The organism is Streptomyces sp. NPDC048288, from assembly GCF_043201555.1.
Lineage (GTDB): Bacteria > Actinomycetota > Actinomycetes > Streptomycetales > Streptomycetaceae > Streptomyces.
This window is the reverse complement of sequence record NZ_JBICZD010000007.1, coordinates 1-57,671: the sequence shown is the minus strand read 5'-3', so window position 1 is coordinate 57,671 and position 57,671 is coordinate 1. Positions and strand designations below refer to the sequence as shown.

At 73.1% G+C, this 57,671-nt stretch carries 46 protein-coding genes and 1 pseudogene (1 of these 47 running past the window's edge); 8 read left to right on the top strand and 39 right to left on the bottom strand.

Annotation, left to right across the window (positions count from 1 at the left end; translation table 11 throughout):
* On the top strand, positions 1-881 hold the 3' portion of the coding sequence (locus ACGFZS_RS25235; RefSeq protein ID WP_393797055.1) for a glycosyltransferase family 4 protein. Its footprint begins 334 nt before the window's first position; the window shows 881 of its 1,215 coding nt (coding positions 335-1,215); the start codon falls outside the window, past its left edge; its stop codon occupies positions 879-881.
* Here ACGFZS_RS25235 and ACGFZS_RS25230 read toward each other — a convergent pair.
* Together ACGFZS_RS25230 and ACGFZS_RS25225 are read right to left on the bottom strand one after the other, a co-directional pair.
* On the bottom strand, positions 778-1,119 hold the full coding sequence (locus ACGFZS_RS25230) for a VOC family protein (protein ID WP_393797054.1): 342 nt from the start codon (positions 1,117-1,119) through the stop codon (positions 778-780). The two genes, ACGFZS_RS25235 and ACGFZS_RS25230, sit on opposite strands and share 104 nt — an antisense overlap.
* Positions 1,120-1,204: 85 nt before the next feature.
* On the bottom strand, positions 1,205-1,615 hold the full coding sequence (locus tag ACGFZS_RS25225) for a VOC family protein (protein ID WP_393797053.1): 411 nt from the start codon (positions 1,613-1,615) through the stop codon (positions 1,205-1,207).
* 318 nt (positions 1,616-1,933) lie between these two features.
* Here ACGFZS_RS25225 and ACGFZS_RS25220 point away from each other — a divergent pair, with 318 nt between their 5' ends.
* Positions 1,934-3,025 carry a ricin-type beta-trefoil lectin domain protein gene (locus ACGFZS_RS25220; protein ID WP_393797052.1) on the top strand — a complete coding sequence of 364 codons (1,092 nt, stop codon included), beginning with the start codon at positions 1,934-1,936 and terminating at the stop codon, positions 3,023-3,025.
* Between the two features lie 26 nt (positions 3,026-3,051).
* Here the strand turns inward: ACGFZS_RS25220 and ACGFZS_RS25215 are convergent, their stop codons facing one another.
* Entirely contained in the window at positions 3,052-3,477 is a 426-nt protein-coding gene (locus ACGFZS_RS25215; protein ID WP_393659372.1) for a PPOX class F420-dependent oxidoreductase, read from the bottom strand.
* Between the two features lie 125 nt (positions 3,478-3,602).
* Here ACGFZS_RS25215 and ACGFZS_RS25210 point away from each other — a divergent pair, with 125 nt between their 5' ends.
* The 3 genes from ACGFZS_RS25210 to ACGFZS_RS25200 are packed head-to-tail and all read left to right on the top strand — an operon-like array spanning position 3,603 to position 6,789.
* The gene (locus ACGFZS_RS25210; RefSeq protein WP_365687994.1) at positions 3,603-4,184 is read left to right on the top strand and encodes a TetR/AcrR family transcriptional regulator; all 582 of its coding nucleotides are present in this window, start codon (positions 3,603-3,605) and stop codon (positions 4,182-4,184) included.
* A complete protein-coding gene (locus tag ACGFZS_RS25205; RefSeq protein WP_393797051.1) occupies positions 4,181-5,521 on the top strand; it encodes an MFS transporter in 1,341 nt (446 codons plus the stop codon). Before ACGFZS_RS25210 ends, ACGFZS_RS25205 begins: the two co-directional genes overlap by 4 nt.
* Before the next feature lie 47 nt (positions 5,522-5,568).
* The gene (locus ACGFZS_RS25200; RefSeq protein WP_393797050.1) at positions 5,569-6,789 is read left to right on the top strand and encodes a serine hydrolase domain-containing protein; all 1,221 of its coding nucleotides are present in this window, start codon (positions 5,569-5,571) and stop codon (positions 6,787-6,789) included.
* A gap of 13 nt (positions 6,790-6,802) precedes the next feature.
* On the opposite strand, the gene ACGFZS_RS25195 is transcribed toward ACGFZS_RS25200, so the two are convergent.
* Together ACGFZS_RS25195 and ribA are read right to left on the bottom strand one after the other, a co-directional pair.
* Positions 6,803-7,948: an NAD(P)/FAD-dependent oxidoreductase gene (locus tag ACGFZS_RS25195; RefSeq protein WP_393797049.1), complete on the bottom strand. Its 1,146-nt coding sequence runs from the start codon at positions 7,946-7,948 to the stop codon at positions 6,803-6,805.
* A 55-nt stretch (positions 7,949-8,003) separates the two neighbouring features.
* Entirely contained in the window at positions 8,004-8,663 is a 660-nt protein-coding gene (gene ribA, locus ACGFZS_RS25190) for a GTP cyclohydrolase II (protein WP_352362339.1), read from the bottom strand.
* 38 nt (positions 8,664-8,701) lie between these two features.
* Between ribA and ACGFZS_RS25185 the strand changes: the two genes are divergently transcribed.
* Positions 8,702-9,460, top strand: coding sequence for a creatininase family protein (locus tag ACGFZS_RS25185; protein WP_393797048.1), 759 nt, complete (start codon positions 8,702-8,704; stop codon positions 9,458-9,460).
* 98 nt (positions 9,461-9,558) lie between these two features.
* Here ACGFZS_RS25185 and ACGFZS_RS25180 read toward each other — a convergent pair.
* From ACGFZS_RS25180 to ACGFZS_RS25160, 5 genes and pseudogenes are all read right to left on the bottom strand, one after another.
* Positions 9,559-10,317 (bottom strand): annotated as a pseudogene (locus ACGFZS_RS25180) (YbhN family protein); the annotation flags it as partial.
* 119 nt (positions 10,318-10,436) lie between these two features.
* Positions 10,437-11,459: a trans-aconitate methyltransferase gene (locus ACGFZS_RS25175; protein ID WP_393797047.1), complete on the bottom strand. Its 1,023-nt coding sequence runs from the start codon at positions 11,457-11,459 to the stop codon at positions 10,437-10,439.
* Positions 11,456-12,649 (bottom strand): glycosyltransferase family 4 protein, encoded by a 1,194-nt coding sequence (locus ACGFZS_RS25170; RefSeq protein ID WP_393659969.1) that lies wholly within the window; start codon positions 12,647-12,649, stop codon positions 11,456-11,458. Before ACGFZS_RS25170 ends, ACGFZS_RS25175 begins: the two co-directional genes overlap by 4 nt.
* A gap of 5 nt (positions 12,650-12,654) precedes the next feature.
* On the bottom strand, positions 12,655-13,053 hold the full coding sequence (locus ACGFZS_RS25165) for a 6-pyruvoyl tetrahydropterin synthase family protein (protein ID WP_385681504.1): 399 nt from the start codon (positions 13,051-13,053) through the stop codon (positions 12,655-12,657).
* 149 nt (positions 13,054-13,202) lie between these two features.
* Positions 13,203-14,183 (bottom strand): zinc-binding alcohol dehydrogenase, encoded by a 981-nt coding sequence (locus ACGFZS_RS25160; RefSeq protein ID WP_393797046.1) that lies wholly within the window; start codon positions 14,181-14,183, stop codon positions 13,203-13,205.
* 121 nt (positions 14,184-14,304) lie between these two features.
* Here ACGFZS_RS25160 and ACGFZS_RS25155 point away from each other — a divergent pair, with 121 nt between their 5' ends.
* Positions 14,305-15,129 (top strand): CDP-alcohol phosphatidyltransferase family protein, encoded by an 825-nt coding sequence (locus tag ACGFZS_RS25155; RefSeq protein ID WP_393797045.1) that lies wholly within the window; start codon positions 14,305-14,307, stop codon positions 15,127-15,129.
* A 60-nt stretch (positions 15,130-15,189) separates the two neighbouring features.
* Here ACGFZS_RS25155 and ACGFZS_RS25150 read toward each other — a convergent pair whose 3' ends face one another.
* From ACGFZS_RS25150 to fusA, 13 genes are all read right to left on the bottom strand, one after another.
* Entirely contained in the window at positions 15,190-15,915 is a 726-nt protein-coding gene (locus ACGFZS_RS25150) for a YcnI family protein (RefSeq protein WP_393546467.1), read from the bottom strand.
* 51 nt (positions 15,916-15,966) lie between these two features.
* A complete protein-coding gene (locus ACGFZS_RS25145) occupies positions 15,967-16,560 on the bottom strand; it encodes a hypothetical protein (RefSeq protein ID WP_393797044.1) in 594 nt (197 codons plus the stop codon).
* Positions 16,561-16,611: 51 nt separating this feature from the next.
* Positions 16,612-17,874 (bottom strand): MFS transporter, encoded by a 1,263-nt coding sequence (locus ACGFZS_RS25140; RefSeq protein WP_393797043.1) that lies wholly within the window; start codon positions 17,872-17,874, stop codon positions 16,612-16,614.
* The gene (locus ACGFZS_RS25135; protein WP_393797042.1) at positions 17,871-19,574 is read right to left on the bottom strand and encodes an ABC transporter permease subunit; all 1,704 of its coding nucleotides are present in this window, start codon (positions 19,572-19,574) and stop codon (positions 17,871-17,873) included. Before ACGFZS_RS25135 ends, ACGFZS_RS25140 begins: the two co-directional genes overlap by 4 nt.
* A 3-nt stretch (positions 19,575-19,577) precedes the next feature.
* A complete protein-coding gene (locus ACGFZS_RS25130; protein WP_393797041.1) occupies positions 19,578-21,086 on the bottom strand; it encodes an ABC transporter substrate-binding protein in 1,509 nt (502 codons plus the stop codon).
* Positions 21,087-21,155: 69 nt separating this feature from the next.
* Positions 21,156-21,710 carry a GNAT family N-acetyltransferase gene (locus ACGFZS_RS25125; protein ID WP_393797040.1) on the bottom strand — a complete coding sequence of 185 codons (555 nt, stop codon included), beginning with the start codon at positions 21,708-21,710 and terminating at the stop codon, positions 21,156-21,158.
* 51 nt (positions 21,711-21,761) lie between these two features.
* The gene (locus ACGFZS_RS25120; RefSeq protein ID WP_393797039.1) at positions 21,762-21,947 is read right to left on the bottom strand and encodes a DUF397 domain-containing protein; all 186 of its coding nucleotides are present in this window, start codon (positions 21,945-21,947) and stop codon (positions 21,762-21,764) included.
* The gene (locus ACGFZS_RS25115) at positions 21,944-22,813 is read right to left on the bottom strand and encodes a helix-turn-helix domain-containing protein (protein ID WP_393797038.1); all 870 of its coding nucleotides are present in this window, start codon (positions 22,811-22,813) and stop codon (positions 21,944-21,946) included. The genes ACGFZS_RS25120 and ACGFZS_RS25115 overlap by 4 nt, the downstream gene beginning before the upstream one ends.
* An 81-nt stretch (positions 22,814-22,894) precedes the next feature.
* Positions 22,895-24,319, bottom strand: coding sequence for a GH1 family beta-glucosidase (locus ACGFZS_RS25110; RefSeq protein WP_393797037.1), 1,425 nt, complete (start codon positions 24,317-24,319; stop codon positions 22,895-22,897).
* A 26-nt stretch (positions 24,320-24,345) separates the two neighbouring features.
* On the bottom strand, positions 24,346-25,185 hold the full coding sequence (locus ACGFZS_RS25105; protein ID WP_365688198.1) for a carbohydrate ABC transporter permease: 840 nt from the start codon (positions 25,183-25,185) through the stop codon (positions 24,346-24,348).
* Between the two features lie 7 nt (positions 25,186-25,192).
* Complete coding sequence (locus ACGFZS_RS25100) at positions 25,193-26,185, bottom strand: carbohydrate ABC transporter permease (RefSeq protein WP_393797036.1); 993 nt, start codon at positions 26,183-26,185, stop codon at positions 25,193-25,195.
* A 5-nt stretch (positions 26,186-26,190) separates the two neighbouring features.
* Positions 26,191-27,507, bottom strand: coding sequence for an ABC transporter substrate-binding protein (locus ACGFZS_RS25095; protein ID WP_393797035.1), 1,317 nt, complete (start codon positions 27,505-27,507; stop codon positions 26,191-26,193).
* Between the two features lie 351 nt (positions 27,508-27,858).
* Positions 27,859-29,931 carry an elongation factor G gene (fusA, locus tag ACGFZS_RS25090; RefSeq protein ID WP_393797034.1) on the bottom strand — a complete coding sequence of 691 codons (2,073 nt, stop codon included), beginning with the start codon at positions 29,929-29,931 and terminating at the stop codon, positions 27,859-27,861.
* A 941-nt stretch (positions 29,932-30,872) separates the two neighbouring features.
* On the opposite strand from fusA, the gene ACGFZS_RS25085 reads away from it, so the two are divergent.
* Positions 30,873-32,108 (top strand): MFS transporter, encoded by a 1,236-nt coding sequence (locus tag ACGFZS_RS25085; RefSeq protein ID WP_393797033.1) that lies wholly within the window; start codon positions 30,873-30,875, stop codon positions 32,106-32,108.
* Positions 32,109-32,154: 46 nt separating this feature from the next.
* On the opposite strand, the gene ACGFZS_RS25080 is transcribed toward ACGFZS_RS25085, so the two are convergent.
* The 16 genes from ACGFZS_RS25080 to ACGFZS_RS25005 all read right to left on the bottom strand — a co-directional run bounded on the left by ACGFZS_RS25080 (position 32,155) and on the right by ACGFZS_RS25005 (position 57,629).
* Positions 32,155-32,964: an alpha/beta fold hydrolase gene (locus tag ACGFZS_RS25080; protein ID WP_393797032.1), complete on the bottom strand. Its 810-nt coding sequence runs from the start codon at positions 32,962-32,964 to the stop codon at positions 32,155-32,157.
* Between the two features lie 3 nt (positions 32,965-32,967).
* Complete coding sequence (dpgC, locus tag ACGFZS_RS25075; RefSeq protein WP_393797367.1) at positions 32,968-34,287, bottom strand: (3,5-dihydroxyphenyl)acetyl-CoA 1,2-dioxygenase DpgC; 1,320 nt, start codon at positions 34,285-34,287, stop codon at positions 32,968-32,970.
* A 638-nt stretch (positions 34,288-34,925) separates the two neighbouring features.
* Positions 34,926-35,591 (bottom strand): enoyl-CoA-hydratase DpgB, encoded by a 666-nt coding sequence (gene dpgB / locus ACGFZS_RS25070; protein ID WP_393797031.1) that lies wholly within the window; start codon positions 35,589-35,591, stop codon positions 34,926-34,928.
* A 32-nt stretch (positions 35,592-35,623) separates the two neighbouring features.
* Positions 35,624-36,727, bottom strand: a complete 1,104-nt coding sequence (gene dpgA, locus ACGFZS_RS25065) for a 3,5-dihydroxyphenylacetyl-CoA synthase DpgA (RefSeq protein ID WP_393797030.1) — start codon at positions 36,725-36,727, stop codon at positions 35,624-35,626.
* Positions 36,728-36,866: 139 nt separating this feature from the next.
* The gene (locus ACGFZS_RS25060) at positions 36,867-38,240 is read right to left on the bottom strand and encodes a PLP-dependent aminotransferase family protein (protein ID WP_393797029.1); all 1,374 of its coding nucleotides are present in this window, start codon (positions 38,238-38,240) and stop codon (positions 36,867-36,869) included.
* Between the two features lie 212 nt (positions 38,241-38,452).
* Positions 38,453-41,071, bottom strand: a complete 2,619-nt coding sequence (locus ACGFZS_RS25055; RefSeq protein WP_393797028.1) for an AAA family ATPase — start codon at positions 41,069-41,071, stop codon at positions 38,453-38,455.
* 111 nt (positions 41,072-41,182) lie between these two features.
* Positions 41,183-42,208 (bottom strand): ParB N-terminal domain-containing protein, encoded by a 1,026-nt coding sequence (locus ACGFZS_RS25050; RefSeq protein ID WP_393797366.1) that lies wholly within the window; start codon positions 42,206-42,208, stop codon positions 41,183-41,185.
* 354 nt (positions 42,209-42,562) lie between these two features.
* The gene (locus tag ACGFZS_RS25045) at positions 42,563-44,683 is read right to left on the bottom strand and encodes an ABC transporter ATP-binding protein (protein WP_393797027.1); all 2,121 of its coding nucleotides are present in this window, start codon (positions 44,681-44,683) and stop codon (positions 42,563-42,565) included.
* 70 nt (positions 44,684-44,753) lie between these two features.
* A complete protein-coding gene (locus ACGFZS_RS25040) occupies positions 44,754-44,978 on the bottom strand; it encodes an MbtH family protein (protein WP_033280615.1) in 225 nt (74 codons plus the stop codon).
* A gap of 309 nt (positions 44,979-45,287) precedes the next feature.
* A complete protein-coding gene (locus ACGFZS_RS25035; protein WP_393797026.1) occupies positions 45,288-46,544 on the bottom strand; it encodes an ABC transporter permease in 1,257 nt (418 codons plus the stop codon).
* Positions 46,541-47,263, bottom strand: coding sequence for an ABC transporter ATP-binding protein (locus tag ACGFZS_RS25030; RefSeq protein ID WP_393797025.1), 723 nt, complete (start codon positions 47,261-47,263; stop codon positions 46,541-46,543). Before ACGFZS_RS25030 ends, ACGFZS_RS25035 begins: the two co-directional genes overlap by 4 nt.
* Entirely contained in the window at positions 47,260-48,573 is a 1,314-nt protein-coding gene (locus ACGFZS_RS25025) for a peptidoglycan-binding protein (protein WP_393797024.1), read from the bottom strand. Before ACGFZS_RS25025 ends, ACGFZS_RS25030 begins: the two co-directional genes overlap by 4 nt.
* Positions 48,570-49,148 (bottom strand): hypothetical protein, encoded by a 579-nt coding sequence (locus ACGFZS_RS25020; protein ID WP_393797023.1) that lies wholly within the window; start codon positions 49,146-49,148, stop codon positions 48,570-48,572. The genes ACGFZS_RS25025 and ACGFZS_RS25020 overlap by 4 nt, the downstream gene beginning before the upstream one ends.
* A 62-nt stretch (positions 49,149-49,210) precedes the next feature.
* Positions 49,211-49,483 carry a ferredoxin gene (locus tag ACGFZS_RS25015; protein WP_390981332.1) on the bottom strand — a complete coding sequence of 91 codons (273 nt, stop codon included), beginning with the start codon at positions 49,481-49,483 and terminating at the stop codon, positions 49,211-49,213.
* Positions 49,480-50,646 carry a cytochrome P450 gene (locus ACGFZS_RS25010; protein WP_393797022.1) on the bottom strand — a complete coding sequence of 389 codons (1,167 nt, stop codon included), beginning with the start codon at positions 50,644-50,646 and terminating at the stop codon, positions 49,480-49,482. The genes ACGFZS_RS25015 and ACGFZS_RS25010 overlap by 4 nt, the downstream gene beginning before the upstream one ends.
* Positions 50,643-57,629, bottom strand: a complete 6,987-nt coding sequence (locus ACGFZS_RS25005; RefSeq protein ID WP_393797021.1) for an amino acid adenylation domain-containing protein — start codon at positions 57,627-57,629, stop codon at positions 50,643-50,645. Before ACGFZS_RS25005 ends, ACGFZS_RS25010 begins: the two co-directional genes overlap by 4 nt.
* Positions 57,630-57,671: the final 42 nt, after the last annotated feature.

The window sequence follows — 57,671 nt, the reverse complement described above, 5'->3', positions numbered from 1 at the left end:
GGGACGTCCACGAGGACACCGCGGCGGCGCTCGCCATGAAGCGCTGGGTGCCGAAACCGCTGCGGCCGCCGCTGCGGCTGGGCGTACGGGCGGCCGAGCGGCTCGCGGAGCGCCATCTGCGGCTGCTGCTCGCCGAGGACGCCTACCAGCGGCGGTTCCGCCGCACCCACCCGGTGGTGCCGAACTTCACGACCGCGCCCGTCCACGCGCCCGAAGCGCCGGGCACCGGGCACGTCGTCTACGTCGGTCACCTGTCCCGGGCCCGCGGCGCGCTGGACCTGATCGAGACGGCCCGGCAGCTGGGCCCCGGCCTGCGGGTCGAGGTGGCCGGCGCGGCCGACCCCGACGTCCGGGAGGCGCTCACGGCGGCCGACCGGGACGGGGTGCTGCGCTGGCACGGCTTCCTGCCCAACGACCGGGCCCTCGCGCTGCTCTCCGGCGCCCTGGCCGGCCTCTCCCTCCTCCACGACCAGCCCAACTACCGCCACTCACGGCCCACCAAGGTCGTCGAGTACATGGCGCACGGGGTTCCCGTGATCACCACGCCCACCCCGCTGGCGGCGGAGATGGTCGAGCGGCACGGCTGCGGTCTCGTCGTCCCGTACGAGGATCCGCGCGCCGCGGCGGCGGCGATACGGCGGCTGGGCGCCGACGCGATCCTGCGGCACACCGCGGCCCAGCGCGGCCGTGAGGCGGCCCTGACCCACTTCAACTGGCCGGACAAGGCAGCGGAGTTCACGCACTGCCTGGAGACCTGGGTGCGGGAGGAAGCCGGAACTAGGCGCGCTCGTGACGGGGCTCGTACAAGGCGACCTCGCCTCCGCCCGGCAACCGGAAGGCCGTCACCCGGCCCCAGGCCGCGACCTGGACGGGTCGGCTGAACTCCACGCCCTTGGCGGTGAGTTCGCTGACCGTGGAGTCCAGGTCGTCGCACATCAGCATCAGTTCGTGGGACGGTTCGCCGTCGGCCGGGTGGCAGGCGACCTCGGCCGGCGGCAGCCGGAAGATCAGCCAGCCGTGCCCCACGTCGACGTGCGGCCAGTCCAGGACGTCCCGGAGGAAGGCGCGGTCCGCCTCGGCGTCGCGCGAGTAGATCACCACATGTGCCCCATTGATCACGCGCGGAGGCTAGTCGCGGAGCGGGCGGTCGGCAAGCACCCGCCACCATGCGCCGCCACCCGCCACCACGTGCCATCACCCTCCGTCACGCGTTGGACCAGCCCCGCTCGCAGAGCACCAGCCGGTATCCGTCGGGGTCCTCGACCGTGACGCCCCACTGGTTCCAGTACGGGTTGGGCGAGGGCACCCGCTTGCCGCCGTGCTCCTCCAGCCGGGCGACCAGTTCCTCCGGTACCGGTCCGTCGACGTAGACGACCAGCAGGTCCTCCTCGGTGGGCCGGGGTTCGACGGGTCGGGCGGGCTCGTGGACCAGCTCCAGATGCCAGCCGGCGTCCGGCCGGCCCATCATCAGCAGGTCGTGCTCACCGGGTTCCGGCCCGCCCTCGGCCCGCCACACCACGCCCAGTCCGAGGCCCGCCACCCAGAAGCACTCGGCCGCCGCGAGGTCCCGGGAGGGGCGGGCGATCCGGATGTGACTACGGCCGTCGACGGGCATCGTGACCTCTTCCTGAGCCGGCGTTTCCTTCTCAGCAGCCTAGGTATCCGCGGCTCCCCCGGCCATCGGCCGCTCGCCCTGGACCGCAGGGCCTAGGCCGCCTCCGCACCGCGGCGGTGCCGGGCAACGGGGGTCGCGGTGCGCCGCGTTGCCACGGCACCGTCCCGCCCCGTTCAATGGCGCAACTCACCGGGGGAGATCCGGACGCGGGAGCGCTTGCCGTGCCTCGCGCCGGGTCCGGGAACCGTCGTCGTGCGGAGTCACGTCCACGAACGGAAACCGGTTACGCTCCCCCCGACTTCTCACTGCGAGGATGACATGACCGCCTCCCCCGACGATCCGACCGCGGAAGACGTCGCCGCCTCGTCGGAGCCGCCCGCCACCCCACGTCCGCGCGGACCCCTGCCCCGCCGCGAGAGAGGCCCGTCGGCGATAGCCGAGGCAGGCGCCTCGTCCCCCGCGCCGAGACCGGGGGCGGCCCCCGACGGAGCCGCCCCCGAACCCGAACCCGGTCCCGAGTACGCGCCCGTACCGCCCATGTCCGCCGCCGCGGCGGAGTTCGCGGCCCTCACCACCGAGGCACCCGGCCGGACGAGCGACGCGGACGCCCCGGACGCCCCGGTCGTCACCACCGCCACGCCCGCGCGTCGCGCCCGGCGCCCCGGCCCGGCGGTACTGGCCGGTGCCGCCCTCGTGGCCGCCCTCCTGATCGGCACCCCGCTCCTCCTGAGCGGAGGCGACGGCGACGGCACGGACCACTCCGACGCGTCCGGATCCGCGGCGGGCTCCCTCCTCGGCGACGGGAAGGACGGTTACGCCCCCGGCTCCTCCGGCTCCTCCGGCTCCTCCGGCGGAGCGACCCCGCAGGCGTCCGTGAAGAGCGCGCCCCAGGGGCGGACGCCCTCGCCCACCCCCTCGTCGGCCCCCTCCAAGAAGTCCGCCGGCACCAAGAAGAGCGGCGGCAAGAAGGGCGGCGCGGCCACGCCCACCGCATCCGCCGCACCCCACACCCCCTCGGTCACCGTCGCGGACGTCCGGCTGCGCGGCGCGGGATCCGGCCGCTGCATCGACGTGACGGACGGCAGCACGGCCGACCAGACCCCCCTGCAGATCTGGGACTGCGGCGGTGCCGACTGGCAGAAGTGGACGTTCTTCGCCGACGGCAGCGTCCGCAGCCTCGGCAAGTGCATGACCGTCGCCGGGGGCTCGCGGGACGACGGCGCGGCGGTCCGCCTCGCCGGCTGCGACGGCTCCGGGGCCCAGCGGTTCCGGCTCACCGCGGCGGACGACCTGGTCAACGTCCAGGCCGACAAATGCGTCGACGTCACCGACGTACGGAGCGACAACGGCGCGCGGCTGCAGCTGTGGGGCTGCTCCGGCGGGGGCAACCAGAAGTGGAGCGTCTACTGACGCCACCCCCGCGCACCGGACAGCCCCTAGGCGCGCGGAATGCCGTACGCCCGGTCCACGCGCAGCCGCAGCACCAGCCGGCGGTCGCGGACCATCGCGGCGCGGTAGTCGTCCCAGTCGGGGTGCTCGCCCTGGACGTCGCGGTAGAGGCGGACGAGCTCCTCCACGGTCTCGTCGTGCGGGTCCTGGGCGACCGGTGACAGTTCGGCGGTGCCCTCGGCGACGGTGTAGGCCCAGCGGTCGGGGCTGGTGACGTGGTAGGAGGCTCGGGGGTCGCGGCGCAGGTTGCGGGTCTTCGCGCGGTCGTCCGTGATCGAGACGCGCACGGTCCGCTCGTCGGGGTAGTACGCGTGGCTGACATTGGACAGCTGGGGGCGGCCGTCGCCCTTGAGGGTGACCAGCACCCCGGCGTGGCCTTCGGAGAGCAGCTTCAGAAGAGCGTCCTGGGTCATACGGCGAACAACCCCGCCGCCGCCGTCCGGCATTCCCTTCCGGACCTTCCGGACCTTCCGGACCTTCCGGATCTCCCGGACCGAGGCTGTAGACACTGTCTACGGCCGCCTGGTAGACAGTGTCTATGACAGAGTCCGAGACAAGCCTGCGCGACCGGCTGGTCGACGTCGGCGTGGAGTTGGTGGCCGCCGAGGGCGCCCAGGCGCTGACCCTGCGGGAGATCGCCCGCCGGGCGGGGGTCTCGCACGGGGCGCCCCGCCGCTACTTCCCCACGCATCTCGAACTGCTCTCGGCCATCGCACGCCGGGGCTTCACCGAGCTGGCCGCGCGCGGAGCGGCGGCGCTGGGCGACGGTACGGCGGCACCGGGCGCACAAGTCGCCGCGCTGGCCCGGGTGTACCTGGAGTTCGCGCGGGACAGCCCGGGCATGTACGAGCTGATGTTCCGTCACGACCTGCTGGAGAGCGGCCATCTGGGGCTGCGGGAGACCAGCCTGCCGCTGTTCGGGCTGCTCGCCGACCTGGTCGGCCGGGCCAGGCCCGGCGCGGACGCGCGGCTCGTCGCGGGCGCCCTGTGGGCGAACCTGCACGGCATCGCCCAGCTGTGGAGCTGGGGCAGCCTCCGACTCGCCACCGGCGCTGAGGACTTCGGGCCCCTGCTGCGCTCCGCGCTGGACGCGCACCTCGGGCCGGAGGCCGGCCGGTGAACCGGCGGCTGACGCTGGTGAGCAGTGTCGCGGGCGCCGTGGTGGTCGCGCTGGACGGCACGGTGCTCACGGTCGCACAGCCCACGCTGCAACGGGAGTTGCACGCCTCCTTCGCCGAGGTGCAGTGGACCAGCACCGCCTATCTCATCGCGGTGGCGAGCCTGCTGGTCTTCGCCGGGCGGCTCGCCGACCGGTACGGGCAGCGGCGGATGTTCGGGCTCGGCATGCTCGGCTTCGGCGCCGCCTCGGCCGGTATCGGCTGTGCGCCGGGGATCGGCTGGGTGATCGGACTGCGGGTGGCCCAGGGCGTGTTCGGGGCGCTGCTGCAGCCCGCGACGCTCGGCATGCTGCGGACCGCCTGTCCGCCGGACCGGCTGGCCAAGGCGCTCGCGGTGCGCACGGCCGCCGTCGGACTGGCGGCCGCCGCGGGGCCGTTGGTCGGCGGGGCGCTGGTGGCGGGGCTGGGCTGGCGGGCGGTGTTCTTCCTCCATGTGCTGCCGACGGCGGCCTTCGGGGTGCTCGCGCTGGCCGGGCGGGAGCCACGACCGGCGGTCCGGACCCCGTTGGACGGAACGGGCGCGCTGCTGCTCGCGGTGACCCTGGCCGCTCTGGTGCACGGACTGGTCACCGGTGCGGCGGCGAGTCTCGGGGTGGCCGTGGTCATCGGGGCCGTGTTCGTCCGGCACGAGCGGCGGACGGCGAGCCCGCTGCTGCCGCCCGGAGTGATCGGCGTCCCGGCGGTCGGGGCGGCCCTCGGTGTCCTGGTCACCGCGTCGGCGGCGCTGTTCGGCACGCTGTTCGTCGCCGTCTACGTGCTCCAACGCACCCTCGGCCTCGACCCGTTCGCCAGCGCCCTGCGCGGTCTGCCGCTGGCGGTGCTGATGGTGGCGTCCGCCGCCCTGTGCCCCGTACTCCTGCGCCGGTACGGCCCGCGCCGCACCACCGCGGCGGCCATGGCCCTGCTCGCCGTCGGTGTCCTGCTGCTGACCCGGCCCTCGGCCGCGCCCGCGCTGTACGGCGGTTTCGCGGCGCTGGGCGCCGGGTTCGGCACGGTGATGGTGGCGGCGACCCAGGTCGTCGTACGGCGGGCGGACGCCGGTTCGGCCGGGGTGGCGGGCGGGTCGCAGCAGACCGCGCTCAACATCGGGCCGGTGCTGGGGGTGGCCGTGGCGGGCGCCCTGCTGCCCTCCGGAGCCACGGAACCGCTGCTCGTCCTGGGGTTTCTGGCCGCGCTCGGGGTGGCGCTCGCCCGTCCGCTCCCCGGCGCATCTCCTATAGCGTCCGTCACACCACACGCGGATGAGCGGGACCGTTCCCCCCTTCCTGCGCGACGATGAGATCCGAGGTCGGACCGCACCGCGGACGACGCGACCGGAGGAGAGCGATGGCACAGCTGCGACAGGAAGTCGACCCCAGTGAGGTCGGGCTGGACGTGAAGGCGCTGGACCGCCTCGACCAGCACTTCGCCCACTTCGTCGACGAAGGGCGCCTGCCCGGCTACCTGGTGGCCGTGGCGCGCGGCGGCCGGGTCGCCCACCTCACCACGCAGGGCCACCGCGACCGCGCGGCGGGGCTGCCGGTCGAACCGGACACCATCTGGCGGGTCTACTCCATGACCAAGCCGGTCACCGCGGTCGCGATCCTGCTGCTGGTGGAGGAGGGCCTGCTGTCGCTGGACGATCCGGTCGACCGCTTCCTGCCCGAGTTCGCCGAACCCCGGGTGTACGTGTCGGGTTCGGGCGAGGACACGGTGACCCGGCCGGCCGACGGACCGATCCTGATCCGCCATCTCCTCACCCACACCGCCGGGTTGACCTTCGCCTTCTACCACACGCACCCCGTGGACGCCCTCTACCGCGAGGCGGGCCTGGAGTTCTCGGTACCGGCGGGCGCGAACCTCGCGGAGACGATGGCGGTGTACGCCCGGATGCCGCTCCAGTTCGAGCCGGGCACCCGGTGGAACTACTCGGTGGGCTTCAACGTGCTCAGCCGGGTCGTCGAGGTGGTCTCCGGACAGGGGCTCGACGAGTTCTTCGCGGACCGGATCTTCCGCCCCCTCGGCATGCCGGACGCGGGCCTGCACATCGTGCCCGAACAGGCCGACCGGCTCTCCGAGTTGTACGGCGAGACGGACGGCGGCATCGAGGCGATCCCCGGGCTGCCGCTGCGGGGCCGCCCCCGCTTCCTGTCCGGCAGCGGCGGCCTGGCGGCGACCGCGTACGACTACCACCGGTTCATGGAGATGCTCCGCCGGGGCGGCGAGCTGGACGGCGTCCGGCTGCTCTCCCCCGCCTCGGTCGGCCTGCTCTCCGGCAACCACCTGCCCGGCGGCGCCGACCTGCGCGCCTTCGGCGCCCCCGTCCACCAGGAACCCGGCAACGACGGCCTCGGCTTCGGCCTGGGCGTCTCGGTGGTGATCGACCCCGCCCGCACCCTCTCGCCGAGCAGCCCCGGCGCCTACGGCTGGACCGGGGCCGCCACCACCGCGTTCTGGGTCGACCCCACCCACGACCTGACCGTGCAGTTCCACACCCAGCTGCGCCCCAGGTCCCTGAAGATCTTCCCGGAGCTGCGCCGGCTCGTCCACGAGACGATCCAGGACTGAGCGAACGCCCGGGTCAGACCAGGTTGGACTCCGGGCGGGGAGCGTCGGCCGCGAACCGGCCGGCGCTGAGCGGGCGGACGTCCAGGAAGGGTGCCCGGCCCAGATACAGGTCGCGGATCACCTCGCCGACCGCCGGGCCCTGGAGGAAGCCGTGACCGGAGAACCCGGTGGCGTACAGGAACCGGGAGACCGAAGGGGCTTCGCCGATCAGGGCGTTGTGGTCCGGGGTGTTCTCGTACAGGCCCGCCCAGCCGCCGGTGCGGCGCAGGTCGAGCAGGGCCGGGGCGCGCCGCCGCATCGTCTCGTACAGGCGCGGGATCCAGCGGTCGTGGGCGTCGGTGGCGAAGCCCGGCCGCTCGTCGGGGTCGGACATGCCGAGCAGCAGTCCGGGGCCCTCGGCGTGGAAGTACAGGCTGCTGCTGAAGTCGATCGTCATGGGGAGCGTGGGCGGCAGCCCCGGGACCGGTTCGGTGACCGCGATCTGGCGGCGCAGGGGCTGCACCGGTAAGTCGACGCCGGCCATCGCGCCGACCGCCCTCGACCAGGGCCCGGCCGCGCACACCACCGTGTCGGTGGCGATCCGGCCGAGGGTGGTGTGGACGGCGGTGACATAGGGGCCGTCCCGTTCGATGCCGGTGACCTCGGTGTGGCGCAGCACACGGGCGCCGTGGGCGCGGGCCGCGGCCGCGTAGCCGTGCACGACGGACTCGGGGGTGCAGTGGCCGTCGTCCGGTGAGTACGCGGCGGCCAGCAGCCCGTCGGTGCTGATCAGCGGGGAGAGCCGGACCGCCTCCTTCGGGGTGAGCATCCGGCTGGGCACGCCGAGGTGGTTCTGGAGCCGGACGCTCGCCTCGAAGGAGGCGACCTCCTCGGGAGTGGAGAGGAGGAAGAGGTAGCCGACCCGGCGCAGCCCGATGTCGTACCCGATCTCCTCCCCGAAGCGGGCGAAGGCCTCTAAGCTGCGCGCGCCCAGCTGGACGTTGAGCTCGTCGGAGAACTGGGCGCGCACTCCGCCCGCGGCCTTCGAGGTGGATCCGGCGGCCAGCTCGTCGCGTTCGACGAGGACGACGTCGCGGACGCCCGCGCTCGCGAGGTGGTAGGCGATGCTGGTGCCCATCACCCCGCCGCCGATGATCACTGCCTGGGCCCGAAGATTCACGCGTGTACCTCCTGTCGGTCTCCCCCGATCCTTCCCCGGGAGGCCGCCCGGTACCTCAGGACCAGTGCGCGACCGCGTCCAGGTGGGGCAGCACATGGTCCAGGCGCTCCCGCTTGGTGCGCAGGTACGTGATGTTGTTCTCGCACGGCTCGATCAGCAGCGGGACCGTTTCGGCAACCTCGATGCCGTGCCGTACCAGGGACTCTCGCTTGCGCGGGTTGTTGGACATCAGGCGCACCGAGCGCACCCCGAGGTCGCTCAGGATGCCGGCGGCGACACCGTAGTCGCGGGCGTCGACGGGCAGGCCGAGCGCGAGGTTGGCCTCGACGGTGTCCAGGCCCTCCGCCTGCAGGGCCATCGCGCGCAGCTTGGCCAGCAGACCGATGCCGCGGCCCTCGTGTCCCCGCAAGTAGACGACGATGCCGCTGCCTTCGGCGACGACCGCGCGCAGCGCCGCGGCCAGCTGGTCGCCGCACTCGCAGTGCTGGGAGCCGAACGCGTCCCCGGTCAGGCACTCCGAGTGCAGCCGGGTCAGCACCCGGTCGCTGTCGATGTCCCCGTAGACCAGGGCGACTTGCTCGTCACCGCGGTCGTGGTCCAGGTAGCCGATCGCCTGGAATTTCCCGTAGACGGTGGGCAGCGGTGCATTCACGACGCGTTCCACGCCCGAACGCCGTGGGGACTTCTTGCCGAGTACGCCGATGTTTTCTGTCATGATCTGATTCCTAAGCAGAGACGAAAGGCCGTGAAAAGATGAGTGGTTCGGGCGCGCGTACGGCGGCATACGGTCTGTTGCCGGCGGACACTACGGAAGAGGTACGGACCAGGGGGGCGGGCGTTTCAACACAGGTCGCCGTCCTTCCCGTGGGGAGCTTCGAACAGCACGGCCCGTACCTGCCGCTGGCCACCGACACCCTCGTCGCCTGCGCCGTCGCCCGGGAGATCGCCGCCACGTTCCCGGTGCACCTCCTTCCTCCGGTGACGGTCTCCTGCTCGCACGAGCACGCCGCCTGGCCGGGGACCGTCAGCATCTCCGCGGTGACCCTGCACGCGGTGGTGAACGACATCGCCGCCTCGCTGCGCCGCTCCGGCGTCGAGGCACTGGTCGTGGTCAACGGCCACGGCGGCAACTACGTGCTGGGCAACGTCGTGCAGGAGGCGTCCGCGCGGGGCGAGCGGATGGCGCTGTACCCGGCCGCGGAGGACTGGGCGGCGGCGCTGGAAAAGGCCGGGGTGGAGACCTCGGCGCTCACCGACATGCATGCCGGGGAAATCGAGACCTCCATTCTGCTGCACGCTCATCCCGAATTGGTCCGCCCTGGTTACAAGTGCGCTGACTTTGCCGCTGACGACCGTCGTCATCTCCTCACCCTGGGAATGTCCGCCTATACCGAGTCGGGCGTGATCGGCCGTCCTTCCCTGGGGTCGGCGGAAAAGGGGAAGGAACTGCTGGCGAGCCTGGCGGATTCCTTCGGGGCGGTTTTCGAACTGCTCACCGCCGGGCCGGAGTAGCGCAGCCCGGCGTACCAGCGGACGACCAGGACCACCAGGCCGGGCAGCGCCGCCACGAAGCTGAGCACGCCGTAGACGACGGCGGTGGCGAGCCCGGTGTTCGCGCCGAGACCGGCCGCGGCGAACGCCCAGGCGGTGACGCCCTCCCGGGGCCCCCAACCGCCGACGTTCAGCGGCAGGCCCATGGCGACCAGCGCCAGCACCGCGATCGGCGTCACCGCCGCCACCGAGGCGGCGGAACCGGCGACCCGCGCGGACACCACGAACATGCCGACGTGCCCGGCGAGGATGACCGCCGAGGACAGCGCGACGCCCGGACCGTTCTTCCGGGAGAGCAGCGCCCGGCGGGCCTCGGCGAGCGTCGAGCGCAGGGCGCCGCCGCGCCTGCCCGGGGCCTTGTTCATCCGGAGGGCGACCACGATCGCGATCGCGCCCGCGACCCCGGCCGCCGCCAGCGGGGCGAAGCTGCGGACGTCGGCGCGGACCGGCGAGGGCAGGATCAGCAGCGCGCCCGCACCGAACACCGTCAACGCGATCTGGCCGGCGGTCCGTTCGAGGACGACCGCGCGGACCCCGCGCCCGATGTCGCCCTCGCTCTGCCCGTGCCGCACCGCCCGGTGCACATCGCCGAGCACCCCGCCGGGCAGGGCCGCGTTGAGGAACAGCGCCCGGTAGTAGTCGCCGACGGCGGGCCCGAGCGGCAGTCGGAGACCGAGGCTGCGGGCCACCAACTGCCAGCGCCAGGCGCTCAGTACGGTGGTGACCGCGCCGATCACCAGGCCGATCAGCAGCGTCGGCGTGTCGATCCGGCGCAGTCCGTCGAGGAAGACGCCGGTGCCCAGCCGCCACAGCAGCACGCCGATGATGGCGGCGCCGGCGGCCGTGCCCAGGTGGGGACGGACGGCACGGAAGGTGAGGCGCCGGCCCACGTTCACCGGGGCGACGGACGCGCTCTCCCGGACCAGGGTGGGCGTGCTCACGAGGTGCCTCCGGTCGGCCGGGCCAGCGCCAGCAGGTCGCTGTGGTGCAGGAGGACGCGCAGTTCACCGGCCGCGTTGGCGGCGAGCCGCTCGGCCAGGTAGGCCTCGGCGCGCTCGGCCAGTTCGGGGCTTTGCTCGACGGCGGCGCCGACCCAGCCGCGCAGCCACTGCTCGGTGAGCGCCTTCTCGTCGGGGCCGAGCCGCCAGGGGCTGGGGTGCACCTTCACGGTGGCGCCCCGGTCGGCGAACGCCTCGCAGGCGGCCGTGACGGCGTCCGGGCCGAGCATGCCGCCGCGCCGCTGGTGGGCGTTGAACGCCTCGGTGATCTCGGCGTCCAGCGGGTGGGACGGGGTGAGGTCGACCCGCCCGGCCACCGACAGGGTCAGCAGCGCGGGGCAGCCGGCCCCGGCGCAGGCCTCGGCGAGTATGTCGACCTCCTCCCGGGTGAGGACGTCGAGCAGGGCGGAGGCGGTGACCAGCGAGGCGCCTATGAGCGCGTCGGGGGTGAGCCGGGCGACGTCACCGCGCCGGGTCTCCACCGTGACCCGGCTGCCGTCGGCGGCGGCCCGGGGCGAGGCGACGGCGGCGAAGTGCAGCAGGTAGGGGTCGCGGTCGTGCAGGATCCAGTGCTGGGCGCCGTCGAGCCGGGGCGCCAGCCAGCGGCCCATCGAGCCCGTTCCGCAGCCCAGGTCGTGCACGACGATCCCGCCAGCCTTGCCGGGCAGGTTGGCCAGCCGGATCCGCAGCGGGTCCAGCAGGTCGTGCGCGCGGGCGGCCGCGTCCGCGCCCTCCCGCAGCTCCAGCCACTCGGGCGCGTACCGCGGCGGCTCCTCGGGCCCGGTCTCGCGCAGCCGTACGGTGGCCCGCTCGCCGGGTCGCACGACGGGACCGGCCCCGGCGATCACCTCGGAAGACACCTGTTCGCTCTCTCGTCCCACTCCTGCATCCGTAACATCCCTCGGCCCCGGCTGCGCGGGGATCGCGCCGACCGGAGTAGTGGTCGTGGTCTCGCTGGTCATGCCGCCCTCCTGGGTTCGTCGGGGAGTCGGAGCAGGACTCCGGCCAGGCTGCGGGCGGTGGCCGCCCAGCCGTCGAGCGCCGCCCGCCGGCCGCGCGCGGCGGCCTTGAGACGGCGGCGTACGTCCGCCTCGCCGAACCAGCCGCGCAGTTCGGCGGCGAGCGCGGCGGGGTCCTCCGGCGGCACCAGGATGCCGGGCACCCCGCCGTCGGGGGCGCGGCCGACCGCCTCGGGCAGTCCGCCGACGTCGGTGGCGAGCACCGGGATGCCCCGGGCGAGGGCCTCGGTGACCGCCATGCCGTAGGTCTCGGCGTACGAGGTGAGGACCATCAGGTCGGCGGCCGCGTAGCTGGCGTCGAGTGCGGCGCCGGAGCGGGGGCCGGCCAGGTGCAGCCGGTCGGTCAGCCCGTGTTCGGCGATCAGCGACCGCAGATGGGCCACGTACTCGGGGTCCTGGCCGAGCCCGCCGACGCAGGTGCAGGTCCACGGCAGGTCCCGGACCGCGGCGAGCGCCTCGACCAGCCGGTGCTGGCCCTTGCGCGGGGTGACGGCGGCGACGCACACCAGGTGCGAGACCCCGTCGGTGCCGCCGGCCAGCGGGGCGATGTCCGCGCCCGGGGCGGCGACATGCACCCGTTCGGGTGCCAGGCCGTGGTGCGAGACCAGCCGTCGTACCGCCCAGTCGCTGGTCGCGATCACGGCCGGTACGGCGCGCAGCACCGCGCGCTCACGGGCGTCCAGGTCGGCGGCGACGGCCCGGTCCAGGCCGGTCTCGTCGCCGAGCGGCAGGTGGACGAGGACGGCGAGCCGCAGCCGTTCCGCCTCGGGGACGACGATCTCCGGGACGCCGCAGGCGACCAGGCCGTCCAGCAGGACGGCCGCGCCGTCGGGCAGTTCCCGCAGGGTGCGCGCGAGGCCGTCCCGGGCCGCCTGCTCGGGGCGCGGCCAGGATCCGGCCGCCACGTGCCGGGTGACCTGCCAGCCGAAGCCGGGCAGGTCCAGGCAGACCCGCCGGTCGTAGGCGTTGCCGCCGCTCGGCTGGGCCGGGTCGTCGACGCCGCCCGGCATGACGAAGTGCACGGTGCGCAGGGACATGGGCAGGATCCCGAGGTTCGCCGGGGCTTGGATGTCGGCGGTGGCCGCGCGCGGAGCGGGCACGTAGGTGAGGGCCGGGGCGCGGCCGACGGCCATGTCGGTCACAGGGCACGCTCGTAACTCGCCCAGGCGACGTGCGACTCGTGGAGCGTCACGGCCAGTCCGGCGAGGCCCCTGGCGCCCTCGCCCAGGGCGCCCTTCTCGATCCGCTCGGCGAGCCGGTCCGCGATGACCTTCGCGAGGAACTCCGTGGAGGTGTTGATCCCCGCGAAGTCCGGCTCGTTGTCGAGGTTTCTGTAGTTCAGCTCGCTGACCACGGCCCCGAGTTCCTGGGTGGCAAGACCGATGTCGACGACGATGTTGTCGTCGTCCAGCTGCTCGCGGCGGAAGGTGGCGTCCACGAGGAACGTGGCGCCGTGCAGTCGCTGCGCGGGTCCGAACACCTCGCCGCGGAAACTGTGGGCGATCATGATGTGATCGCGGACGGTGATGCTGAACAACGGACGACCCTCCAGGTGCGGCGCGTCTGGTCCCCCGGCTGATCCCTGCCGGGCGATGCCCTTATTACGGCTCTTGGCTTCCCCGCGTTCAGTCCACTCTCACTCTTTTCTCAGGTCAGGCGCGCCTGGCGGGCCAATTGGACGTTCCGTCAGCCGTTGTCGCCGTAGCGCACCCGGTGGCAGAGGGCAGGAATCTCCCCGGAGGCGAGCTTCGGGAGCAGCTCCGGAAGCTCCTCGAAGGCGCTCTCGCCCGTGATGAGGGCGTCCAGCGCCGGGTCGGCCAGCAGGTCCAGGGAGAGGGCGAGCCGGTCGGCGTAGCTGCGGCCGGACCGGCGCGGGGAGACGGTGCCGACCTGGCTGCTGCGCACGGTGAGCCGACGGGAGTGGAAGGCCTCGCCGAGCGGGAGGGCGATCCGCCGGTCGCCGTACCAGCTCAGTTCGAGGACCGTGCCCTCCGGCGCGAGGAGTTCCAGCGCGCGGGTGAGGCCCTGTTCGGTGGCGCTGGCGTGCACCACCAGGTCGCAGCCGTCCAGGGCGTCCTCGGGGGCCGCGAAGTCCACGCCGAGCGCCTCGGCGGTCCTGGCCCGGGCCGGGTCGGCGTCGACCAGCTGGAGCCGTACGCCGGGGAAGCGGGCGAGCAGGGCGGCGACCGAGCAGCCGACCATGCCGCCGCCGATCACCGCGATCCGGTCGCCGATCAGGGGCGCGGCGTCCCAGAGGGCGTTCACGGCGGTCTCCACGGTGCCCGCGAGTACCGCGCGCGCCGGGGGTACACGCTCGGGTACCACCGTCACCGCGCTCACCGGAACGACGTAACGCGTCTGATGCGGGTACAGGCAGAAGACCGTACGGCCGATCAGCCCATCGGGGCCCTGCTCCACGACACCGACGTTGAGGTAGCCGTACTTCACCGGCCCGGGGAACTCGCCCTCCTGGAACGGCGCCCGCATCACGGCGTGTTGGCTCTCGGGCACCCCGCCCCGGAACACCAGTGTCTCGGTGCCCCGGCTGACTCCCGAGTACAGCGAACGCACCAGCACCTCGCCCTCGCCGGGCCCCGTGAGGGTGACGTCGCGCAGCTCTCCGTGGCCCGGGGAGCGGAGCCAGAACGCGCGGGCCGAGGAGTTCATCGGCATCCTCCTGAACGATCGGGAAGTGGTTCACGTACGGAGATGTGCACAGCGAGAAGTGCACAGGCCGCGCACAGTACGCGGCGTTGATCGACTCTGTCACTCGGCCGGAGGACGTGCGGTGGCCCTGAACAACACTTACGAAGCCAGGCTGGTCCAGCAGGAGACCGCTGTGGGAGCGGGAGTACAGATCCTGTTGCTGGCGTTGCTCGGCTCGGCGATCGGCATGGGGCCGGCCGGCTGGTTGACGGGTCTCGCGTTCGCGATAGCCACCTGGGCGGTGCTCTCCCGGGCCCTGCACCGCACCCGGCCGCGCTCCTTCGGGCCCGCCAACCGGGTGACCCTGGGCCGCGCGATCCTGGTCGGCGGGGTGACCGCGCTGGTCGCCGACTCCTTCGAGAGTTCGCCGCCGGTCACGCTGCTGGTGGGTCTCACCGCGGTCGCCCTCATCCTCGACGGCGTCGACGGCAAGGTGGCCCGCAAGACCGGTACGTCGACCGCGCTGGGCGCCCGCTTCGACATGGAGGTCGACGCGTTCCTGATCCTGGTGCTCAGCGTGTACGTCTCGACGCAGCTCGGGCCGTGGGTGCTCCTGATCGGCGGCATGCGCTACGCGTTCGTGGCGGCGGCCAGGGTCGCCCCCTGGCTGAACGCCCCGCTGCCGCACTCCATGGCCCGCAAGACGGTCGCCGCGATGCAGGGCGTCTGCCTGCTGGTGGCGGGCGCCGACCTGCTGCCCTACGCGGCCAACCTGGGCGTGGTGCTGCTGGCGCTCGGCTCGCTGCTGTGGTCCTTCGGGCGGGACGTGGTGTGGCTGTGGCACAACGGGCGGGTCGCGGTGCGGGAGGCGGCGGCCGAGATCACGGTGGCGTCCGAGGAAGCCGCGGAGGTCGACGCGTCCGTGGCGGCGCTGGAGCGGGAGCTGCTGGAACTCGCGGTCCGGTAGCCGAGGACAGCACGAGAAGGGGCCCGGACCGGGGGATGGTCCGGGCCCCTTCTCGTTTGCCTACGACCGTGCGCCCCGCGTCCGGACGAAGGTGAACGCGGCCGCCGCCAGGCCGATCGCGCCGACGATCAGGCCCGCGATGCCGAGGCCCCGGGCGGTGGAGTCGCTGGAATCGGCGGACGCGGTGGCCGACTTGGCGCTGCTCTTGGCCGCAGGTGCCGTGGACGCCGCGGCCGCGTCCCCCGCCGCCGTCAGCTTGAGCGTCGGCGCCGGGTTCTCCGGTTCCTCGTCCCCGCTCTGGGCCTCCTCGATCCAGCGGACGACCTTGCCGTCGGAGTAGGTCTGCAGGGTCTTGAAGGCGAGTTCGTCGGTGTCCTCGGGCAGTTGGCCGAAGGCGACGTCGAAGTCCTCGAACTGGCCGGCGCCGATCTTGCCGCCGGTCCAGGTGATCTCGGAGACGGCGTCGGTGATGGTGCCGTCGTCGGTCTTCACGGGCGTCTTGAGCTTGCTGGTGGTGACCTTGGCGGTCCAGCCGTCGCGCGGGCTGACGAGCACGCCCAGGACCGGGTGGTCGGTGGGCAGGTAGACCTGGACCTTGGTGGTGGAGGCGGTGTCCTCCTCGTTGGGCACGCGGAAGGTCAGCACGCCGTCGGTGGCGCCCTTGGCGTAGCTCTCGGGGTGGACGGTGACATGCGCGGCGGCGACTCCGGCGGCGACGAGGACCGACGTGGCGGTGAGCGCGGTGACGGTGGCGGCGCGGCGCAGGGCAAGGCGGGTGGTGGACATGGGTGAACGGATCTCCGTACGGCTGAAGTGTGTTGGAGGCTGTTGCTGTTGTCAGGCCGTGTACGGGATCGGGGGGCCGCGTCGGCTCACCGCGTGCCGGAGCGCCAGCAGGCGGGGCCGGACCGGGTGGGCGAGGGCGGGGAGACGCTGGTCGGCCGGGGCGGGCAGCGGGGCGTCGTGCCACCAGGCCGCCAGGCCCGGCACGAGCGCGGCCGCGCGGCGCAGCAGCGACCAGAGCGCGGCCTCGCCGCACCGCAGCCACCAGGAGGCGACGAGCGCGGCGACGACATGGGCGGCGGTGGCGTGCGCGGTGAGCAGGTGCGGGTGGTGCGCCATGCCGACCATGGCGTGGCCGTGCATGCCGGCCATCCGCATGGGGTGCGCGGGGGCGGCCGGGCGGGCCGCGTCGAAGCCGAAGTGCAGGCCTGCCTGGGTCAGGAGCATGCCCGCGCCGATCTCCGGGAGTCCGCGCTCCCGTCCCGCGAGGGCCCGCCCCGCGGCGAAGACGGCCAGGAACCCGGCCGTGTCGGCCCAGAGCGGCGGCAGGTCGCCCATGGCGAGGCCGTGACCGGCGGCGGCCAGGAGTACGCACACCGCGGCGAACACCGCGGCACGCAGGCTCCGTACCGCCGGTGACGCACTCATGGTGAGCGATCCTCCCACGGTCGGGTGGTACGCGAGGTAGGGACGCCCCGTTCACTCACGGCTGGGGATTTCCCGTGCGGCGGTAGCAGACGGCTGTGCGGACCCGGGCGCGGGCGCGGAGCCGGGCGCCGGTCGTGGCAGCACCGCGAGCGCGGCCACCGGCACCGCGGCCAGGGCCAGCCAGGGGACGGCCGGGGGCAGGTCCGCGTCGAGCAGGGTGCCGGTGGCCGCGCTGCCGAGGAGGACGATCAGGCCGGAGACCGAGGAGAGGGCGCCGGTGTAGAGGCCGAGCCGGCCGTCCTCGGCGAGGTCGGGGACGCGGGCGCGGACGACGGGGGCGACGAGCATCTGGCCGAGGGTGAGCAGGACGACGAGCAGGGCGGCGGGCAGCAGTGCGGCGGTGCCGGTCCGGTCGGCGGGCCGGGCCGCCGCGACGGCCGCGAACCCGGCGGCGGTCAGCAGCAGTCCGGCGGCCAGGGAGCGGCGCGGTGCGAGCCGCTCCCCCGCCCAGCGGGTGACGGGCAGCTGTGCGGTGACGACGAGCAGCGAGGACAGCGCGAACAGCCAGGCGAGCGGGGCCTGCGAGCCGGTCGCCCGCTCCACCTCCGCCGGGAGGGCGAGGTAGAGCTGGTTGTAGGCGAGCAGACAGGCCCCGTAGCCGCAGCACAGGGCGAGGAAGGTCCGGTTGCGCGCCAGGTTCCGCAGGCCGCCGCGGACCCGGACCCGCCGTCGGCCGGGGATGTGCTGCGGCAGGAGCACGGCGTGCCCGGCGAGGACGAGGACGAAGACACCGGCCCCGGCGAGGCACACCGCGCGGAAGTCGACGGCCAGCAGCGCGGCCCCGAGCAGGGGCCCGACGAAGGCGCCCGCCTGTCCGGCGACGGTGAACAGCGCGAGGACCCGGGTGCGCGGCCCCTCGCCCGCCGCCTCCCGGAGCACCGCCTGCCGGGCCACCTCGGACTCCACCGCCGGGGAGAACAGCGCCGCCGCGAACCCGATCAGCAGCACCGCCCCGATCACCGTCCAGGTCCGGTCGGCGTACCCGAGCCAGGCGAACCCGGCGATCCGCAGCGCGCACCCGGTGAGGACGACGGGCCGCACCCCGTACCGGTCGGCCAGTGCCCCGCCCACCACGAACAGCCCCTGCTGGCTGAAGGTCCGCAGCCCGAGGACCAGCCCGACCAGCCAGCCCGCCATGCCGATCGTCCGCCCGAGATGCTCGGCGAGGAAGGGCAGTACGGCGAAGAAGCCGATGTTGAAGGCGAGTTGGGTGAGGATCAGCAGCCGGAGCAGCGGAGTGAGGCGGGGAGTCATGTCGCCTTCCGTCGCCTGACCGGCCGTTCGGCCGCCGCCGTCACGGCCAGCGCCCCGAGCAGGGCGAGGGCGGCGGCGGGGGCGAGGACCGCCCAGGGGGCGCGTTCGGCGTACGGCTGGTTCTCGGCGAGGAGGAGGCCCCATTCCGGGGACGGCGGCTGGGCGCCGAGGCCGAGGAAGCCGAGCGAGGCGAGGGCGAGGGCGACGCCGGGCAGCCGGAGCAGGGCGTGCCGGACGACGGGCGGGAGCACGGCGGGCAGCAGTTCGTGGCGGAGCAGTTGGCGGCGGCCGGCGCCGAGGGCCACGGTGGCGGTGAGGTGGAGGGTGGCGCGTTCCTGTCGTAGCAGCGCGGAGGTGTGGGCGGCGAGCGGCGCCCAGGCCACGGCGGTGACGGCGACGGCGGGGGCGAGCGGTCCGCCGCCCGCGACGGCCGTGACCAGCAGGGCGGCCAGGACGGGCGGTACGGCGTTGACGGTGTCGACGAGCGGTCCGGACAGCCGGGGCAGCAGTCCGAGGAGCACCCCGGCGAGCAGGGCGGCGGCGCTGATCGCGAGGGCGAGCAGCAGGGTGTCGAGGGCGCCGTGTGCGACCCGGGCGAGCAGGTCGCGGCCGAGCGCGTCGGTACCGAACGGGTGTGCCGGGGACGGGGGTCGGAGTCGTTCGGTGGTGTCGAGGGCGAGCGGGTCGCGGGGCAGGCCGGCGGCGACGAGGGTGAGGAGGACGGCGGCGAGGGCGACGGGGGTGGTGCGGCGGCCGGCCGGGGGCGCACGGTGCGGGGCGGGCAGCGCTCCGTCGCGCAGGGCGGGGCCGATCAGCAGGCGGACCAGGAGCCGGCAGGCGAACGCGGCGGCCGTGGCGAGCAGGAGGAGGGCGAGGGTGCCCGCCTGGAGGACGGGCAGGTCCTGGGCGAGGGCGGCCTGGAGGGTGGTGCGGCCGAGGCCGGGGATGTCGAAGATCTGCTCCACGGCGACGGCGCCGCCGGTCAGCCCGACCACGAACAGCCCGGCGTTGGGCAGGAGTCCGGGGACGCAGCGGCGTACGGCCTGACGGGCGATGCGCCGGGCGGGCACGCCCCGGGCCGCCGCGGCCCGGGCCCATGGCTCGGCGAAGGCGCCGGGCAGCAGGTCGTCGAGGAGCCGCCCGAGGACGGCGCCGGCCGGCAGGCCGAGGGCGAGTGCGGGCAGGACGGTCCAGCGGGGGCCGTACCAGCCGAGGGCCGGCAGCCAGCCCAACTGGACGCCGACGACGGTGGCGAGGACGGAGGCGGTGAGGAACTCGGGCAGCGCGGCGAGGACGGCGGAACCGGTGCCGCCGGAGCGCCGGCCGCCGCCGGTCCACAGGGTCCGGGCGCACACGGCAGCGGCGGTGCAGACGGCCACCGCGAGGGCGGCCGTCATCAGGAGGAGGGAGGCGCCGAGTGCCGAGAGGACGGCCGGGGCCACCTCCCCGCCGGAGATCCACGACCGTCCGGCGTCCCCGCGCGCCAGCCCGCCGGCCCACTCGGCGAGCAGCTGGAAGGGGCCCTTGTCCAGGCCGAGTTGGGCGCGGATACCGGCGAGCACCTCGGGGGTCGGATCGCGGTCCTGGGAGCGTGCCTTGAGAATGGTGAGCGCGGGGTCGGTGTGGGTGAGCAGGGGCAGCAGCCCGATCCCGCACACCAGGGCGGCGGCGAGCGCGGCCCGCCACAACAGGGTCCGCATCGGTCAGCGCCGGGTCCCGGTGCCGACGAGGACCCGCTCGTAGGGGTCGAGGCGGACGCCCTTCACCCCGGTGCGGACACCGGTGATCACCCGCTGGTGGACCAGCGGCACGACGGCGTCGGTGCCGAGGATCTCGGCCTCGGCGGCGAGGGCGGCGGCCTGGCGCTTGCCCGTGTCGGTGGCGGCCTCGGCCCGGGCGACGGCCCGGGCGACGTCCTCGTCGCAGAGCTGGGCGAGGTTGTAGCCGCCGTCGCAGGTGTAGTCGCTCGCGAGGACGGCGACCGGGTCGCCGGTGTCGACGAGGGTGTTGCGGGCGAGGACGACGGCGTCGAACTTCCCGGCGAGGGCGTCGCCCTCCAGCCGTGAGTAGTCGCGCACGACGAGCCGGACGGCGAACCCGGCCTGCTCCAGCTGCTGCTTCAGCACCTGGGCGGCTTCCGGGAGTTCGGGCCGGTTGTCGTAGGTGGCGAGGGTGACGGAGGTACCGGCGGGCCGTACCGCCTTCGCCCGGCCCGTCACCGCCACGCGCCCGCCCTCGGCCCAGGTCACGGCGGGCCCGTAGATGCCCGCTCCGGCGTCGGCGTGGCCCTCGTAGACGCCCTGGGCGAGTGCGGAGGTGTCGACGGCGGCGCGGGCGGCGGCACGGGTTCCGGCGTTCTTGAAGGGCCCCGACCGGGAGTTGAGGAGGAGGCTGGTGGTGCGGGTGGTGGCGGTCTCGTGCCGGGTGTCCTGGTCCAGGGTCGCGGCCTGGGCGACCGGTACCGCCTCGGCGATGTCGACGTCGCCGGTGCGCAGGGCGTTGGCGCGGGCGGTGCCGTCGGCGACGAAGCGGACGTCGATTCCGGTGGCTCGGGCGAGTCCGCCCCAGTAGTCGTCGTTCCGGTCGAGGGTGGCGGCGGTGGAGCCGGTGACCTTGGTGAGCGCGAAGGGGCCGGTGGCGGTCCCGACCGGGTCGACGCCGCCCTTCGCGTCGTACGCCTTGGCGGACAGGACGGCGAGGCCGGGACTGGCCAGCCGCAGCGGGAGCACGGGGTCGGCGGCGCCGGTCGTGACGCGCACCGCGTGGTCGCCCTCGGCCCGGGCGGTCAGGGTGACGCCGGTCAGGGCGGCCGGGGCGGGCTCGGCCCGGGCCGCGTGGGTGAGGGCGCGGACGACGGCGGCCGGAGTGACGTCGGTGCCGTCCTGGAACTCGGCCTCGCGCAGGGTGAACACCCAGGCGCGGTCGCCGTCCTTCCGCCAGGACTCGGCGAGCGCGGGCGCGGCGCCGCCGTTGGCGTCCAGCGCGGTGAGCCCCTCGGTCACGCCGAGCCTGCTGAGGATCGTGGCGTCGGCGCCGTACGGCGAGAGCCGCTCGGCGGGCGGGAAGGCGAGCGCGACGCGGAGCCGGGAGCCGCCCTCGCCCTCGGCGGCCGGGCCGGCTCCGCCGGACTCGGCGAAGCAGCCGGTGAGCAGCGGGGTGAGCAGGAGGGCGGTGAGCAGCCGGGGACGGCGCGTGGGACGCGGGAGAGACATGTTCCTCGGTTCGGTGCGGGACGGGCGCGGGCGAAGAGCGATCACCACACTACATGACAATCATTTTCATCAAGCCCGAGCCCGGGTCGTCACCCGCTCCAGCGGAAGCTCGAAGTGAACGATCCCCTGCCCCCCGTCCGGCTCCTCGCGCTCGTCCAGCACGACCTTCCCGAGCGACCGCCAGAACGCCTCGGCGCCGGGCACGGCGGGGTCGGTGTGCAGGTACACGGCCCGGTACCCGCCGTCCGCGACGGCGAAGTCGACCAGCGCGGCCACCAGTCGCCGGGCGATCCCCCGCCGACGGAACTCCGGCCGCACATACAGCCGCCGCACCTGGGCGGTCTCCCCCGAGGGGTACCGCTCGGCCAGCTCCCGGGGGTTGGGCGGATGGGCGGGCCCCCGCGAGTCGAGCGCCCCGGTCCCGACGACCTGCCCGCCCGCGTCGACGGCGACCAGCAGGGTGTGCCGACGGGAGGCGAGATAGGCCGCGCCGGGGTCGACCATGTCCCCGTGCCAGCGCGGCACGTACCCCGTACCGAAATCCCGGTAGACGGTGTCGAGCATGACGGCCCGGGCGCCGTCGAGGTCGTCGGGGGCAGCCGCCCTGATGCTGTAGTCACGCACTTGCACATCATATGCATTAACGCGTGACGGTCCTCCGGGGCGCCCCGGGGATCAGGCCTCGGCCACGAACGTCACGAACTCCGTCCAACCGTCCCGGCCCACGGCGAAGTGCGGTCGGGACACGTCCTTGGAGTCCCGTATGCGGACGGCCTGTCCGGTGACAGCGACCTCGACGCAGTCGTCCCCCTGGCTTCCGCTGTAGCTCGACTTGAACCAGGCGAGTTCCGTCGTGCTCATAGTTCTCCTCGCAGTCGCTCCAACAAGCCCTGCGATTCTTTGGGGTTGAGGGCCTGCGAGCGCAGTGTGTCATAGCGCCGCTGGAGCAGGCTCACCTCTTTCACGTCACTGATCAGCCGCCCGTTCTGCTGCCCTTCCGAGTACGCGAACCGCCGTCCCTCGGGTGTCTCCAGAAGCCGGACCGGCCCGTCCAGACACGCGTGCAGCCCCGCCTCCAACGGCACGATCTGAAGCGTCACGTTGCGCAGGGCGGCCCGCTCCAGCACATGGTCGTACATCTCGCGCATCTGCTCCGCGTCCCCGAACCGCCGCCGGAACACGTGCTCCTCGACGATGAAGCTGAACGGCACCGTCGGCCGCTCGTACAGCATCCGCTGCCGCTTCATCCGTACGTCGAGCAGGTTCTCCAGCCCCTCGTCCGTGACCACCGGGATGGTGCCGTCGAACACGGCCCGCGCGTAGCGGTCCGACTGCAGCAGCCCCGGCACCAGCCTGCACTCGTACGTGCACAGGATCACCGCGATCCGCTCCAGCCGGGCCCACTGCCGGAACCAGACCGCCAGCCCCCGCTCCCCGCGCGTCAGGAACTGGGCCGCCTTCCGTAACGCCCCGGTGTTCCCCAGCGCCTCCTCGGCCCGCTCCACGAACGCCCGGTCCGGCATCCGCCTCCCCAACTCCACGGACGCGACGGTGTGCTTGGAGAACCGCACCAGCTCGCCGAAGTCCGCCCTGCCGTACCCGGCATGCTCCCGCAGCGCCTGGACGACGGCCCCGAAGGTCCGCAGGCTGTCCGAGGGGTCGGGCTCCCGCTCCACCTCACAGCCCGTCGGATCGTCGCCGTCACTCTCTTCCACACCGTTCGCCATCACGCGGCCACCTCCAGGTACGTGCGCGCTCCGCTCCCCGCGATCAACTCACCCAGAGTGACGGAAAGATCCACGTACCGTCTACGGATTGCCCTCGTACGCTGACGCAGCGTACGCACCGGGAGAGCCGGACCGGGTCCAGGTACTGGTCGAGGACCTGCGGGACTGACCCCGGTGGGCGCGGATGATGTCCGCGTAGCGGTGGCCACTGCCCTTGATCGTGCGGACCTGGGTGTCGTAGTCGACGTGGACCAGGCCGAAGCGCTTGTCGTAGCCGTACGCCCACTCGAAGTTGTCCAGCAGCGACCAGGCGAAGTAGCCGGCCAGCGGGGCGCCCTTGCGGGCCGCCGAGGCGCAGGCGGCGAGGTGGGCGGCCAGGTACTCCTGGCGCTCGGGGTCGTCGACCGTGCCGTCGGGGCGGACCACGTCCGGGTAGGCGGAGCCGTTCTCCGTGACGTAGAGCTTGCGGGCCCCGTACTCGTCGGTGAGGCGCAGCAGCAGCGTCTCGATGCCGCTCGCGTCGATCTCCCAGTCCATGCCGGTGCGCGGGACGTCCGGGCGGCGGACCGAACGGGCGTAGGGCGCCGGGCCGTTCGGGTCGTTCTCGATGTAGGCCGGGAAGTAGTAGTTCAGGCCCAGCCAGTCCAGCGGGGTGGCGATGGTCTCCAGGTCGCCGGGGCGCTCGGGGAGTTCGACGCCGTACGTCTCGACCATGTCGGCCGGGAAGCCGCGGCCGTGCACCGGGTCCAGCCACCAGCGGTTGACGTGTCCGTCGTGGCGGCGGACGGCGGCCGCGTCCTCGGGCCGGTCGGAGGCGGCGAACACGGTGGAGAGGTTGTTGACGATGCCGACCTGGGCGCCGGGCGCGGCGGCGCGGATCGCCTGCGCGGCCAGGCCGTGGCCGAGCAGCAGGTGGTACGAGGCGCGGACGGCTGCCGTGAGGTCGGTCCGGCCGGGGGCCATCGTGCCCTCCAGGTGGCCGATCCAGGCCGAGCAGGAGGGCTCGTTGAGGGTGGTCCAGTGGTGGACACGGTCGCCGAGGCGTTCGGCGACGACGGAGGCGTACGCGGCGAAATGCTCGGCGGTCGCCCGCTCGGGCCAGCCGCCCCGGTCCTGGAGCGCCTGCGGCAGGTCCCAGTGGTAGAGGGTGACGGAGGGGGTGATGCCGGCCGCCAGCAGGGCGTCGATCAACCCGTCGTAGAAGTCCAGGCCCTTGGCGTTGACCGGGCCGTCACCGGCGGGCCGCACCCGGGGCCAGGCGACCGACAGCCGGTAGGCGTTGGTGCCGAGTTGCCGCATCAGACCGATGTCCTCGCGCCAGCGGTGGTAGTGGTCGCAGGCGACGTCGCCGTTGTCGTCGCCCGCGATCTTCCCCGGGGTGTGCGAGAAGGTGTCCCAGATGGAGGGTGCGCGGCCGTCCTCGGCGACGGCCCCCTCGATCTGGTACGCCGCGGTTGCCGTGCCCCACAGGAAGTCGTGCGGGAGGGCGGCGAGGTCGATGGTCACGTAAGTCCTTTCGGAACCGGGTGGGTTCACTTGACGGCGCCGGCGGTCAGCCCGGCGACGAGGTAGCGCTGGAGCAGCAGGAAGCCGGCCACGACGGGGACGCTCACCACGAGCGAGGCGGCCATGATCTGGTTCCAGTACACGTCGTTGAGCGTGGAGTAGCCCTGGAGACCGACGGCGAGGGTGCGGGTGGTGTCGTTGGTCATGACGGAGGCGAAGAGGACCTCGCCCCAGGCGGTCATGAAGGCGTAGACGGCGACCGCGACGATGCCGGGGATCGCGGCCGGGACCACGATCCGGAAGAGCGCGCCGAGCGGTCCGCAGCCGTCCACCAGCGCGGCCTCGTCCAGGTCGCGCGGGACCGAGTCGAAGTACCCGATCAGCATCCAGATCGAGAAGGGCAGCGAGAACGTCAGATAGGTGAGGATCAGGCCGCCCCGGGAGCCGAACAGGGCGATGCCGGTGGCGTTGCCGATGTTGACGTACAGGAGGAACAGCGGGAGCAGGAAGAGGATGCCCGGGAACATCTGGGTGGACAGCACGGTGACCGTGAAGACGCGCTTGCCGCGGAACTCGTACCGGCTGACCGCGTAGGCGGCGAACACCGCCACCACGACCGAGCAGACGGTCGCCGCGACCGACACGATCAGCGAGTTCACGAAGTACTTGGCCAGCGGGACCGTCGACCAGATGTCGATGTACGGGCGGACGGTCAGCCCGCTGGGCAGCCAGCGGAACTTGCCGGTGACGTCCGCGAGGGGCTTCAGGGAGCTGGAGATCATCACGTACACGGGGATCAGCACGAACCCGGTGAGCAGCGTGAGGAAGATCCGCCGGGACCAGAGGAAGGAACGCGGCGGGGCCATGGGCGAGCTAGACATCCGAGGTCCTCCGTCCGCGCGAGGTGAACACCAGGTACCCGCCGGTCACCACCAGCAGGAAGAGCAGCAGGAGCACGGACATGGCCGAGCCGGTGCCGAAGTTCCAGGTGACGAAGGAGGCCTGGTAGATGTGGACCGAGATGAGGTCGGCGGCCTCCGGGGCGGACTTGCCGAACAGCACGTACGGCGTGTTGAAGTCGTTGAACGTCCAGAGGAACAGCACCAGGACCAGCACCTGGTTGACCGGGCGCAGGGACGGGAGCGTGATGCGGCGGATCTGCTGCCACATTCCCGCGCCGTCCAGGGCGGCCGCCTCGTACAACTCCTTCGGGATGTTCTGGAGTCCGGCCATCACGATCAGGAAGGCGAACGGCCAGCCCTTCCACACCGACACGATGAGCAGCGCCCAGAAGCTGTTGTCGCCGATCAGCCAGAAGGACGGCTTGTCGGTGAGGTGCAGCTGGTCGTGCAGGACGTGGTTCACCAGGCCGTTGTCGTGCTGGAACATGAACACCCAGGTGATGACGGCCGCGTAGACCGGCAGCGCGTACGGCACCAGGAACAGGGCGCGCAGCAGGCCGCGGCCCCTGAAGGTGTCCTGCATGAAGACCGCGGCGGCGGTGCCGATCAGCCAGCACAGGCCGACGGAGAGGAGGGTGAAGCCGACGGTGACGGTGAACGAGTGCAACAGGGCTTTGCCGATGGGGGCGTTGAACTCGACCGACAGCTTGTAGTTGTCGAATCCGGCCCACGGGGCGGTGGTCCAGTCGCGGATGTAGAACTGGGTGAGCTCCTTGAAGCTCATCACGACGCCGATGACCATCGGGACGAGATGGACGAGGAGTTCGAGGAGCAGGGCGGGCAGCAGGAGCAGGTAGGGCAGTCCGATGCGGCGGATCCGCCCGGGGCGGCGGCCCGAGCCGCCCGCCGCCCCGGGGGAGTTCACCCGCGCCGGTTCGTGCACGGCGGTGGTGGTGGTCGTCATCGTGTTCAGGCCGCCGGCATCTGCTGCTGGGCCTTCTCCAGTTCTGCCTTCACGGAGTCGGTGGTGATGGCGCGGCCGGCGGCGGCGTCGGCGAACAGGTTCTTCACGGCCGTTCCGACGGTGGTCTCGAACTGCGATTCCGCCGCCACCTGGGGCAGGGCCGCGGCGCTGGTGGCGAGGGTGTTCTTCAGGACGGAGTTGGCCGGGGTGTTGAAGGCCGCGTCCTCCTGGGCCGCCTTGACCGGCGGGATGGAGCTGTAGGCGGTGTTGAGGATCTTCTGCTCGTCGTCGCTGGTCATGAACTTCACGAACTTGGTCGCGCCGTCGAGGTTCTTGGTGTTCTTGAAGACCGCCAGGTTGATGCCGGCGACCATCGAGTTGACCTGGGCGCCGGTGCCGGGGGTGCCGGACTGCACGGGCACGGGCGCGATGCCGTAGTCGCTGTCGCTCATGCCCTGCGACTTGAGGTTGGCGGAGGCCGACTGCCACAGCAGCATGGCCTGCTTGCCCTTGGCGAAGTCGCTGACCGACTGGTTCTGCGCGTACTCGGCGTCACCGGTCGGGATGGCCTTGTCCTTGGCCATCAGGTCGACGTACTGCTTGACCCCGGCCACGACCTTGTCGTTGGTGAAGTCCGGCTTGCCGTCGGCGGTGAAGAAGTCGCCGCCGTGCTGCTTGGCGAAGACGAAGGTGTGGTGGATGTTCTCCGAGACGTTGCCGCCCTCGGCGCCGAGCACCGACCTGCCCTTCGCCGAGATCTTCTTGCCGTCGGCGATCAGCTCGTCCCAGGTGGCCGGGGGCTGGGAGATGCCGGCGTCGGCGAAGATCTTCTTGTTGTAGTAGAGCGCGTACGCCATCGAGTACAGCGGTACGGCCGCCGGGTCCTTGCCCTCGGCGCCGGTGGAGCCGAGCGCCGAGTCGACGAAGCGGTCCTTGCCGCCGATCTTGCCGAAGTTCTTGGCGTCCCAGGGCAGCAGCGCGCCGGTCGCCTGCAGCGAGGCGCTCCAGGTGTTGCCGATGTTCAGCACGTCGGGGCCCTGGCCGGAAGTGGTCGCGGTCAGGATCCGGTTGAGCAGATCGGACCAGGGCACGACCTCCAGCTTGACCTTGATGCCGGTCTGCTTCTGGAACTTGTCGAGCTCGGGCTGGAGGACCTTCTTGTCGACCTCGATGCTGGCACCCTGGTTGGAGGCCCAGTAGGTGAGCGTCTTCGGGGAGTCGTCGGACCCGCCGCCGGTGGACGAACCGCCACCGCAGGCCGTGGCCGCGAGGGCGAGAGACATGGTGACGGCGCCTACGGCCGCGGCTCGGATGCTGCGCATGGCTCCAGCTGTGCCTTTCCGGGAGTCGAGAACCCCGAGAGGGCTTCGCGCGTTCGGCTCCCGAAGCCCCTCATGGCTTAATTTAGGACGTGAGTTAATCCTCGGAAGGCGGGCTCGTCAAGGGATCCGGCACGGGTATCCGCGCAGGCAGGCCGGGGAGCGGCCGGTTCCGGGACGGATGCGCGCCCGCGGCCGCCTGTGTGACCTGGGCCGAAGCCGCGCGACCTGGCCGGAGAGGGGGCGGCCGCCGTTCCACAACGGTTGTGTTTCGACGGGTCGTTGCCCGCGGCGGTGGGGGTCGGGGGGCTTGCCCCCGACCCCCACCTGGGGTCACCTCACCCCGCGGTCACCTCACCGGACGGGCGTCTCGGCCGGTGCCGGTGCCGGTGCGTAGCCGGTCGGGCGGGTGGTGAAGGTGCCGCGGCCCCGGGTGCGGCCGCGCAGCCGGGTCGCGTAGCCGAACAGTTCGGCGAGCGGCACGGTGGCCGTCAGGACCGCCGCCCCGGCCCGGGTCTCCGAGCCGGTGACCCGGCCGCGCCGGACGGCCAGATCGCCGAGGACGCCGCCCACCGCGTCCTCGGGCACGGTGACCGTGACCTCGGCGACCGGCTCCAGGAGCACCATCGCGCAGGCCCGCAGGGCCTCCCTCAGGCCGAGCCGGCCCGCCGTGCGGAACGCCGTGTCGGAGGAGTCCTTCACATGCGTCGACCCGTCGGTGAGGGTGACCCGCAGCCCGGTCACCGGGTGCCCGCCGAGGGGGCCCTCGGCGAGCGCGTCCCGGCAGCCGGCCTCGACCGCGCGGACGTACTCCTGCGGCACCCGGCCGCCGGTGACCGTCGACCGAAACGCGAAGCCGCCCTCGGGCCCGAGGGGCTCGACGTCCAGGACGACATGGGCGAACTGCCCGGCCCCGCCGGTCTGGTGGACGTGCCGGTACACCAGTCCTGTGACCCCGCGGGACACCGTCTCCCGGTGGGCCACGCGCGGCCGGCCGACGGTGACCTCGGGACCGCCGTCGCGGCGGATCTTCTCCACCGCGACCTCCAGGTGGAGTTCGCCCATCCCGGACAGCACGGTCTGCCCGGTCTCGACGTCGCTGCGCACCACCAGGGAGGGGTCCTCCTCGGCGAGCCGGGCCAGCGCCTGGGCCAGCCGGCCGGTGTCGGTACGGCGGCGGGCCTCGACGGCGACCGAGACCACCGGTTCCGCGGTGCCGGGCGGTTCCAGCAGCAGCGGGGCGTCCGGGTCGCACAGGGTGGCGCCCGGCCGGGCCGACCGCAGGCCCACGACGGCGACGATGTCACCGGCCACCGCCCGGTCGAGGGGCTGGTGCCGGTCGGCCATGACGCGGAGGATGCGGGCGACGCGTTCGGTGCGGCGGGTGGCCGGGTCCAGCACGGTGTCTCCCTTCTCGATCGTGCCGGAGTAGACGCGGACATGGGTGAGGCGTCCGGTGGCGGTCGCGGTCACCTTGAACGCGAGCGCCGCGAACGGCGCTTCGGGGTCGGCGGGCCGTTCCCGCCCGGCACCCCGGTGGGTGCCGCGGACCGCCGGGACGTCTAGCGGTGAGGGCAGATAGGCCACGACCGCGTCCAGGAGCGGTTCGACACCCCGGTTGCGGTAGGCCGAGCCGCACAGCACGACGACACCCTCGCCGCTCAGGGTGAGCTCGCGCAGGGCGGTGACCAGTGTGCCGGTGGACAGCCGGCCGGGAGGCGCGCAGAACTCCTCCAGCGCGGCCGGGTGCAGTTCGGCCACCGTCTCCTCCAGCGCGCGGCGCCGCCGGGCCGCCGTCTCCCGCAACTCCTCGGGGACGGGCCCCTCCGTCGCCGTACCGCCGTCGCCCGCCCAGACCAGCGCCCGCATGCGGACGAGGTCGACCACGCCCGTGAAGCCGTCCTCGGTGCCGATGGGCAGCTGGACGACGAGCGGGGCCGGGTGCAGCCGGGCGCGGATCGACTCGACGGCACGGTCGAGGTCGGCGCCCGCGCGGTCCAGCTTGTTGACGAAGGCGATCCTGGGGACGCCGTGCCGGTCGGCCTGCCGCCACACCGACTCGCTCTGCGGCTCCACGCCGGCGACCGCGTCGAAGACGGCGACCGCGCCGTCGAGGACGCGCAGCGAGCGTTCGACCTCGTCGGCGAAGTCGACATGGCCGGGGGTGTCGATGAGGTTGACGCGGTGGCCGTTCCAGGCGCAGCTGACGGCCGCGGCGAAGATGGTGATGCCGCGGTCGCGTTCCTGGGGGTCGAAATCGGTGACGGTGGTGCCGTCGTGGACCTCGCCGCGTTTGTGGATGGTGCCGGTGGCGAAGAGGATGCGTTCGGTGACGGTGGTCTTTCCGGCGTCGACGTGGGCGAGGATGCCCAGATTGCGAACGACGGCAAGGGGGTTGACGGAGTTCGGGCGGAGTTCGGTGCGCATGGCCCGGTGCCTTTCGAATGCGGGGTCCCGGAATGACTCCCGGAAGGGGCAGCGCAATTTCCCGTGCGGCGAAGTCGCCGAGCCATGACTGACGGCACGTCAAAACTTAGGTATATGCCGGTGGTTGCTCAGATCGGTCGCATGTCACGGAGTCCGGTGCCGGCCGCGCGGCGGGCACCGGGGGAACGAGGACACGAGGATCACCTCGTAGCGGGAACGGGGAGAGACGGCAGCGGTGCGGTCACGCATGGCCCTCTCCCTCTCATTCGTCGAACCCGTCACGGCAAAGCACGGTGGCCGCGTTCTGCGGCTACGGTGCGTGATACTCGGTGAGTGTAGGCAGGGGCGCGGAGCTGGGCACTTGGTTTTCGGCCGGGCGGGGCGGCCGAACTTCCCGGAGATACCGGTTCGTTCCCTTTTCTCCGCCCTTCGGGGAATGGGACGAGCCGTTGTCCCGACCTTTTCCGGTCATTCATCCGGCCGGCACCGATAACCCCATCGGCCCGGAAGGTTCATTCCGGACCGGCACGCCCGGGCGGAGCGGTTCGCCGGCCGAGACCGCCGCAACTCCAGCGATTGGCCGAAAAACACGCTTTACGGTTCCCAGCGGGACATCCGTGCGTCCAACATCCGCACCGGCGGGGCAGGTCCGGGAAAGGACGCCCGGAACGCCCCGGATGCACATCTTCCCGGGGTGACGTGCGAAGCGGCCCTTCCGCTAACGGCCCGGCCGGAGTTGGTGTGGAACATGTGTGGATTTTCGGTGAAGCACTCGGCGTGGCTGAGAAATTGAGATCCCGCCCGGGGTTCCGGCGGGGCGCGCAAAGGACAGGAAGCGGTTCCTCCCGGTGGCCGGTGAACGCTCTAGTACTTCACGAGCAGGCCTAATCTGATGCGCGAGCAGGTCGAATGGGCCCGGCAAGCGGACGGATTGGACAGGATTGGACACGCAAAAGACGCGGAGAGCGCCGTTCGCCGCACTGCGCCGGGGCACCGCCATGCCGGTCGCCGCGCAGATCCTCATCGCGGGAACGCTGTTCTCCAGTCTCGGCGACACCCTCGCCTCCCTGGGGCTGGTGCTGCACGCGGCGGACCACGACATCCGCTTCGGGGTGACCGAGGTGATGCTGGCCCAGCTCGTCCCCACGGTGGTCGCGGCACCGCTGATCGGTTCGGTGGTGGACCGGTTCAGCGCCCGCGTGGTGTGCCTGTGGGCCCTGCTGCTCCAGGCGCTGTCCCTCGGCGCGGCCACCGCGGTCGGCGGGTTCCATGTGCGGGTGGCGCTGATCGCGCTGGCGGCCCTGGCCGGAGTGGCCTCGGTGGCCGCCGGGTTCAAGATGCTGCCCGTCGCCGCCGGCGAGAGCCACACCGGGCGGGCGAACAGCCTGCTCACGGCGGGCATGTCGGTGGCCGGGCTGCTCGGGCCGCCGCTGGCCGGCTTCCTCAACTCGCAGTGGGGCACCGGCGTGCTGCTCGCCGCCGACGCGGTCTCCTTCCTCGTCCTCGCGGGCTGCACCATGCTGGCGGTGCCGAGCACCGTGGACGTGGCGATCGGCCGCCGTCCCACGACCCGGCTCGCGGACGGCTACCGGGCGCTCAGGGACGCGCCGGTCGTGGGCGCGCTGATGCCGGCGCTGGCGGCGGCGATGCTGGCCACCAGCATCGAGAGCGTCGCGGGCGTCTTCTATCTGCGGGGCGTCGCCGACGGCAACGACACCGTCTTCGGTCTCTTCCTGGCCACCTGGGCCCTGGGGTCCATCCCCGGTGCGCTGCTCGCGGGCCGCCCCGGCTGGGAGAACCGGCACACCCTGCTGATCATCGGCGGGGTCCTCGCCATCTCGCTGGGGCTGATCCTCGCCGGTCTGCTCCCGGTCGTCTGGGTGATCTTCCCGCTGTTCCTGCTGGCCGGGTTCGGCAACGGCGCCTGCAACGTCGGCCTGCGCAACGCGGTGCACGTCCACGTGCCGGCCGAGGTGCACGGCAGCGCCTGGGCCTGCTTCCAGGCGCTCTCGCGCACCTGCATCGGCCTCGGCTATCTGCTGGGCACCCCCAACAGCCTGGTCTCCAGCCGGGGCCAGGTGATCGTCTCGGGTGTCATCCCGCTGGTGGCCATGGCGTGGGCGGCCCTGGTCATCCTCCGGCGCGGCGAGCGCACCCTGACGGAGCCCTCCGCCTGAGCGACCGACCGACTGGTCGGAAAGTAACGGGTCCCGTGGCACGGCCTCACACCCGGGTGCCCGCGAGATGGCCGAGGAGTTCCGCGTTCACCTCGTCGGGCCGCTCCAGATAGCCGAAGTGGCCGCAGCCGGGGATCTCGGTGTACCGGCAGCCGGGGATGGCGTCGGCGAGTTCGCGGGTGAGGCGGGGACGGACCACCACGTCGTCGGCGAAGGCGACGGCCAGACAGGGCCGGGTGATACGGCGGTAGGCGGCCAGCCGGTTCGGGATCAGCTCCAGGCCCAGCTGGGCGCGGACGGCGGCCGGATCGGGGAGGGTGAGCTCGAACAGGCTCAGCCAGTCGGTGAGCCGCGCGTCGTCGTCGAGGGTGCGGGGCGAGAGGTTCTGCAGGGCGTGCCGGTGGGCCGCGACCACGGGCGGGAGCCGGACCCCGCTGTCGGCGAGCGCGAGGTCGGCCGCGGAGGCGGCGGCGATCAGCGCGTCCGTGCGGCCGCCGCCCGCCAGCAGGACGGCCCGGTCGACGAGTTCGGGCCGGGCCAGGACGACCTCCTGCACGATGATCGCGCCCAGCGAGTGCCCGGCCAGCCGGCACGGCGCCGCGCCGAGGTGCTCGATCAGCGCGGCGACGTCGGCGGCCAGGTCGGCGAGGGTGAAGGAGCCGGGCGGCTCCGGGCCGAGCCCCCGGTTGTCGAAGGTGACGACCCTGAGGCCGGCCCGGCGCAGCGCCGGCACCTGGTGGGCACGCCACACCCGGCCGGGGGCGCCGGTGCCGGCGACCAGCACCACGGCCGGGGCGCCGGCATCGCCGTACTCCTCGTAGGCGAGGTCCCTGCCGTCGATCCGTGCGTACGGCATCCGTCACCCGCTTCCCGCCGCGAAGCGGCCGACCTTGCCGATGACGTCCTCGCCGTAGATCCGCAGGGCCTGCTGGAGGGCGAACTCGGCCATGTAGGCGCGGAACGCGTCCTCGGGTTCGTCGGCGAGGTTGAGCATCCGGCGGTTGGCGAGCACGGCCTCGCCGTCGAGCCGGTCCAGTCCGCGTTCGACGGCGGCGTCCATCTCCTCGGGCTCGGCGACCTCGTCGACCAGCAGCCGGGCCGCCGGCTCCGCCGCCCTGATCCGGCGGCCGCCGAGGATGACCTGCCGGGCGAGCCGGGGCCCGGTGAAGCGGCCGAGGCGGAAGTTGCCGGCGCCGGGGACGATGCCCTCCTTGGCGGCGGGCAGGCTGAGGTACGCGTCCGAGGCGGCGACCACGTGGTCGAAGACGAACAGCATCTGCATGCCGCCGCCGATGGCGAAGCCGTCGACCGCGGCCAGCCACGGCTTGTCGGCATACCGGGTGTGCCAGGTCGCGGCATCGCCGAGGGACAGGCCGCGGGCGAGTTTGCGGAGGTAGCCGAGTTCGCGGCGGAGCAGGAAGCCGACCAGCGGGATGCCGCCGGAGCTGAGGCTCTTGAGGTTGATGCCCGCGCTGAAGATCCGCCGGCCCCGGTAGCGGGGGTGGGTCATCTCGCCGCCGCGCACCAGGCCGACCCGGACGCCGGGGTCGAGCAGGGCGAGGTCGACGGCGGTCTCCATGTCGTCGACCTGCTGCTCGTCCTCGGCGTTGAGCCGGTCGCCCCGGCAGAGCGTCAGCCGGGCGACACCGTCCCGGCGTTCCAGCCGTACGGACTCCGTCTCCAGCACGCCCGTGCGCCGGAACTCCGGCAGCAGCGCGACCGCACGGGCGGTGGGCCGGAGCATCGCGTCGAGCAGGTGCGGGCCCGCGACCGGCGAACGCAGCACGGCCCGCAGCAGGATGCCCTGGTCGATCTCGTGCCCCTCCTTGTCGGCCTGCGGCCGGGCCCGCTCCTCCGCGATCCGCTCCGCACCGGGCACCAGACCGGGAAAGGCGACGGCCGCCGCCTCGACCAGCTCGTCGAGCCGGAGCCACCGGGTACGTCCGTCGGTCAGCCGGTCGTACACGGCATCGGCATGCACATCGAGAAACCGCGACCGCGCCGCACGGGCCGCGTCCTTCACCACCTCGGCGACCTCACGCGCCGCAACACCCCGGTCCTCCGGCCGCCCCAGCCCGGCCAACACCCGGTCGGCCTCGGCGGACGCCACCACGACGTCCCGCCAGCCGGCCGGTTCGGCCCCGGCGACGGCCGCCACGGCGGGCGGCCGGCCCTTCAGGTCCGGCGCCGCAGGCCCCTCGGCGCCGGCCCGCTGTCCGGGCAGCTCCGACGCACCGCCCGCCCCCACGGCAGGCGCCCGGCCCTGGACGTCCGGTCCCCCGGTCCTCTCGTCAACGGACCGCCGGCCTTGGGGGTTCGGCTGCCCGGTGGCCCCCACGAGAGGCCCCCGGCCCGGAACGTCCGGTGCTCCGGAGGCCGCCGCGACGGCCCGCGCCGGTCCCCCGGTCCTCTCGTCAACGGACCCCCGGCCTTGGAGATTCGGCTGCCAGGTGGCCCCCACGAGAGGCCCCCGGCCCGGAACGTCCAGTGCTCCGGAGGCCGCCGCGACGGCCCGCGCCGGTTCCCCGGTCTTCTCGTCGGCGGACTGCGGCACTTGGGGGTTCGGCTGCCCGGTGGCCCCTACGAGAGGCCCCCGGCCCGGAACGTCCGGTGCTCCGGTGGCCGCCGCGACGGTGCGCGCTGTTCCCCCGGTCTTCTCGTCGGCGGACTGCGGGACTTGGGGGTTCGGCTGACCGGTGGCCTCCACGAGAGGTCCCTGGGGCTGAAGCTTCGGCGCTCCGGAGTTCTCCGCGTTGTCCGCAGCGGGTGCCTGACCTGGAAGCCCCGGTCCCCCGGAAGGGTCCCGTGGGGTGGTGGTCATGCCGGTTCTCCGGTGGGGAGGCGGCGCAGGGCGCGGTCGCAGGCGGCGAGGTGGGAGCCGAGGGCGTCTTCGAAGGGGGTGGTGGCGGCGTCGAGGAGGAGTTGGCGGCGGACGGCGAGTTCGCTGCCGCCGTGGCCGGCGTAGCGGAGGAGCAGGTCGGTCAGGGCGGTGTCCGGGTCGTCCGTGAGGTCGTCGGCGAGGCCGAGGGTCAGGGCCTGTCCGGCGTCGATCGGGTCGCCGAAGAGGACGGCGCGGCGGGCGCGGCCGGCGCCGAGGAGGCGGACCAGGCGGAAGACGGCCATGCCGGGCCAGGTGGCCTCGCCGTCGGAGGGCAGCACCAGCCGGGTGCCGGGCACGGCCAGGCGCAGGTCGGCGGTGAGGAAGGCGTCGAGGGCGGTGCCGCCGGTGTCCCCGGCGGCGACGGCAACGGTCACCGCGGGGAGCCGCTCGAAGCGGCGCAGGGTGCGTTCCCACTTGGTGACCAGGGCGGTGTCGAGACCGTCCGTCCAGTCCGGGTCGGGCGCGCCGCTGACCCGCAGCACGGCGACGGCGGGGCCGCCGTCCTCCACCCGGTCACAGAGGGCGGCGAGTTCCTTCACGGCCACCGCCGTCGGCGGCCGACGGCCGTCCACGGTCAGGGCCGGCGTTTCGTCCACAGTCACGTCCACGTCTCCCACGTCTCCCGTGCCTCCCGTCACCACTGCACCAGTACCGTCTCGAGGGTGGATCCCGGTCCCATCGTCATCAGCACGCCGTAGTCGCCGGGTTCGGCGGCCTTCTCGTCGAGCAGCCGCTCGTAGGAGAAGAGGAACGAACCGCTGGACACATTGCCGTAGTCCCGCAGCACGCCGACCGTGTGGCGCAGGTCGTGGCGGGTGAGGCCGAGGTTGACGACGACCGAGTCGATGACCTTCTTGCCGCCGGAGTGCACCAGCCAGTGCCGGATGTCGCTGCGGCGCAGCCCGGTGCCGGCGAGCAGCCGGTCGATGACGATCTCGGCGTGCGCGCCGACCACGTACGGCACCTGCGGGTCGAGGTAGAAGCTGAACCGGCCCAGCTCGCGGTCCCAGTCGTAGCGCATCGCGCCGACCGCCTCGGGGATGATGCAGCTGGCGAACTTGAGCAGGGTCGGGCCCTCCTCGGCGGGCGCCGTCTCCCGCGGGCCGGAGAGCAGCGCGATCGCGCCGGCGCCGTCGCCGAAGAGGCTGTTGACGACCGCGGTGCGCATGGAGGAGTCCATGGCGTAGGCGGCGGAGCAGGCCTCCGTGCACAGCAGCACGGCCAGCTCCCCGGGGTGCGCGGCCGACCAGCCGGACACCAGGTTCAGGGCGTTGAGGCCGGCGTTGCAGCCCATGCCGACGATGTCGCTGCGCGAGCAGTGCCGGTCGATGCCGAGTTCGCGGATGAGCAGCGCGCTGATGCCGGGGGTGAGGAAGCCGGTGGAGGTGACGCAGCACAGGTGGCGCAGGTCGGACAGGTCGGCGCCGGCCCGCTTGAGGCAGGCGCGGAGCGCCTCGGCGCCCATCTCGACGGCCGCCCGCTTGTGCTTGTCGAGGAGGTCGCCCTGGCTCTCGGGGCTGCGCACGCCGTCCGGGCCGGGCTCGGGCAGCTGCAGGTGGCGCCGGTCGATGGCGCTGTTGCGGAAGACGGAGGTGATCTTCGGGTCTCTGATCGCGAAGGCGTCGAGGACGTCCTGCTGGGAGTACGAGGCCGGGGGCACCGCGGTGCCGACGCCGGTGATGCGCGGCCGGTGCGCCGCGGTGACGACGCCGTCGCCTGCCTCGAGCGTGATGGTCATCGGAAGGTCCACCCCCACATACGGGACTTGCTGCGCGGTATTTGACGTGATCGCGGATTCGTGCCGAAATCGCGCACGGATTCCACCTTTCGGAAAAGTTCTGGAACGTTCGGAGGTGCCTGGGGAACGTTCGGGAAATTCAGCGCGGCCGGCTGTGTACGGGCCCGGGAACGAGGTCCCGGTCCGCCGCCGTCTGTGCCTCGATGAAATCGACGAGGCGCGCCGTGCCTTCCTCGATCTCGGTCTTCGTCAGATAGCTGGTGGAGAGCCTCAGTGCCTGCTCTCCGCCGCCGTCCGGATAGAAGTAGCTGAGGGGGGTCCAGAGCACCCCGAATTTCTCCGCGGAACGGGCGAGCGCCGCGTTGTCGGCCCGGAAAGGGACCTGGACGGAGAGGAAGAAACCACCGGCGGGCCGGTTCCAGCGGACGCCCAGCTCTTCGCGGCGCGCGGCCGGGAGCCGGGCGTCGAGGCAGTGCAGGGTGGTCCGCATGGCGTCGCCGTAGTAGGCGGCGGGCCCGGCGTTGAGCGTGGAGATCCGGCCGTCCGCCGCGAGCAGGGCGCCGGCCACCACGGCCTGGCTCAGCGAGGAGGTGTTGACCGTCACCATGCTCTTGATCCGGGTGAGTTCGTCGGCGAGCAGGCCGGTGTACCCGTCCTCGCCGACGACTTGCTGGTCTGCGACGGCGAAGCCGACGCGGGCTCCCGGGAAGACGGTCTTGGAGTAGGAACCGAGGTGCACGACGGTACGGGACCGGTCGAGCGACTTGAGGGTGGGCAGCGGGGTGCCGGGGCTGACCCGGCGGTAGGGGCTGTCCTCGACGATCAGCAGGCCGTGCCGTTCGGCGGCGGCCAGCAGCAGGTCGCGGGTGTCCCGGTCCACCGTGTTGCCCGAGGGGTTGGAGTGGTCGGGGATGATGTAGAGGGCGCGGGGCCGCCGGCCGGCCGCCCGTTCCCGCGCGACCACCGTCTCCAACTCCGCGAGGGAGAAGCCGTTCTCGTCCTCGTCGACCGGGACGACGGTGACGCCGAGCAGCCGGGCGGCGCCGGTGATGCCCGAGTAGCAGGGGCTGGCCACCAGGACGACGTCCTCGGGTCCGGCGACGAGCGCGCGCAGCACCAGCAGCATGGCCTCCTGGGCGCCGACGGTGACGACGACCGACTCCGGCGGTACGTCGATGCCCTCGTCGGCGCGGAGCGAGTCGGCGATGATCCCGCGGATCTGCCCGGCGGTGGGGCCGTACTGGTAGAGCGCGGTGCGCACCTCGGCGGGGGTCCGGCCGAGGGCGGCCAGGTGGTCGAGATAGCCGCGGAGATGGGCGAAGACCTGCTCGATGTCGAAGAAGCCGTCGTAGGGCCGGCCCGGCGCGAACGAGATGGCGTCGGGATAGCGGTGGGTGATCTCGTTCAGGAACGTCATGGTGTCCAGGACGGGATCACGGACGCTGGCGTGCAGGTCGCCCCTGCTCAGCACACGGCCGTCGGACGGGGTGTTCGGGAATGCGGTGGCGGACACGGAAACGCATCTCCCCCGGTGAGAATCGACGGCGTCCATGGCCCTGGAATCATCAGGTGGGTCGCGCCGTTTTCCCGGTCAGCATCACATGATTCCGGTCGCCCCAACAACGTGTCCAAGAGGCGGGAAGGCCGGTTGGACGGGTTCCGGAAGGCATGTCGAAGAGGCCGCTGGGCATTGGCCAGAGATTTACGGGGGAACGCCGTCCGACGTCAGACGCGGCTTTCTTCGACCATGTGCAGAACTTCCCCGGAGAAATGCGCGAGAGGTTCCGGAAGATCCGCCCGGCGGCGCACCTTGAGTTTCCGGTACACCTTGGTGAGATGTTGCTCCACCGTGCTCACGGTGATGCTGAGCAGGTCGGCGATCTCCCGGTTGGTGCGGCCGGCCGCGGCGAGCGCGCCCACCCGCCGTTCCGATTCGGTGAGTTCGGGGAGCGGTGCGGGGCGGGCGGCCGTGGTGGCCGGGCGCGGCGCGCGGCCCAGTCGTACGGCGCCGCGCTGCCGCCAGTCCACGAAGCCCGGGCCGTGCAGCCCCCAGCGGACCGCGAGTTCCCGGCAGCGTTCGAAGTGCCGCAGCGCTTCGGAGGTACGGCCGCGGGCGGCCTCGAACCGGCCGAGCGCGTAGCGGTAGGGCAGCGCGAACGGGGTGCCGGACATCGCGCCGGGGACGGGCACGTCGAGGGCGGCGCGGGCGGCGGCGGTGTCGCCGGCCTCGGTGGCCGCGAGCAGCGCGGTGGCGAGGGGCGCGCCGATCGCGATGCCCCAGGCGTCGGCGGTGAGCGTGAACAGCCCGGCGCGGGCGAGGTGTCCGGCTTCGTCGGCCTGGCCGCGGCGGAGCGCGGTGGAGGCGGCGACGGTCTGCAACAGGGCCCGCCGGACCGGGACATGACGGTGGCCGGGCTCGGCGAGCAGGTGTTCGGGCCAGCGGTCGGCGCCGGTCAGCCGGCCGTCCTCCAGGAGACAGGCCAGGAGCAGCAGGGTGGCCGGGAGGGGGCCGTCGACGCGGGTGCCGCGCAGTGTCCCCCGGGCCGTCCGGTCGGCGGCGCCGCCCGCACCGCCCCCGCCGTCCCCTGCGCCGCCGCCCTGCCCGATGTCGCCGACCGGTCCGATGTCACCGGCCGGTCCGGTGGCGCGGGCGAGCAGGGCGCTGGGGATCGGGGTGGCGCGGGTCCGGATGTGGGCGTCGGGGTCGGGGCGGACCAGCCGGAGCCAGTCGTCCAGGACGGCGAGTTCCGCGCGGGCTCCGGGGGCGCGCTCGGCGACCGTGCGCAGCACCGCCTCGGCCTGGGTGAACTGCCCGTTCCACAGGAGCTGTTCGACGACCGCGCGGGCCTCCTTGGCGGTCACCCGGCCGGTGCGCGCGGCGCGGACGAGCGGGGGCAGCCGGCGGGCGGCCGCGGCGGGGTCGACGAGCCACTCGGCCTCGGCGAGGGCGGCGGCCGTCTCGTCCTCGCAGGGGGTGCCGGCGGTCAACTCGGCGGCTCGGCGCAGGTAGTCGACGGCGGGCCCGGCGTCGCCCGCGGTCAGCGCCTCGTGTCCGGCCGCCCGCAGCACGTCGGCCTGCCAGCGGGAGCGTGCGGTGCCGCGGGCGGCGAGCAGCTGTTCGGCGACGGCCCGGGCGGGCACCCCGTCCCGGTGCAGGAGTTCGGCGGCGCGGGCGCGGAGGGCGGCCAGTTCGTCGGCGCGGAGGTCCTCCAGGACGGCCGACCGGGCGGCCTCGGTGCGGAATCCGGTGCCGTCCGCGAGCAGCCCGGCCTCGCACAGGTCGTCGGCGGTGCGCCGGACGCCCGCTGTGTCCTCGTCGAGGAGGGCGGCGATCAGGGCGGGGTCGGTGCGGGCGGGATCGGTGACGGGGCCGGTGAGTACGGCGGTGGCGCGGGCGACCGCGAGGGCCGCGGGGCCGGCGCGGTGCAGGCAGCGCAGATAGGCGTGGCGGAAGGCCGGGCCGGGGACCGGGCGGGTCGGCGGGGTGCCGGCGTGGTCGTCCCGGGTGCCGTCGGCGAGGGCGTCGACCAGCAGCGGGTTGCCGCCGGTCGCCAGGTGCCAGACGGTCGCGTCCACCCGGCTGACCGGTCCGGCGGCGGGCGCCGCGCCGGTCCGGACGTGCCGCGCGTCGTCGGCGAGGGCCTCGACCAGCAGCGGGTTGCCGCCCGTCGCCAGGTGCCAGGCGGCGGCCTCCACGCGGTCCGCCGCGCGGGCGCCCAGCCGGTCCGCCAGCCGGCGCCGCACTCCCGTGGCGGACAGCGGCGCGAGCCGGATCCGGTGGCTGTGGGGCAGGTAGAGGGTCTCGGCGTGCGAGGAGACCAGCGCCCGCTCGTGGCCGACGCACTCGGTGAGCACGACGAGCACGGCGGACGCGTCGATCCTGCGCATCAGATAGCGGAGGCAGGCGAGCGACTCCTCGTCGGCGACGTGCACGTCGTCGACGAGGAGCAGGACCGGTGCCCGCTCGGCGAGGCCGGTGACGGCCTGTGCGAAGCGCCTCAGCAGCGCGCGGGAGGCGTAGCCGCCGGCGGCCGCGGCCGCGGCGATCACCGCGCAGTTGTCGGCGGCCCGGACATCGACGGACCGGGCCGCCGCCCGCAGTGCGGTCATCAACTGTTCGATCAGGCCGAGCCGGTCGTGCCGTTCGGCCGGCGACGCCGTCGCCGACGCGCACAGCGCGCCCTGTCCGGCGGCCCACTCGGCGAGCGAGCGCAGCAGCGCGGTCTTGCCGCAGCCGACGGGTCCGTCGGCGAGGACGACCGCGCCGCTGCCCGCGGCACACGCCCGGTAGAGCTGGTGGAGCTGTTGGACTTCCCCGTTCCGTTCCTGGAGGTTGTGCGGCACCTGGCCCCCCGACTCACTGTTCCCCCGACAGCTTGCTTCCAGGGTAGTCGCTCGTCGATCGGTCCTGCGGTCGTTGCCGCGACGGGTATGTCCGTTCTGCCGCTACGACGGTCAGCCGACCGATGCCGTCACGTCCCGCCGGACGCGGGTCGCGAAGTCAGCCCACATGTCGGCGAGTTGGACGGCGAGGTCGGCGACGATGCCGCTGCAGTGCGGCGGGACGTTGCCGATGATCGCGTCCCACTCCTCCTCGCGGACCGCGTGGATCGCGAGCAGCCGCAGCAGGCTGCGGCCGGTCTCGGAGAAGCGCAGCGCCGGGTCGGCGGTCAGCCGCTTCACCAGGACGACCCGGTCGGGCCCGACGTCCACGCGGGTTCGGGTGGCGGGACGGGCCAGCCGCAGGGCGGTGGGTTCGCCCGGCGGCACCGGGACGGGCCCGGAGCCGGTCCCGTCGGCGGCGTCGGATCCGCCGCCGGTCTCCGTGGTGATGTCGTGGACCGGCTCGGCCTCGTGGTCGCGCCGGCGGGACCGGGGCAGCGGATCCTCCCCGTTGCGCAGGCGGTTGCGCACGTCCCGTGCGGTCTCCGGGGAGATGCCGGCCGCGCGGGCGACCTGCCGCAGCGACAACTCCGGGTTCTCGGAGAGCAGTTCGCCGGCGCGCAGGCGGCCGGCGGCGCCGTCCAGCGGGCGCATCCGGCCGTCCTGGCCGAGCCTGCGCTCGTCCGGGGCGGTGGCACCGGGGCCCAGCCGGCGGCGGATCTCGCCGACGGTTCCGGGGGCGATGCCGGTCACGGTGGCCACTCTGCGGTCGGACCAGTGGGGGTGGGAGACGATGATCCGTTCCGCGGCGCGCTGCCGGTCGGCGAGCGCGAGTGGCAGCCCGTGGGTGACGTTCAGTTGGACCGCGAGGACGAACGCGGCCGATTCGTCGCCGTCGAAGAAACGGGCGGCGATGGTGGTGTCCCCGCGCAGCCGGGCCGCGCGCAGCCGGTGAAAGCCGTCGATGACCCGCATCGTGGGACGGTGGACGATGATCGGAGGCAGCGCGTCGGGCGCCGCCGCGAGTATTTCGATGTGCTCTTTTCGTTCGCCTGCCAACCGAGGAGAACCGGCCAGGCATAAAGCGTCGATTTCCACTTGAACTACGGACTGTTGCTCGATGACTCCCCCGTGCTCCACCCCGACTCCTTGTCCGCCCCCCGCCGTCAGGACGGGCGGCTGTTTTCGCTCCTGGAAGAAGAACCTTCTTCCGAACCCTCCGTCCCGCGGGTATTTCTGCCGCCAATGCCGGGCCACGCTGATATCTTTCTTATTTCGACACCTAGCGCCATAAACACACCCGCCGTAGACAACACCGAACGTAACAGTCCCCCTGGGCGTTCGAAACCCCTGTCACCCACGGCGACCGGCCCGGCGTAGGGGTTCGAGGAAACGAACAGCGGTGCCCGCGACGCCGTGGGACGTCGCGGGCACCGCTTCCGGGGGACGGATTCAGCGCGGTCGGGGGCCTCCCGGGCCGCCGGGACCGCCCGGTCCCCCCGGCCCGCCAGGTCCTCCTGGTCCGCCCGGCCCCTCGGGCCCGCCGGGACCGAAGAAAACCGGTCGGGGACCCGGTCCTGCCATCCCCGGGCCTGCCATCCCCGGGCCGCCGGGTCCGGGTCCGAAGCCGACCTGCCGGGGGCCGAAGACCACCGGTTCCGGGATCCGCTGTTCCAGCAGCTCCTCCGCGTCGTCCTCGGTCTCGGCGGCGAGGGCGCGGCCGGCGAACTGGGTGCGGTGGAGCTCGGCGTAGAGCCCGCCGAGTGCCAGCAGTTCGTCGTGGGTGCCGCGCTCCACGATCCGCCCCTGGTCCAGGACGATGATCTGGTCGGCGTCCCGGATGGTCGACAGCCGGTGCGCGATCACCAGCGAGGTCCGGCCGGCGAGCGCGGTCTTGAGGGCCTGCTGGAGGGCGGCCTCGGACTCGGAGTCGAGATGCGCGGTCGCCTCGTCGAGCACGACCACCGGCGGGGCCTTGAGCAGCAGCCGCGCCATGGCGATGCGCTGCTTCTCGCCGCCGGAGAGCCGGTAGCCGCGGTCGCCGACCATGGTGTCCAGGCCGTCGGGCAGCGAGGCGACGAGCCGCCAGATCTGTGCGGCCCGGCAGGCCGCGACCAGTTCCTCCTCGGTGGCGTCCGGGCGGGCGTAGAGCAGGTTCTCCCGGATGGTCGTGTGCAGCAGGTGCCCGTCCTGGGTGACCATGCCGACCGTGTCGCCCAGCGACTCCAGCGTCAGGTCGCGCACGTCCCGGCCGTCGATGAGGACGGTCCCCTCCTCCGGGTCGTACAGCCGCGGCACCAGGTGGGTGACGGTGGTCTTGCCGGCGCCGGACGGGCCGACCAGCGCGGTGAGCTTGCCGGCCGGGACGGTGAAGCTGAGGTCGCGCAGCGCCCAACTGTCGCCGTCGCGCTCGGCCGCCGGCGTGGCGAAGTCCTCCAGAGAGGCCAACGAGACGTCGGCGGGCCTCGGATGACGGAACGACACCCCGCGGAACTCGACGCCGGGGGCCGTGTCGCGGGTCGCGGCGGGCGGCAGCGCCACCGCGTCGGGTTTCTCGGTGACCAGCGGCTTGAGATCGAGGATCTCGAAGAGCCGGTCGAAGCTGACGAGCGCCGTCATCGCGTCGGCCTGGGCGTTCGACAGCTGGCCCACCGGAGCCATCAGCCGGGTGAGCAGCGTGGTGAGGGCCACCAGGGTGCCGATCCGGAAGGCGCCGTGCACGGAGAGCACTCCGCCGACGCCGTAGACCACGGCGGTGGCGACCGAGCCGATGAACATGGTCGACAGGAAGAGCATCTTCATGGAGACCGAGTTGCGGACGCCGATGTCACGGCCGCGGGCGGCGAGCCGCGCGTAGCGGGCGGTCTCCCGGTCCGGACGGCTGTAGAGCTTGGCGAGGAGCGCGCCTGCGACGTTGAACCGCTCGTGCATGAGCGAGCCCATCTCGGCGTTGACCTGCATGTGCCGACGGGCCAGGCCCTGCAGACGGCGGCCGATGAGGCGACCGGGAAGGATGAAGAACGGGACCAGCACGAGGGAGATCAGGGTGATCGTCCAGGACAGGTAGAACATCGTGGCCAGCACGAACACGACGGTCAGTCCGGAGGACACCACGGTGGAGAGCATCTGGGTGACCGCCTGCTGGGCACCGATCACGTCGGTGTTCAGCCGGCTCACCAGGGCACCGGTCTGCGCCCGGGTGAAGAAGGCGAGCGACTGCCGCTGCACATGGTCGAAGACCTTCACGCGCAGGTCGTAGACGAGGCCCTCGCTGACCTGGGCGGAGAACCAGGTCTCCCCGAACCCCACCAGCGCGGCCAGGACGGAGACCGCGGCGACCGCGACCGCGAGCCAGACCACGGTCCCGGTGTCCCGGGCCACGATGCCGTCGTCGATCAGGTACTTGAGCAGCAGGGGCGGGGCCACCGCGCAGAGGGCGTTCAGCGTGGTGCAGACCACGAGAAGGCCGATGGAGCGGCGGTGCCCGCGGGTGTACGGGATGATCCTTTTCGTCGTTCCGGGCTTCGCCCGCTGTCTGTCGTTCGAGGAATCCGGCCCGTCGGATCGGACCATGACCGGTCCGGGCCCGCCCATCATGGCCACAGGTACTCCCTGGGTCGCGTCGCCGCGGTCTGGCCGGCCATCAGTGGGCCGCCTCGGTCTTCCTCATCGCGTCGATGAGGCTCTGCGGACGGAGATCCGTCCAGTTCTCCTCCACATAGGCGAGGCATTCCTTGCGCGTGGCCTCCCCGAAAGCGAGCCGCCAGCCATTCGGAATCTCTGCGAATGCAGGCCACAACGAGTGTTGATTCTCCCTGTTCACGAGCACCAGAAAGGTCCCGTTTTCGTCGTCGAACGGGTTCGCCATAATCGCTCCCACGGATCATATTCCTCGGTGGATGAGAAAACCCTAGCCGTCACTTATGGGACGAACAAGGCTCACCAATTCGAGGAACAATCCGAGGAGCAATCCCTGGATATAGGTATTGTTTATTCGGGGACGACTGCAGTCGGGTCACCAGTGTCACGTGCCGGACGCCGACGCGACAGGGGCGTCCAACCGACCGACCCGGGCACTTGGACACCGGACCGGGGTGCGACGCCCCCTCCGCACGGGGGTGGACGGCGAGGGCGCCGCGGTCCGGATTGTCAACTGTCAAGGCACGGCCGCCGCCGGCTAGTTGGTCGCGAGGGCCTCCGTCGGGGGCAGCCGGGCCGCACGGACCGCGGGGTAGAAGCCGGCGAGTCCGCCGATGGCGAGGGTCGCGGCCAGGCCGCCGGCCATCGCCCACAGCGGCACCAGGGCGGCCCACCCCTGATAGGCGGCATAGCCGTCGGTCACGCCGATGCCCAGCAGCACGCCGCCCACGCCGCCGAGCCCGGAGAGCAGCAGCGCCTCGGCGAGGAACTGGATCCTGATCTGGCCCCGGGTGGCGCCCAGCGAGCGGCGCAGCCCGATCTCCGAGCGCCGCTCCAGCACCGAGATGACCATGGTGTTGGCCACCCCGACGCCACCGACCAGCAGCGCGACCCCGCCCAGGCCCAGCAGCAGCCCGCTCAGCGTCTTGTCCGTCGCGTTCTTGGCGGCCAGCGCGTCGGAGGGACGGGAGACGTTGACCTCGTTGGGGTCCTCCGGGGACACCGTGGCGCCCAGGACGCCGTGCACCTTCTCGACGTCGGAGTCCTTCGCCCGGGTGTAGATCGTCGTCGGATAGCCGTCGAAGGACAGCTCCTTCTCCGCCACCGGCCAGCCCACGAAGGCCTGTGTGTCAAGGACCGGCAGCAGCTCGTTGTGCGCCAGCAGGCCCACCACGGTGAACCAGTGGTTGCCGAGCCACACCTGCACGTCGGGGCCGGCCCGGTGGACGCCGAGACTGCGTGCCGTTTCCGAGCCCAGCACCACGGCCGGATAGCGGCTGCTGGCGCCGTTGAGCCAGCGGCCGTCCACGATCTGCCCGCCGATGGACCGCAGCAGGTCGGTCCGCGCCGCGCTGACCGAGAGGCCGCCGGACTCCACCGACGGAATGCGGTCGTTGCGGTAGAGCTTCGCGTCCGTGGTCCCCGTGGCGGAGGCCGAGATCACCTCGGGTCGGCTCCCGACCATGGCGACGGCGTCCTCGGACAGATGGGCGTTCGCGCCGGTCATGGTGGTGCCCGGGGAGACCGTGAGCAGATTGGTGCCGAGCGCGGCCAGCTGCTTGTTCAGGTCGTTCGTCGACGAGGTGGAGATGCCCACCACGCCGATCATCGCGGCGATGCCGATCGCGATGCCCAGGGCGGAGAGGAAGACCCGCATGGGCCGCGAGCGCAGGCCCCAGCCGCCCACCCGGGCCACGTCGGACAGGCTCAGCCGGGCCGCCCGGGGCCGCGGCGGCGGGGGCAGCTCGGCCCAGGGCCGCTCCCGGCCGGCCGGCGGCGACTGCGTCGTGCTCATCGCTCCACCCCCGTGTACGCCAGGGCCCGGGGCCCCGGTGCCCCCGAATCGTGCTCGATACGACCGTCCCGGACCCTGACCTCGCGCGGCAGGGACGCCGAGATGTCCCGGTCGTGGGTGATGACGACCACCGTCGTCCCGGCCTCGTGCAGCTCGTGGAGCAGTTCCATCACCACCGTCCCGGAGCGGGAGTCCAGTGCGCCGGTCGGCTCGTCGGCCAGCAGCAGCGGCGGATCGCCGACCACCGCGCGGGCGATCGCCACCCGCTGCTTCTCACCGCCGGACAGCTGCTGCGGCTCGTGCAGCAGCCGGTGCCCCAGGCCCACCCTGCGCAGCGCCGCCTCGGCGAGCCGACGCCGCTCACGGCGGGGCCGTCCGCCGTACAGCAGGCCGTCCGCCACGCTGTCGAGGGCGGGGACTCCGGCGGCGAGGTGGAACTGCTGGAAGACGAAGCCGATGGTGCCGGCCCGCAGCGCCGACAGCTCGCGGTCGTTGAGGGAGTCCACGGCGTGGCCGGCGATCGCCACCGTCCCCGACGAGGGGCGGTCCAGCGTGCCCATGATGTTGAGCATGGTGGACTTGCCCGAGCCCGACGGGCCGACGACCGCGAGCATCTCGCCGCGGTGGACCACCAGGTCCGTGTCGACCAGGGCGGCCACGTCGCCGTACGACTTGCTGACTCCGGCCAGCTCGATCACCGGGTGGGCTGCGACGGTCACTTCGGGACCCCCACGACCGTGCCCGCGGTGATGCCGGTGCCGGAGATCTCCACCATGCCGTTGCCGAACGTCCCGAGCTTCACATCGCGGTACTCCGTCTTCGCCCCGGTCACCACCTCGACCGCGTAGCCGCCGCCGGGCAGCGCGAACAGGGCGCTGATCGGCACGGCCAGCACGTTGGCGCGGGTCTCGGACGCGAACTCGACACTGACGGAGGCGGCCTGGTAGGCGCCGATCTTCGCGGCGTCCTTGACCTTCAGCTCCACCGGGACGGTGGCGTTGGAGGAGCCTGAGCCCGAGGAGCCCCCCGAACCTCCGGCGGGCGAGGAGCCCGAGGAATCGTTCGACGACGTCGGTGTGCCGATGTCCGTCACCAGGGCGGTCACCGTGGTGTTGTCCGGCAGCGTGACGGTCGCGGCCCCGCCCTTCTTCGCCAGGTCCGCGTACTGCACGGGCAGGTCGACGGAGATCACCCGATCGGTTCCTGTCCAAGTGAGCACGTCCCCGGCGAGGGTGTCGCCGACGGCGAGCTCCGCCTTGGCGACCCGCCGCGCGCCGGAGGCCACCAGCGCGTCACCGACCCGCACCTCCCCGGTCTGCGAACGGCCGAGCTTGTCCTGCCACTTCTCCACGGCGGCGGCCGTGCCGGAGTCGTACGTGTCGTCCACCGTGAAGCCCCGGTAGCCGAGCGCCCGGAGGTTCTTCTCCAGCATCCTGACGTCGCTGCCGCTGCTGCCCGGCTTCAGCGTCCGGTACAGCGGCACCGAGCCGTACAGCAGCGGCACCGACTGCTGGTCGACCTTGTAGACCGGCTGTCCGCGGGTGATGGTGTCGCCGTCCGAGGGCATCCAGGTGACGATCCCGGAGCCGGCCCCGCCACCGCCCTGCGCCGACCCGCCGGACTGCGCCGAGCCGGACGACCCGGGGGCCTGGACCGCCGCGGTGTCGCCGTACCCGAGCTGCCCGTCCACGGTCTGGGAGCTGGTCAGCGTCGTCCGCTTCACCTGCACCGTGGCGGGCGGTCCGGAGGGCGCCGTCGCCCCGGTCTTGTCGTCCCCGCCGCCGAACACGCCCGAGGCGGCGCCGGCCGCGGCCACGGCGACCACCACCGCACACGCGACGATCAGCGCGATGCGCATCCCGCGGCGCCGCGGGCGACCGCCCTCGGGCGGCGGCTGCTCCACGGCACCGCCGTTCCCGTCGAAGGAGGAGGCGAGGGCCGCGGCCCTCGGCTCCAGTTCCCCGCCCGGAACGTCCGCCCCGCTCTCGGGGGCGGCCGTCTCCACGGTCCCCTCCTCGCGAGCGGTCACTGCCCCCCTCCTGTGACCATCAGGCTGCCGCCGGGCCGGATGCTGTAGCAGGCGGCCGTGGCCTTGGCGAAGTTGGGGTCGTCCTGCCCGGAGATACCGGCCGCGTCGGCGTCGATGATGATCGTGCTGCCGTCGACCTTGGGGTCCTGGAAGTTGGGCATACCGTTCTTGCGGATGCACTTCGCCCACGCGGCGACCTTCGTCGCGTCGAAGGACCGGCTGTTGGCGGCGGCGCCGGTGTCGCCCTGCACCAGCTTGGACTGGCAGGCCGACTGGGCCGACTTGAAGGTCGGTGAGTTCTGGTCGACGTCCGCGGGGACCGTCAACTGCACCCGGCCCTGGCTGTCCTCCTTCGGGTCGGGGTAATTCGAGACGCCGTTGTCGCGCATGCACTGCGAATAGGCGACGGCCGAATTGGAGGAGCCGCTCGACGAATTCGACGAGCCCTGGCCGTCGTCGGACGCGTCGGTGGATTTCGAGTCCGACGAACAGCCGACGAGCATTGTTCCGGCCGTCAGCACGGAAAGGACCGCCAGGACCGGCCCGGCCATACGCTTCTGAAATGTGTTCGGCATACCACCAGTTCTACGGGGCACCCGGTCACACCGAGGTTGCAACGGGCGCCCCACGCGACCGTTCAGTCAGCCCGGTCCCCGGCGGCACTCTCCCGCGCGTCGGACGCCACCAGCGTGATGGCGCCGGCGGGGCAGCGGGACGCGGCCGCGCGCAGCGCCGGCAGCGCCTCCGGTGCCGCCTCGCGGACGCGCGGCAGCGCCAGGCCGTCCTCCTCGGACTGGTCGAAGTACCTGGGCTCGAACAGGGCACACACCCCCGAGCCCGCGCAGCTGTCGCGGTCGACCCGGATCTCGACGCGCGCCGCGCCCCCGTCCGCGCCGGTCACCGGCGTCACCAGGCGACCGGAAGCGTCTCGACGCCGAACTGCGGAGCCAGCAGCCGGAAGCGCAGCTCCTCCACCCCGGCGCCGAGGCGCAGGCCGGGGAACCGCTCCAGCAGCCCGGTGAAGGCGATCCGCATCTGCACGCGTGCCAGCCCGGCACCCAGGCAGAAGTGGCTGCCGTGGCCCAGGGCCAGGTGGTTGGCGGACTCCTCCCGCGCGATGTCCAGGCCGTCCGCGAGGCCGTCGCCGTGCGGGCAGCGGTTCGCGGCGAGCACCGAACACGACACCACCTCGCCGGCCTTGATCACCTCGCCGGCGATCGCCACGTCGACCAACGCCGTGCGCGGCGAGACGACCGCCACTACCGAGACGTAGCGCAGGAGTTCCTCCACGGCCCGGTCCATCAGCTCGGGCCGTTCCCGCAACAGGGCCAGCTGCTCGGGATGGAGCAGCAGGGCCAGGGTGCCCAGGGCGATGGCCTCCGCGGTGTTCTCGATCGAGCCGTTGGCGATGCCCTCGCAGAGTCCGGCCAGCTCCTCGTCCGTCACCCTGTCCCCGTGCTCCCGGATCAGCGTCCCGACCAGACCCTCGCCCGGATGACGGCGCTGCTCCGCGACCAGTTGCTCGAAGTGCCTGAAGTACGCCGTCGCCGCCGGCTTCCGGCGGGCGCTGTGCCCGGCGGCCCGGTAGTCGCTCAGCCGGGACAGCTCGGGCAGGTCGTCCCGGGGCAGGCCGAGTATCTCGGCGAGGACCAGGCCGGACACGGGCCGGGCGAAGTGCCGCATCAGGTCGGCCGGTTGTCCCGCCCGCTCCAGCAAGTCCAGGTGATCCGCGACGATCCGCTCCATCATCGGCTCCAGCCGCCGCATCTGCCGCACCGTGAACATGGGCGCCACCAGCCGCCGCAACCGGCTGTGCTCCGGCGGGTCGATGTGCAGCAGGCTGCCCTCGTGCTGATCGAGTTTGCGGCCGCCGGGCTCCGGGGGCGGCACGTTGGAGAACCGCTCGGAATCACCGAGGATCTGCCGCACCACCTCACGGCCGGTCGCGATCCAGCCGGGCATTCCCCCGGGCGCCCTGGAGAGCGGCGCCCGCGCACTGATCTCCAGGAGTTCCGGCACCGGGTCCAGCAGGCTCCGGCGCTTGTCGACCTGTAGCTCGAACGACTGCGTCATGCGGGGTTCTGCCTTTCTGACGTGTCCGACGTGTCCGACGTGTCTGACGCGGACTGCTGCTCCACGAGCCGTTCCGCGACCGCGCGCCCGATGACCGCGGCGCTCTCGGCCCACAGCAGCCCTATGTGGTTGGCGGGGACCTCGATCCCGTCGATGCGGCCGGCGATGTACTGCTCCCAGGTCGTGCGCTTCGCGTCGAGCGACATCTGGGCCAGACCGCCCTCGGTGGCCAGGAACAGCAGCGCGTCACCGCCGAAGCGCCGGGGTGTGTGCAGCCGCTCCAACCCGATCATGTGCTGTTTCGTCCCCTCCATGTCGCGTGTGAACGCATCGGCCAGCGGCGCCCCCAGCTCCGGACCGCTGAGCACCACGCGCCCTTCGCGGTCCACCCCGTCGCCGTCCTCCTCGTGGGTGCTCTCCGCCTCCCGGTGTCCGCCGGGGAATCCGTCCAGCAGCGCCAGCAGCGAGACTTGTTGGCCCTGCTCCTCCAGCGCGGTGGCGACGGCCTGGGCGAGCACCGCGCCGAAGGACCAGCCGAGCAGCTGGTACGGCCCCTCGGGCTGCACCGCACGGATGCGCTCGACGTGACCGGCCACCATCGCGTCCATGCTGTCCGGCATCGCCCCGCGGCCGGCGAAGGCGGGCGTCTGGAGGCCGTAGACCGGGAGGTCCTCCGGAAGGTGCTGCAGGATGCCGGAGTAGCACCAGGCCAGGCCCGTGCTGTGGTGCAGGCAGAACAGCGGTGTGCGGGAGCCCCCGGACCGCAGCGCCAGCAGCGCGTCGAGGTCGTCGCGTCGGCGTCCGGCACGTCGTGGTGCCGACAGGTCGGCGCCGCCGTCCTCCGCGGCGCGCGGCTCCACCAGTCCGTCGGAGGTCCACGCCGCACGCCGGCCGGTGCGCAGCATCAGGTCGCCACCGGGTCCGAAGGGGTCGGGCACGAAACTGCCCGCGGTACGGCCCGGCGCGCCGGCATACACCCGGGCCAGGGACGGGCCCGCCACATACAGATCGCCTGCCACCCCGGCCGGGACCGGCCGGAGCCAGGCGTCGAGGACGTAGGCGCGCGCGGTGCGGGGCAACCGGACGGCGGCCGGCGCCGGCTCACGGTCCGGCCGCTCCGTCGCGGGTACGACGGTGGTGTCCCCCAGTTCCACGGTGCCGCCGCCGCGCAGCACGGCCACCATCCCGACGAGCAGTTCGGCGACGGGTGCGGCCGCGTCCAGACGCACCGCGCCGTCGGCCGATCCCGTTGCCGGGGACGCCGCCTGACGATCGATCACCCGACCGAGCAGGGACCGGTGATCCAGCATTTCGCCGACCAGGGTGCCGTCCGGTGCCTCCACGGGGAGTACGACCGCCGGTTGGGACGGCGACGGCGCCCGGACCGTGGCGGTGCGGCGCAGCCTGCTGTTCCCGGCCCGGATCGCATCCTCCACCCGCAGTACCGGCACCGTCCCCGTCCCCGGCACGGCGGCGTCGCCGGACCGGACGAGCGCGGCCGGCCGCTCGCAGCCCAGCGCGGCGGCCGCCGCCAGCGGGCCCGCGGGGTCGTCCGGGTCCGCGATCAGGCACACGGCACCGGACCTGAGCACCCCGAGCACGGCGACCGCCCAGCCGGTGCCGGGACGGGCCGCCACCACGACGACACCGCCCGCGCCCGCCCCGAGCCGGTCCAGCCGTGCGGCGAGCCGGCCCGCCGCCCGGTCCAGCGAGCGCCGGGTGAGGTGACCGTCCCGGTCGCGGACGGCCACGGCACGCGGATCGCGGGCCGCGGACTCGGCGAGCGCCGGGAGCACGGTGCCGTCCGGGACCCGGGCCGCGCCCAGGTTCCACTCCTCGGTCAGCCGCCGGAACTCCGCCGTACCGAGCAGGATGTCGATCCGGCTCAGGGTCAGTCCGGGATCTGCCGCCACCTGTTGGAGGACGTGGACGAGCCGCTTCGCGAGGCGGGCCGCGGTGGCCCGGTCGAAGAGTTCCTCGGCGTAGTCCAGGGTGCCGTCGAGGCCGCCAGGTCCGCCGTCGTCCCGGTAGCGGTCGGTCAGCCGGAGCGACAGATCGAACCCGGACGCCGGGGCACCGAGGTCGACCGTCGAGGTGTTCAGGCCGGGGAACGCCGGGACGTCCCACTTCTCCGCGGTGTCCTCCCGTACGTCCAGGACGGTCTGGAAGAGCGGATGCGGGTCGCCGGGCGCCTCGTCCGCGACGCCCAGGATCTCGGCGATGCGCGCGAACGGCACGTCGCCGCGTACGTCGGCCTCTCCTGCGGTCTCCCAGACGCGGCCGAGCAGTTCCCCGAACGTCGGGTCGCCCGAGATGTCGGTGCGCAGCGGCAGCAACCCGGCGAACGGGCCCATGGCGGCTTCGAGTTCACCGCCGGCCGCCGGCCGCTGCGTCACGGCGCCGATCGTCAGATCGGTACCCGCGCCCATCCGGGCGAGGAGCATCGCGAGACCCGCGTGGACGACGGCCGCCGAGGTCGCGCCGAGCGGTCGGGCCACGTCCATCAGGCGGGCGTGCGTCGCGGCCGGGACGCGCAGCGGCACCGAGCGGGCCCGGTGGTTCGGCCGGGCGGGCCGCGGCCGGTCCGTGGGGAGGACGGTCGCGGTCGGGGCGTCCGCCAGCATCTCCTTCCAGTACGCGATCTGGTCGCCGACCCCACTCCCCTCGGCGTCCGCCGCCGTCGCCTCTGCTTCCGCCTCTGCTTCCGCGTCTGCGAGTCGGCGGTTCTGCCACACCGCGTAGTCGGCGAACTGCAGGGGCAGCGGCGCGCGTTCCGTGGCACGGCCCTCGCGGCGCGCGCCGTACGCCACGGCGACGTCGCGTACGAGAGCGTCCCGGGACACGTCGTCGGCGCCGATCCGGTGGAGGACGAGGAGGAGGACGTGGTCCGTGTCGGAGAGCGCGAACAGGGTGGACACCCAGGGCGTTTCGCGTCCGAGGTCGAAGCGATGGTCGGCGCGGGCGGCGAGGACGGCGGGAAGCTCCTCCTGGGTCGCCTCGACGAGCGGCAGGGCGGGAACTGCGGCGGGGTCGTCGGCGTCCAGGATCCGCTGGACCAGTCCGCCGTCAGGGGTCTCGGCGAAGACCGTATGCAGGATGTCGTGCCGTGCCGCCACGTCCGCCAGCGCTGCCCGCAGGGCGTCGTGGTCGAGTTCGCCGCGCAGGCGCAGGGCCACGGACGACTGCAGGGCCCGGGTCCGGGAGTTGGCCGCGGCGCGCCGCCAGTCGAGCCGCTGCCCGGCCGTCGCCGGCGCCACACCGCCCTCGTGCTCGACCGCGACCACCGGGGGCCGCTCCTTCAGGGCCAGGATGCGCGCCGCGCCGATCGGCGTCGGCTTGCTGAAGAACTGCTTCATGTCCAGCTCGACACCGGCCTCCGACCGGATCCGGCCCGCGAGGTGCATCGCCAGCGCGGAGTTGCCGCCCAGGTCGAAGAAGTTGCCGTCGGCGGCCACCCGGTCGATGCCCAGTACCTCGGCGAACAGGGCGCAGAGCAGTTCCTCCGTCTCGGTCCGGGGCCGGCGGCCCAAGGCGCCGTCGTCCAGTTCCGGGACGGGGAGAGCGCCGTGATCGACCTTGCCGTTGACGGTGAGGGGCAGGGCGTCGAGGACCACGACGACGGACGGGACCATGTAGTCCGGGAGACGCGTCGCGGCGTGCTCACGCACGCTCCCGGTCTCCACACTCCGCCCGCCCTCCGGGTCGGCCGGCAGGACGTAGGCGACGAGGCGCGGGTTGCCCGGCCGGTCCTCGCGGACCGTCGCGATGGCCGTCCTGACGTCCGGGTGGGCGGCGAGCACGGCTTCGACCTCGCCGAGTTCCACGCGGAACCCGCGGATCTTCACCTGGGTGTCCGCACGCCCCACGAAGGCCAGGTTGCCGTCACCGTCGGGCAGCCAGCGGACCAGGTCACCCGTGCGGTACATCCGCTCGCCGGCACCGAACGGGCAGGCCACGAACCGCTCCGCGGTCAGCTCGGGCCGGTTGACATAGCCCCGGGCCAGACCCGAACCGGCGATGTAGAGCTCCCCGGTGACACCCGCGGGCACGGGCCGCAGATACGCGTCCAGCACATAGGTACGGACGTTGGGCAGCGGCCGACCGACGGCCGGGGGTGCGTCCTCGCCGGTGATGCCCTCCTCCAGCAGGACGGCGGTGGTGATGACGGTGGCCTCGGTGGGCCCGTAGGTGTTCCACAGACGGGCGCCCGCACGCCACCTGGCCGCGAGACCGGCCTCCAACCGCTCCGCACCCAGCACCCAATTCGCCACCCCCGCAACCGACTTCGGCTCCAGGGCACGCAACAGGGAGGGCACCACGCTCGCCACCTCGACCCCGGCCGCCTCGACCATGCGCGCCAGCGCCGCACCGTCCAGCCGCTCGTCGGGCGAGGCGATCGCCAACGCGCCCCCGGCGGCGAGGGTCACGGCCACGTCCAGCACCGCCGCGTCGAAGCTGAACGACGCGAACTGCAGCGCTGTCACCGCGGGTTCCACTCCCAGGACGGGACGCATGACCGACGCCAGGTGCGCCACGGAGGCATGCGCGACCGCGACACCCTTCGGACGACCGGTGGACCCTGACGTGTAGATGACGTACGCCAGTTGATCGGAGGTGACCTCCGGCAGCTCACCCGAGTCGGTCCCCAACTCGCCCACCAGGACCGTCTCCACGTCCGCCGACAACCGGTCCACGGTCTCCTCCGCGACCAGCACCAACTCCGCACCACTGTCGGCCACCATGAACAACAACCGATCCGACGGATACTCCGGATCCAACGGGACGTACGCCCCGCCCGCCTTCCACACCGCCAACATGGCCACGACCATCTCGGCCCCACGCGGCAGACACAGCCCCACCCGCGACTCACGACCCACACCACGGGCAACCAGACCCCGCGCCAACGCATCCGACCGCGCATCCACCTCCCCGTAGGACAAAGCCTGCTGCCGGAACCACAACGCCGCCGCCCCCGGCGTCCGCACCGCCCACCCACGGAACCGCTCCACCACCGTCGACGCGTCCACATCCCGCGCCGTGCCGTTCCACTCCTCGACGACCGCGGACCGCTCGGCCTCGTCCAACAACTCGAAGGCGCTCAGGTGGACTTGGGGGTCGGTCGCGGCCTGCTCCAGCACCCGTGCCAGTCGTTCGGCGAGACGGCGTACGGTCCGCTCGTCGAACAGGTCGGCGGAGTAGAGGATCCCGCCGCCGAGACCGGCCGGGGTGCCGCTGTCGGAGCGGCGCTCGTTCAGCGACAGGGAGAGATCGAAGCGGGCCGCGGGGGCCTGTGCCGGCGGAACCGCCTCGACGGTCAGGCCGTCGAGGTCCCACTGCGCCTCAGGCAGATTCTGCAGCGCCAGCATCACCTGGAACAACGGGTTGCGGGCCGCGGAGCGCGCAGGGTTCAGCTCGTCGACCAGCCGCTCGAACGGCACGTCCTGGTGCGCGTACGCCGACAGGTCCGACTCACGCACCCGCCGCAGTATCTCGGCGAACGACGGATCCCCCGCCAAGTCCGTCCGCAGGACCAGGGTGTTGACGAAGAACCCTGCCAGCTCCTCCAGTTGAGCGTCCGAGCGGCCGGCCACCGGTGTGCCGATGCAGACGTCCTCCCCGGCGCCCATCCGCGCCAGCAGCACCACCAGCGCGGCATGCACCACCATGAACATGGTCGCCCCGCTCCGGGCGGCCAACTCCGCCAACCGGGCATGCGTAGCCGCGTCCACCCCGACCGGCACCGAACCACTGCGGAACGAGGGCGTCGCCGGGCGCGGGCGGTCGAAGGGCAGCGCCGTCTCCTGCGGCGCCCCGCCCAGCGCCTGCCTCCAGTGAGCGATCTGACCGGCCCCCGCGCTGTCCGGGTCGTCCAGCTCGCCCAGCACCTCGCGCTGCCACAGCGCGTAGTCCGCGTACTGGACCGGGAGGGGTTCCCACTCCGGCGGGCGGCCGCCGTGCCGGGCCCGGTACGCCGTCCTCAGGTCCCGCGCCAGGACGCCCATCGACCAGCCGTCGGAGGCGATGTGATGGGACACCAGCAGCAGGACCCACTCCTCCTCCGCGACCCTCAACAGGCTGGTCCGCCACGGCAGTTCCGTCCCGAGGTCGAATCCGCGCCCGGTCTCCTCCGCCATCGCCTCCCGCCAGCGCGCGCCGGCCTCGATCACCCGAAGCCGGGGGCGGCCCTCGGCCCCCTCGCGGATCTCCTGGTACGGCACTCCCTCCACGTCGGGGAAGACCGTACGGAGGCTCTCGTGCCGGTCCGCCACGTCGCCGAGCGCCGCCTCCAGCGCCGCCACGTCCGGTTGGCCCCACAGCCGCAGGGCGAACGGCTGGTTGTAGGCGGCGGCCCCCTCACCGTCGCCGTCGGCGCCTTCGATCCGGTTGAGGAACCACATCCGCTGCTGCGCGAAAGACAGCGGCACCCGCTCCGGACGTTCCCGGCGGCGCAGCGGCGCGCCGGCGGCCGCCCCGGCCCGGTCGACCAGGCGTGCCACCCCGGCCACCGTCGGATCCGCGAACACCTCGCGGACCCCCACCGACACATCCAGCTCCGCCCGCACCCGCGCGATCAACCGCATCACCAGCAGCGAGTCGCCGCCCAGCGCGAAGAAACTCTCCTCCGCCCCGACCTCCTCCACCCCGAGCAACTCCGCGAACAGGGCGCACAACGCCTCCTCCGCAGGCGTCTCCGGACCCCGGGAACCGCCCGCTCCGAGGTCGGGAGCGGGCAGGGCGGAGCGGTCGATCTTGCCGTTGACGGTGAGCGGGAACGCGTCGAGTACGACGACCGCCGACGGAACCATGTACTCGGGCAGCCGAGTTGCGGCGAAGGCCCGCAGCGCTTCGGCGTCCACGTCCCCGACGACATACCCGACCAGCCGCCCCTCGCGCGCCACCACCCCGGCCCGCTCGACCTGCACATGGGCGGCCAACACCGACTCGACCTCGCCGAGTTCCACCCGGAACCCACGGATCTTCACCTGCGCATCCGCACGCCCCACGAACTCCAGCTGCCCGTCCGA

Coding starts and splice junctions, on each gene's coding strand:
- ACGFZS_RS25045 (WP_393797027.1), bottom strand. CDS start 44,683: ATGGTCCGATCCGACGGGCCGGATTCCTCGAACGACAGACAGCGGGCG.
- ACGFZS_RS25185 (WP_393797048.1), top strand. CDS start 8,702: ATGAGTGGTTCGGGCGCGCGTACGGCGGCATACGGTCTGTTGCCGGCG.
- ACGFZS_RS25035 (WP_393797026.1), bottom strand. CDS start 46,544: ATGAGCACGACGCAGTCGCCGCCGGCCGGCCGGGAGCGGCCCTGGGCC.
- ACGFZS_RS25010 (WP_393797022.1), bottom strand. CDS start 50,646: ATGACGCAGTCGTTCGAGCTACAGGTCGACAAGCGCCGGAGCCTGCTG.
- ACGFZS_RS25145 (WP_393797044.1), bottom strand. CDS start 16,560: ATGAGTGCGTCACCGGCGGTACGGAGCCTGCGTGCCGCGGTGTTCGCC.
- ACGFZS_RS25095 (WP_393797035.1), bottom strand. CDS start 27,507: ATGCGCAGCATCCGAGCCGCGGCCGTAGGCGCCGTCACCATGTCTCTC.
- ACGFZS_RS25115 (WP_393797038.1), bottom strand. CDS start 22,813: ATGGCGAACGGTGTGGAAGAGAGTGACGGCGACGATCCGACGGGCTGT.
- ACGFZS_RS25100 (WP_393797036.1), bottom strand. CDS start 26,185: ATGACGACCACCACCACCGCCGTGCACGAACCGGCGCGGGTGAACTCC.
- ACGFZS_RS25175 (WP_393797047.1), bottom strand. CDS start 11,459: ATGACCAGCGAGACCACGACCACTACTCCGGTCGGCGCGATCCCCGCG.
- ACGFZS_RS25040 (WP_033280615.1), bottom strand. CDS start 44,978: ATGGCGAACCCGTTCGACGACGAAAACGGGACCTTTCTGGTGCTCGTG.
- ACGFZS_RS25225 (WP_393797053.1), bottom strand. CDS start 1,615: ATGCCCGTCGACGGCCGTAGTCACATCCGGATCGCCCGCCCCTCCCGG.
- ACGFZS_RS25150 (WP_393546467.1), bottom strand. CDS start 15,915: ATGTCCACCACCCGCCTTGCCCTGCGCCGCGCCGCCACCGTCACCGCG.
- ACGFZS_RS25135 (WP_393797042.1), bottom strand. CDS start 19,574: ATGCGGACCCTGTTGTGGCGGGCCGCGCTCGCCGCCGCCCTGGTGTGC.
- ACGFZS_RS25160 (WP_393797046.1), bottom strand. CDS start 14,183: ATGAACTCCTCGGCCCGCGCGTTCTGGCTCCGCTCCCCGGGCCACGGA.
- ribA (WP_352362339.1), bottom strand. CDS start 8,663: ATGACAGAAAACATCGGCGTACTCGGCAAGAAGTCCCCACGGCGTTCG.
- ACGFZS_RS25215 (WP_393659372.1), bottom strand. CDS start 3,477: ATGACCCAGGACGCTCTTCTGAAGCTGCTCTCCGAAGGCCACGCCGGG.
- ACGFZS_RS25210 (WP_365687994.1), top strand. CDS start 3,603: ATGACAGAGTCCGAGACAAGCCTGCGCGACCGGCTGGTCGACGTCGGC.
- fusA (WP_393797034.1), bottom strand. CDS start 29,931: ATGCGCACCGAACTCCGCCCGAACTCCGTCAACCCCCTTGCCGTCGTT.
- ACGFZS_RS25220 (WP_393797052.1), top strand. CDS start 1,934: ATGACCGCCTCCCCCGACGATCCGACCGCGGAAGACGTCGCCGCCTCG.
- ACGFZS_RS25130 (WP_393797041.1), bottom strand. CDS start 21,086: ATGTCTCTCCCGCGTCCCACGCGCCGTCCCCGGCTGCTCACCGCCCTC.
- ACGFZS_RS25140 (WP_393797043.1), bottom strand. CDS start 17,874: ATGACTCCCCGCCTCACTCCGCTGCTCCGGCTGCTGATCCTCACCCAA.
- ACGFZS_RS25200 (WP_393797050.1), top strand. CDS start 5,569: ATGGCACAGCTGCGACAGGAAGTCGACCCCAGTGAGGTCGGGCTGGAC.
- ACGFZS_RS25120 (WP_393797039.1), bottom strand. CDS start 21,947: ATGAGCACGACGGAACTCGCCTGGTTCAAGTCGAGCTACAGCGGAAGC.
- ACGFZS_RS25080 (WP_393797032.1), bottom strand. CDS start 32,964: ATGCCGTACGCACGGATCGACGGCAGGGACCTCGCCTACGAGGAGTAC.
- dpgA (WP_393797030.1), bottom strand. CDS start 36,727: ATGACCATCACGCTCGAGGCAGGCGACGGCGTCGTCACCGCGGCGCAC.
- ACGFZS_RS25105 (WP_365688198.1), bottom strand. CDS start 25,185: ATGGCCCCGCCGCGTTCCTTCCTCTGGTCCCGGCGGATCTTCCTCACG.
- ACGFZS_RS25170 (WP_393659969.1), bottom strand. CDS start 12,649: ATGGCCGTCGGCCGCGCCCCGGCCCTCACCTACGTGCCCGCTCCGCGC.
- ACGFZS_RS25020 (WP_393797023.1), bottom strand. CDS start 49,148: ATGCCGAACACATTTCAGAAGCGTATGGCCGGGCCGGTCCTGGCGGTC.